This is a genomic window from Acrocarpospora phusangensis (assembly GCF_016862995.1).
Lineage (GTDB): Bacteria > Actinomycetota > Actinomycetes > Streptosporangiales > Streptosporangiaceae > Acrocarpospora > Acrocarpospora phusangensis.
This window is the reverse complement of the sequence record NZ_BOOA01000021.1, coordinates 57,532-113,128: the sequence shown is the minus strand read 5'-3', so window position 1 is coordinate 113,128 and position 55,597 is coordinate 57,532. Positions and strand designations below refer to the sequence as shown.

The 55,597-nt window shown below is 71.7% G+C and carries 54 protein-coding genes (2 of these 54 running past the window's edge); 21 read left to right on the top strand and 33 right to left on the bottom strand.

Features of this window, described 5'->3' with window-relative positions:
* Positions 1–163: the 3' end of a RecB family exonuclease gene (locus Aph01nite_RS15195; RefSeq protein ID WP_204041508.1), read on the top strand. 698 nt of this gene lie to the left of the window's left edge; the window shows 163 of its 861 coding nt (coding positions 699–861); its start codon lies beyond the left edge, outside the window; it ends in the stop codon at positions 161–163.
* 194 nt (positions 164–357) lie between these two features.
* Positions 358–1,596, top strand: a complete 1,239-nt coding sequence (locus Aph01nite_RS15190) for a sensor histidine kinase (protein ID WP_204041507.1) — start codon at positions 358–360, stop codon at positions 1,594–1,596.
* 119 nt (positions 1,597–1,715) lie between these two features.
* Here Aph01nite_RS15190 and Aph01nite_RS15185 read toward each other — a convergent pair whose 3' ends face one another.
* The gene (locus tag Aph01nite_RS15185; RefSeq protein WP_239161709.1) at positions 1,716–2,831 is read right to left on the bottom strand and encodes an RNA-guided endonuclease InsQ/TnpB family protein; all 1,116 of its coding nucleotides are present in this window, start codon (positions 2,829–2,831) and stop codon (positions 1,716–1,718) included.
* Positions 2,832–2,938: 107 nt separating this feature from the next.
* Between Aph01nite_RS15185 and Aph01nite_RS15180 the strand changes: the two genes are divergently transcribed.
* Complete coding sequence (locus Aph01nite_RS15180; RefSeq protein ID WP_204041505.1) at positions 2,939–3,622, top strand: response regulator; 684 nt, start codon at positions 2,939–2,941, stop codon at positions 3,620–3,622.
* Between the two features lie 57 nt (positions 3,623–3,679).
* Here the strand turns inward: Aph01nite_RS15180 and Aph01nite_RS15175 are convergent, their stop codons facing one another.
* The 6 genes from Aph01nite_RS15175 to Aph01nite_RS15150 form a co-directional block, all read right to left on the bottom strand.
* Entirely contained in the window at positions 3,680–4,720 is a 1,041-nt protein-coding gene (locus tag Aph01nite_RS15175; RefSeq protein WP_204041504.1) for an ABC transporter ATP-binding protein, read from the bottom strand.
* On the bottom strand, positions 4,717–5,748 hold the full coding sequence (locus Aph01nite_RS15170) for an ABC transporter ATP-binding protein (protein WP_204041503.1): 1,032 nt from the start codon (positions 5,746–5,748) through the stop codon (positions 4,717–4,719). Before Aph01nite_RS15170 ends, Aph01nite_RS15175 begins: the two co-directional genes overlap by 4 nt.
* Positions 5,745–6,758, bottom strand: a complete 1,014-nt coding sequence (locus Aph01nite_RS15165) for an ABC transporter permease (RefSeq protein WP_204041502.1) — start codon at positions 6,756–6,758, stop codon at positions 5,745–5,747. Before Aph01nite_RS15165 ends, Aph01nite_RS15170 begins: the two co-directional genes overlap by 4 nt.
* 84 nt (positions 6,759–6,842) lie before the next feature.
* Positions 6,843–8,606: an ABC transporter substrate-binding protein gene (locus tag Aph01nite_RS15160; RefSeq protein ID WP_204041501.1), complete on the bottom strand. Its 1,764-nt coding sequence runs from the start codon at positions 8,604–8,606 to the stop codon at positions 6,843–6,845.
* Between the two features lie 48 nt (positions 8,607–8,654).
* Positions 8,655–9,659, bottom strand: coding sequence for an ABC transporter permease (locus tag Aph01nite_RS15155; RefSeq protein WP_204041500.1), 1,005 nt, complete (start codon positions 9,657–9,659; stop codon positions 8,655–8,657).
* A 295-nt stretch (positions 9,660–9,954) separates the two neighbouring features.
* Entirely contained in the window at positions 9,955–10,443 is a 489-nt protein-coding gene (locus tag Aph01nite_RS15150; protein WP_204041499.1) for a cellulose synthase, read from the bottom strand.
* A gap of 230 nt (positions 10,444–10,673) precedes the next feature.
* Between Aph01nite_RS15150 and Aph01nite_RS41425 the strand changes: the two genes are divergently transcribed.
* Positions 10,674–11,801 carry a helix-turn-helix transcriptional regulator gene (locus tag Aph01nite_RS41425; protein WP_239161708.1) on the top strand — a complete coding sequence of 376 codons (1,128 nt, stop codon included), beginning with the start codon at positions 10,674–10,676 and terminating at the stop codon, positions 11,799–11,801.
* Between the two features lie 6 nt (positions 11,802–11,807).
* Here Aph01nite_RS41425 and Aph01nite_RS15140 read toward each other — a convergent pair whose 3' ends face one another.
* Both Aph01nite_RS15140 and metH read right to left on the bottom strand, forming a co-directional pair.
* Entirely contained in the window at positions 11,808–12,455 is a 648-nt protein-coding gene (locus tag Aph01nite_RS15140; RefSeq protein ID WP_239161707.1) for an HAD family hydrolase, read from the bottom strand.
* 139 nt (positions 12,456–12,594) lie between these two features.
* A complete protein-coding gene (gene metH, locus Aph01nite_RS15135) occupies positions 12,595–16,059 on the bottom strand; it encodes a methionine synthase (protein WP_204041497.1) in 3,465 nt (1,154 codons plus the stop codon).
* A gap of 232 nt (positions 16,060–16,291) precedes the next feature.
* Between metH and Aph01nite_RS15130 the strand changes: the two genes are divergently transcribed.
* Both Aph01nite_RS15130 and Aph01nite_RS15125 read left to right on the top strand, forming a co-directional pair.
* The gene (locus Aph01nite_RS15130) at positions 16,292–17,146 is read left to right on the top strand and encodes a PAC2 family protein (RefSeq protein ID WP_204041496.1); all 855 of its coding nucleotides are present in this window, start codon (positions 16,292–16,294) and stop codon (positions 17,144–17,146) included.
* A 301-nt stretch (positions 17,147–17,447) separates the two neighbouring features.
* Entirely contained in the window at positions 17,448–17,963 is a 516-nt protein-coding gene (locus Aph01nite_RS15125; RefSeq protein ID WP_204041495.1) for a hypothetical protein, read from the top strand.
* Here Aph01nite_RS15125 and Aph01nite_RS15120 read toward each other — a convergent pair.
* From Aph01nite_RS15120 to Aph01nite_RS15090, 7 genes are all read right to left on the bottom strand, one after another.
* Complete coding sequence (locus Aph01nite_RS15120) at positions 17,876–18,658, bottom strand: sirohydrochlorin chelatase (protein ID WP_239161706.1); 783 nt, start codon at positions 18,656–18,658, stop codon at positions 17,876–17,878. The genes Aph01nite_RS15125 and Aph01nite_RS15120 overlap by 88 nt on opposite strands.
* On the bottom strand, positions 18,655–19,827 hold the full coding sequence (locus Aph01nite_RS15115; protein WP_239161705.1) for a uroporphyrinogen-III synthase: 1,173 nt from the start codon (positions 19,825–19,827) through the stop codon (positions 18,655–18,657). The genes Aph01nite_RS15120 and Aph01nite_RS15115 overlap by 4 nt, the downstream gene beginning before the upstream one ends.
* A complete protein-coding gene (gene nirD, locus Aph01nite_RS15110) occupies positions 19,824–20,150 on the bottom strand; it encodes a nitrite reductase small subunit NirD (RefSeq protein WP_204041494.1) in 327 nt (108 codons plus the stop codon). Before nirD ends, Aph01nite_RS15115 begins: the two co-directional genes overlap by 4 nt.
* Positions 20,147–22,573 carry a nitrite reductase large subunit NirB gene (nirB, locus tag Aph01nite_RS15105; protein WP_204041493.1) on the bottom strand — a complete coding sequence of 809 codons (2,427 nt, stop codon included), beginning with the start codon at positions 22,571–22,573 and terminating at the stop codon, positions 20,147–20,149. Before nirB ends, nirD begins: the two co-directional genes overlap by 4 nt.
* A complete protein-coding gene (locus Aph01nite_RS15100) occupies positions 22,570–23,970 on the bottom strand; it encodes an FAD-dependent oxidoreductase (protein ID WP_204041492.1) in 1,401 nt (466 codons plus the stop codon). The genes nirB and Aph01nite_RS15100 overlap by 4 nt, the downstream gene beginning before the upstream one ends.
* Positions 23,967–26,030: a molybdopterin oxidoreductase family protein gene (locus Aph01nite_RS15095; RefSeq protein WP_204041491.1), complete on the bottom strand. Its 2,064-nt coding sequence runs from the start codon at positions 26,028–26,030 to the stop codon at positions 23,967–23,969. Before Aph01nite_RS15095 ends, Aph01nite_RS15100 begins: the two co-directional genes overlap by 4 nt.
* A 110-nt stretch (positions 26,031–26,140) precedes the next feature.
* Entirely contained in the window at positions 26,141–27,463 is a 1,323-nt protein-coding gene (locus Aph01nite_RS15090; protein ID WP_204041490.1) for an MFS transporter, read from the bottom strand.
* Positions 27,464–27,678: 215 nt separating this feature from the next.
* On the opposite strand from Aph01nite_RS15090, the gene Aph01nite_RS15085 reads away from it, so the two are divergent.
* Together Aph01nite_RS15085 and Aph01nite_RS15080 are read left to right on the top strand one after the other, a co-directional pair.
* A complete protein-coding gene (locus tag Aph01nite_RS15085; protein ID WP_204041489.1) occupies positions 27,679–28,152 on the top strand; it encodes a peptide deformylase in 474 nt (157 codons plus the stop codon).
* Positions 28,153–28,417: 265 nt separating this feature from the next.
* The gene (locus Aph01nite_RS15080; protein ID WP_204041488.1) at positions 28,418–29,191 is read left to right on the top strand and encodes a peptidoglycan recognition protein family protein; all 774 of its coding nucleotides are present in this window, start codon (positions 28,418–28,420) and stop codon (positions 29,189–29,191) included.
* Positions 29,192–29,201: 10 nt separating this feature from the next.
* Here Aph01nite_RS15080 and mshC read toward each other — a convergent pair whose 3' ends face one another.
* From mshC to Aph01nite_RS15050, 6 genes are all read right to left on the bottom strand, one after another.
* Entirely contained in the window at positions 29,202–30,407 is a 1,206-nt protein-coding gene (gene mshC, locus Aph01nite_RS15075; RefSeq protein ID WP_204041487.1) for a cysteine--1-D-myo-inosityl 2-amino-2-deoxy-alpha-D-glucopyranoside ligase, read from the bottom strand.
* A gap of 9 nt (positions 30,408–30,416) precedes the next feature.
* Positions 30,417–31,157, bottom strand: a complete 741-nt coding sequence (locus Aph01nite_RS15070) for an NRDE family protein (protein WP_239161704.1) — start codon at positions 31,155–31,157, stop codon at positions 30,417–30,419.
* Positions 31,158–31,233: 76 nt separating this feature from the next.
* Positions 31,234–31,980: an SCO1664 family protein gene (locus Aph01nite_RS15065; RefSeq protein ID WP_204041485.1), complete on the bottom strand. Its 747-nt coding sequence runs from the start codon at positions 31,978–31,980 to the stop codon at positions 31,234–31,236.
* Positions 31,977–32,552, bottom strand: a complete 576-nt coding sequence (locus Aph01nite_RS15060) for a DUF3090 domain-containing protein (RefSeq protein WP_239161703.1) — start codon at positions 32,550–32,552, stop codon at positions 31,977–31,979. The genes Aph01nite_RS15065 and Aph01nite_RS15060 overlap by 4 nt, the downstream gene beginning before the upstream one ends.
* A 9-nt stretch (positions 32,553–32,561) precedes the next feature.
* Positions 32,562–33,251: an MSMEG_4193 family putative phosphomutase gene (locus tag Aph01nite_RS15055; protein ID WP_204041484.1), complete on the bottom strand. Its 690-nt coding sequence runs from the start codon at positions 33,249–33,251 to the stop codon at positions 32,562–32,564.
* Positions 33,248–34,066 (bottom strand): undecaprenyl-diphosphate phosphatase, encoded by an 819-nt coding sequence (locus Aph01nite_RS15050; RefSeq protein WP_204041483.1) that lies wholly within the window; start codon positions 34,064–34,066, stop codon positions 33,248–33,250. Before Aph01nite_RS15050 ends, Aph01nite_RS15055 begins: the two co-directional genes overlap by 4 nt.
* Before the next feature lie 43 nt (positions 34,067–34,109).
* Here Aph01nite_RS15050 and Aph01nite_RS15045 point away from each other — a divergent pair, with 43 nt between their 5' ends.
* Both Aph01nite_RS15045 and Aph01nite_RS15040 read left to right on the top strand, forming a co-directional pair.
* The gene (locus Aph01nite_RS15045; RefSeq protein ID WP_204041482.1) at positions 34,110–35,042 is read left to right on the top strand and encodes an aldo/keto reductase; all 933 of its coding nucleotides are present in this window, start codon (positions 34,110–34,112) and stop codon (positions 35,040–35,042) included.
* Positions 35,043–35,191: 149 nt separating this feature from the next.
* On the top strand, positions 35,192–36,076 hold the full coding sequence (locus Aph01nite_RS15040) for a hypothetical protein (RefSeq protein ID WP_204041481.1): 885 nt from the start codon (positions 35,192–35,194) through the stop codon (positions 36,074–36,076).
* Between the two features lie 38 nt (positions 36,077–36,114).
* Here Aph01nite_RS15040 and fabI read toward each other — a convergent pair whose 3' ends face one another.
* Together fabI and fabG are read right to left on the bottom strand one after the other, a co-directional pair.
* Positions 36,115–36,882, bottom strand: a complete 768-nt coding sequence (gene fabI, locus Aph01nite_RS15035) for an enoyl-ACP reductase FabI (RefSeq protein WP_204041480.1) — start codon at positions 36,880–36,882, stop codon at positions 36,115–36,117.
* A gap of 3 nt (positions 36,883–36,885) precedes the next feature.
* Positions 36,886–37,590 carry a beta-ketoacyl-ACP reductase gene (fabG, locus tag Aph01nite_RS15030; RefSeq protein WP_204041479.1) on the bottom strand — a complete coding sequence of 235 codons (705 nt, stop codon included), beginning with the start codon at positions 37,588–37,590 and terminating at the stop codon, positions 36,886–36,888.
* 166 nt (positions 37,591–37,756) lie between these two features.
* On the opposite strand from fabG, the gene Aph01nite_RS15025 reads away from it, so the two are divergent.
* Both Aph01nite_RS15025 and Aph01nite_RS15020 read left to right on the top strand, forming a co-directional pair.
* Positions 37,757–39,259: a TldD/PmbA family protein gene (locus Aph01nite_RS15025; protein WP_204041478.1), complete on the top strand. Its 1,503-nt coding sequence runs from the start codon at positions 37,757–37,759 to the stop codon at positions 39,257–39,259.
* The gene (locus Aph01nite_RS15020) at positions 39,256–40,623 is read left to right on the top strand and encodes a metallopeptidase TldD-related protein (protein ID WP_204041477.1); all 1,368 of its coding nucleotides are present in this window, start codon (positions 39,256–39,258) and stop codon (positions 40,621–40,623) included. The genes Aph01nite_RS15025 and Aph01nite_RS15020 overlap by 4 nt, the downstream gene beginning before the upstream one ends.
* 21 nt (positions 40,624–40,644) lie before the next feature.
* On the opposite strand, the gene Aph01nite_RS15015 is transcribed toward Aph01nite_RS15020, so the two are convergent.
* Complete coding sequence (locus Aph01nite_RS15015; RefSeq protein WP_204041476.1) at positions 40,645–40,860, bottom strand: dodecin; 216 nt, start codon at positions 40,858–40,860, stop codon at positions 40,645–40,647.
* A 61-nt stretch (positions 40,861–40,921) separates the two neighbouring features.
* Between Aph01nite_RS15015 and Aph01nite_RS15010 the strand changes: the two genes are divergently transcribed.
* Positions 40,922–41,236, top strand: a complete 315-nt coding sequence (locus Aph01nite_RS15010) for a DUF3099 domain-containing protein (protein ID WP_204041475.1) — start codon at positions 40,922–40,924, stop codon at positions 41,234–41,236.
* 455 nt (positions 41,237–41,691) lie between these two features.
* Here the strand turns inward: Aph01nite_RS15010 and Aph01nite_RS15005 are convergent, their stop codons facing one another.
* From Aph01nite_RS15005 to moaA, 3 genes are read right to left on the bottom strand one after another with little or no spacing between them, the layout of a single operon-like run.
* Positions 41,692–41,940 (bottom strand): DUF6457 domain-containing protein, encoded by a 249-nt coding sequence (locus Aph01nite_RS15005; protein WP_204041474.1) that lies wholly within the window; start codon positions 41,938–41,940, stop codon positions 41,692–41,694.
* Positions 41,937–42,110 (bottom strand): hypothetical protein, encoded by a 174-nt coding sequence (locus tag Aph01nite_RS15000; protein ID WP_204041473.1) that lies wholly within the window; start codon positions 42,108–42,110, stop codon positions 41,937–41,939. The genes Aph01nite_RS15005 and Aph01nite_RS15000 overlap by 4 nt, the downstream gene beginning before the upstream one ends.
* 2 nt (positions 42,111–42,112) lie before the next feature.
* Positions 42,113–43,096, bottom strand: a complete 984-nt coding sequence (gene moaA / locus Aph01nite_RS14995; RefSeq protein ID WP_239161702.1) for a GTP 3',8-cyclase MoaA — start codon at positions 43,094–43,096, stop codon at positions 42,113–42,115.
* Positions 43,097–43,237: 141 nt separating this feature from the next.
* On the opposite strand from moaA, the gene Aph01nite_RS14990 reads away from it, so the two are divergent.
* Positions 43,238–44,392 carry an RtcB family protein gene (locus Aph01nite_RS14990; protein ID WP_204041472.1) on the top strand — a complete coding sequence of 385 codons (1,155 nt, stop codon included), beginning with the start codon at positions 43,238–43,240 and terminating at the stop codon, positions 44,390–44,392.
* A gap of 148 nt (positions 44,393–44,540) precedes the next feature.
* Positions 44,541–44,678, top strand: a complete 138-nt coding sequence (locus tag Aph01nite_RS42625) for a hypothetical protein (RefSeq protein WP_373872300.1) — start codon at positions 44,541–44,543, stop codon at positions 44,676–44,678.
* 78 nt (positions 44,679–44,756) lie between these two features.
* Here the strand turns inward: Aph01nite_RS42625 and Aph01nite_RS14980 are convergent, their stop codons facing one another.
* Positions 44,757–45,620, bottom strand: coding sequence for a UbiA family prenyltransferase (locus Aph01nite_RS14980; RefSeq protein WP_204041471.1), 864 nt, complete (start codon positions 45,618–45,620; stop codon positions 44,757–44,759).
* A 79-nt stretch (positions 45,621–45,699) separates the two neighbouring features.
* On the opposite strand from Aph01nite_RS14980, the gene Aph01nite_RS14975 reads away from it, so the two are divergent.
* Genes Aph01nite_RS14975 through Aph01nite_RS14965 form a run of 3 tightly spaced genes read left to right on the top strand, consistent with a single transcriptional unit; the run spans position 45,700 to position 48,279 of the window.
* A complete protein-coding gene (locus Aph01nite_RS14975; protein ID WP_204041470.1) occupies positions 45,700–46,746 on the top strand; it encodes a type III polyketide synthase in 1,047 nt (348 codons plus the stop codon).
* 10 nt (positions 46,747–46,756) lie between these two features.
* Entirely contained in the window at positions 46,757–47,266 is a 510-nt protein-coding gene (locus tag Aph01nite_RS14970; RefSeq protein WP_204041469.1) for an isoprenylcysteine carboxyl methyltransferase family protein, read from the top strand.
* Positions 47,263–48,279, top strand: coding sequence for an NAD(P)/FAD-dependent oxidoreductase (locus Aph01nite_RS14965; RefSeq protein WP_204041468.1), 1,017 nt, complete (start codon positions 47,263–47,265; stop codon positions 48,277–48,279). The genes Aph01nite_RS14970 and Aph01nite_RS14965 overlap by 4 nt, the downstream gene beginning before the upstream one ends.
* Positions 48,280–48,371: 92 nt before the next feature.
* On the opposite strand, the gene Aph01nite_RS14960 is transcribed toward Aph01nite_RS14965, so the two are convergent.
* The 3 genes from Aph01nite_RS14960 to Aph01nite_RS14950 all read right to left on the bottom strand — a co-directional run bounded on the left by Aph01nite_RS14960 (position 48,372) and on the right by Aph01nite_RS14950 (position 52,391).
* Positions 48,372–49,283, bottom strand: a complete 912-nt coding sequence (locus Aph01nite_RS14960) for a hypothetical protein (RefSeq protein WP_204041467.1) — start codon at positions 49,281–49,283, stop codon at positions 48,372–48,374.
* Between the two features lie 155 nt (positions 49,284–49,438).
* Entirely contained in the window at positions 49,439–50,431 is a 993-nt protein-coding gene (locus tag Aph01nite_RS14955) for a hypothetical protein (RefSeq protein WP_204041466.1), read from the bottom strand.
* Between the two features lie 124 nt (positions 50,432–50,555).
* Positions 50,556–52,391 carry an AMP-dependent synthetase/ligase gene (locus tag Aph01nite_RS14950; RefSeq protein WP_204041465.1) on the bottom strand — a complete coding sequence of 612 codons (1,836 nt, stop codon included), beginning with the start codon at positions 52,389–52,391 and terminating at the stop codon, positions 50,556–50,558.
* Positions 52,392–52,608: 217 nt separating this feature from the next.
* Here Aph01nite_RS14950 and Aph01nite_RS14945 point away from each other — a divergent pair, with 217 nt between their 5' ends.
* Positions 52,609–53,223 carry a trimeric intracellular cation channel family protein gene (locus Aph01nite_RS14945; protein ID WP_204041464.1) on the top strand — a complete coding sequence of 205 codons (615 nt, stop codon included), beginning with the start codon at positions 52,609–52,611 and terminating at the stop codon, positions 53,221–53,223.
* On the opposite strand, the gene yczR is transcribed toward Aph01nite_RS14945, so the two are convergent.
* A complete protein-coding gene (yczR, locus tag Aph01nite_RS14940) occupies positions 53,207–54,625 on the bottom strand; it encodes a MocR-like transcription factor YczR (RefSeq protein WP_204041463.1) in 1,419 nt (472 codons plus the stop codon). The two genes, Aph01nite_RS14945 and yczR, sit on opposite strands and share 17 nt — an antisense overlap.
* Positions 54,626–54,698: 73 nt before the next feature.
* On the opposite strand from yczR, the gene yczE reads away from it, so the two are divergent.
* Together yczE and Aph01nite_RS14930 are read left to right on the top strand one after the other, a co-directional pair.
* Positions 54,699–55,298, top strand: a complete 600-nt coding sequence (gene yczE / locus Aph01nite_RS14935; protein WP_204041462.1) for a membrane protein YczE — start codon at positions 54,699–54,701, stop codon at positions 55,296–55,298.
* A gap of 5 nt (positions 55,299–55,303) precedes the next feature.
* On the top strand, positions 55,304–55,597 hold the 5' end (the start) of the coding sequence (locus Aph01nite_RS14930) for a glycoside hydrolase family 15 protein (protein ID WP_204041461.1). Its footprint extends 1,461 nt past the window's final position; only the first 294 of its 1,755 coding nucleotides appear in the window; it begins with the start codon at positions 55,304–55,306; its stop codon lies beyond the right edge, outside the window.

The window sequence follows — 55,597 nt, the reverse complement described above, 5'->3', positions numbered from 1 at the left end:
CCTGCGCACCCGCGAATGGCGGGCCCGCCGCTCCCGCCTCTGCGACTGGTGCGACCACCAGGCTCTCTGCCCCGAGTTCGGCGGCACCCCGCCCCCGGTCCCCGACCGGGAACCCCGCCCCTCCCGCCGCCTCGCCCGCAGAGCCGCCACCGACGAACTCTGACCCCCGGCCGCGACAGTCTTGGTGGTCAGCGTAGGGGCCTCCTCGCCGCCCGGGTTGAGTTCACGGGCGGAGGGCGACCGCGACCGGATCATGGGGGATTCGCGTGGGCGCGCCTGGAATCCGGCAGGGGTTGGGAGCGCGCTTCATTCGCGGGGATGAGGCAGGAGGGGTTGGGGGCGGCCTAGATTTGTTGGGTGCGAAGCAGCTTGCGGTCCTGGGTCCGGTCCCTCCCTCTGATCGGGGACTCAGCACTCGCGATCGCGCTGACGGTCGCGTCGACCGTTTTCATCCTGATCGCCGACGCCGAGGCGCTCGCCCAGTGGCAGGGTTCCGCCCAGATCCCGCTGCGCGACCCGAACGTGGGCAGCGTGCTGCTGGCGGGACTGATGACGCTGTCGGTGGCGCTGCGGCGGCGCTGGCCGTTCGTGCTGCTGGTGGCGCTGGCGGTGCCGCAGTTCGCGCTCGACCTGTTCCACTTCAACACCGGTTTCAGCGGCGTCGCCACACTGATCCTGCTCTACACGGTGGCCGCCCGGCGGGGGCTGGCGCTGAGCGTGGTCGGCGCCGTCTTCTCGATGATCGGCTACCTGCTCTCGGTGCTGCTCACCTATGACCGGCCCAGCTGGCCCGACCACGTGGTGGCCGTGGCCGTGATGACGCTCTGCTGGGTGATCGGCCGGAGCGTACGGCTGCGCCGGGCGTACCTGGACGAGCTGGTGGACCGGGCGGACCGGCTGGAGCGGGCCAGGGAGGCCGACACCCGGGCGGCGCGGGCCGAGGAGCGGTCGAGGATCGCGCGGGAGCTGCACGACGTAGTCGCCCACCATGTCAGCGTGATGACCGTGCAGGCCGCCGCAGCCCGCAAGATGCTGGACAAGGACCGCCAGGTCGCGGAGGACGCGCTGCAGGCGATCGAGCAGATGGGCCGCACCGCGATGGCGGAGATGCGCGACATCGTGGGCGTGCTCCGCACCGACGGCCCGGCCGAGCGCGGCCCCCAGCCCGGCATGCAGGACCTGCCGTCCCTGATCGAGCAGATGCGCGAGGCCGGCCTGCGCACCCAGCTGTGGCTGGAGGGCGAGCAGCGCACCCTGCCGCCCGGCATCGACCTGGCCGCCTACCGCCTGGTCCAGGAGGCCCTCACCAACAGCCTGCGCCACGCCGGCCCGGCCGCCAGGGCCTGGGTCACGGTACGGCAGGAGCCCAGCGAGCTCACCGTGCACGTCGAGGACGACGGCCGCGGCTCCGACCGCCCGGGCAGAGGCCCCGGGACCGTTCCCGAGCGGGCGCCGGGGACGGGCCAGGGCAAAGGCCACGGCTTGGTGGGCATCAAGGAGCGTGTCGCCCTTTATGGTGGAGTCCTGCGGATCGGCCCGCGCCAGGGGGGCGGGTTCGAGGTCCGCGCCATGTTCCCCCTCAAGGACAGACATTGACATCCTCCCCACGGCTGAAGCCGGGGGATTCCAACCCTCACAGGTTGGGCTTCCTGTTTCACCGCCAGTCGCCCGCCGGGCTATCGCCCTTCGGGTCTTACACCGGCTCCGCAGGCGTTTCACCTCTCTGCCAGCCCGGCAGCGAGGATGTTCTTGGCCGCGTTAACGTCGCGATCATGGGACGCGCCACAGGCACACTCCCAGCTTCGCACGCCCAGCGGCATATCCTCTCGCAAGATCCCACACGCCGAGCAGAGCTTGGAGGAGGGGAACCAGCGGTTCACCGCGAGGAGTTCCCGCCCGTACCAGGCGGTCTTGTACTCAAGCATCGTGCGCAGTTCCCGCCACGACGCATCCGAGACCACGCGGGCCAAGTTGTGGTTCTTGACCATGTTGCTGACGGTGAGGTCTTCCACGGCGATCGCTTGATTCTCGCGAACCAGCCGTGTGGTGACCTTGTGCAGATAATCCCGCCTGCGGTCGGTGATACGGGCATAGACGCGGGCCACGCTCGTCCGCGCTCTGGCCCAGTTGTTACTGCCTTTCTGCTTGCGGGCCAGCGCCTGCTGCGCTTTGGCCAGCTTCTTGCGGTCGGCCCGTTCGTGCTTCGGGTTGTCGATCTTCTCGCCGCTGGACAGCGTGACCAGTGCCGTGATCCCTACGTCCACGCCGACCCTCTCCGTGACCGGCGCCAGCGGGGCGACCTTCTGCTCCACCAGGATCGACACGAACCAGCGTCCCGCCGCGTCCCTGGACACGGTGATCGTGGAGGGCTGCGCCCCTTGTGGCAGGGGCCTCGACCACACTATGGCCAGCGGCTGTTCCATCTTCGCCAGGGTGAGTGTGCCGTGCCGGTAGCGGAAACCCGACCGGGTGTACTCCGCCGACGCCCGCGACCTCTTCCGCGACTTGAACGCCGGATATCTGGCCCGTTTGGCGAAGAAGTTCGCGAACGCCGCCTGGAGATGCCGCAAGGCCTGCTGCAGCGGAACGCAGGACACCTCGTTGAGGAATGCCAGATCCTCAGTGCGCTTCCATTCGGTGAGCGCGGCCGAGGACTCCACGTAGGAGATCCTCCGGCCATCCAAAGTGTGAGCGCGAGTCCGCTCATCGAGGGCCTTGTTGTAGACCAGGCGCACACACCCGAACGTGCGGGCAAGCTCTCCGGCCTGCTCGTCCGTCGGGTAGAAGCGGTACCTGTAGGCCCGCTTCACGGTCTGGGACACGCCGTACATTCTCCCGCACCATCAGTTCCTTGTCGATCGCGTGTTCGATATGCGGTATCGTGCCGTATTTGCTTCTCATGGCCTAAGCCAGGTGTCTCCACCCTCAAGGGGATTCGATGACGATCAGGGTGCTGCTGGTGGACGACCAGCCGCTGCTGCGCACGGGGTTCCGCTTCATCCTGGAGGCCGAGCAGGACGTGACCGTGGTCGGCGAGGCGGGCGACGGCTCCACCGCCATGGACCAGGCCCGCGCCCTGCTGCCGGACGTGGTGCTGATGGACATCCGCATGCCGGGCATGGACGGCATCGAGGCCACCCGGCGCATCGTCCGCGAGGCGGCGCCGAGCGCGCACGTGCCCCGGGTGCTGGTGCTGACCACCTTCGACCTGGACGAGTACATCGTGGAGGCGCTGCGCGCGGGGGCGAGCGGCTTCCTGCTGAAGGACGTGCCGCCGGACGAGCTGCTCCAGGCCATCCGGGTGGTCGCGGCCGGGGACGCGATCGTGGCCCCGAGCGTCACCCGGCGGCTGCTGGACCGGTTCGCCAGCCACCTGCCGACCGCGCACCAGCAGGCGACCCCGGCCCGCCTGGACCGGCTCACCGAGCGTGAGCTGGAGGTGCTCCGGCTGATCGCGAAGGGCCTGTCCAACGCGGAGATCGCCCGCGAGCTGGTGGTGAGCGAGACCACGGTCAAGACGCATGTCGGGAATGTCCTGACGAAGCTGGCGCTGCGGGATCGGGTGCAGGCGGTCGTCCTCGCGTACGAGACCGGGCTGATCACTCCGGGCGCGCTCCCGTGACAGACAGCAGGGCGCGGCCCCGCTCGGGCTGAGCGGGACCGCGCCGGGCGGGAGGCGTCAGGTCTGGGCGGGCGCGGCGGCCTCCGTTGTTCCCTCGGCTGTTCCCCCGGCCGCCGGGGCGTTCTCCGGGAAGTGGCAGGCGACCTGGTGGCCGGGGGCCAGCTGCAGCAGCGGCGGCTCCTCGACCTTGCAGATCTCCTGGGCCTTCCAGCAGCGCGTGTGGAAGCGGCAGGCGGGCGGCGGGTTGAGCGGGGACGGCACGTCGCCCTGGAGCCGGATGCGCTCGCGGCCCTGGCGCCGTTTGGGGTCGGGGATGGGCACGGCCGACAGCAGCGCGTTGGTGTACGGATGCATCGGCGTCTCGTACAGCGCCTTGCGGTCGGCCAGCTCGACGAGCTTGCCCAGGTACATGACCGCGACCCGGTCGCTGATGTGCCGGACCACCGACAGGTCGTGCGCGATCACCACGTAGGTGAGGTCGAGCTCGCTCTGCAGGTCCTCCAGCAGGTTGACCACCTGGGCCTGGATGGACACGTCCAGCGCGGACACCGGCTCGTCGGCGATGATCAGCTTGGGCTTGAGCGCGAGCGTACGGGCGATCCCGATGCGCTGCCGCTGGCCGCCGGAGAACTCGTGCGGGTAGCGGTTGTAGTGCTCGGGGTTGAGCCCGACCAGGGCGAGGATGTCCTGGACGGCCTTCTTGATGCCGTGCTCGGTCTGCACGCCCTGAATCTTGAACGGCGCTCCGACGATGGCCCCGACGGTGTGCCGGGGGTTGAGCGAGCTGTACGGATCCTGGAAGATCATCTGCATCTCGCGGCGGAGCGGGCGGATCCGGCCCTGCGACATGTGGGTGATGTCGTGCCCGTCGAAGACGACCTTGCCGCCGGTGGGCTCGATCAGCCGCGTGATCAGGCGCCCGGTGGTGGTCTTGCCGCAGCCGGACTCGCCGACCAGGCCGAGGGTCTCGCCCTTGAACACGTCGAAGCTGACGCCGTCCACGGCCTTGACCGCGCCGACCTGCCGCTGGAGCAGGCCCTTGGTGACCGGGAAGTGCTTCTCCAGCCCTTGGACGGAGAGCAGGGGTTCGGCGGTCATGCGGACTCCAGGTTCGGCTTGATCTCGTTCGCCCAGATGGCGCGCCGCTCCTCCCGCGGCAGGTGGCATCGGACCAGGTGGCCCCCCTCGGTCTCGGCCAGCTCGGGGACCTCGGTGCCGGCCTTGCCGCCCGTACGGCCCTCGAAGGCGCAGCGCGGGTGGAAGGCGCAGCCGGCCGGGACGTTGATGAGCGACGGCGGGGAGCCCTTGATCGGCAGCAGCCGTTCGGTCGGCTCGCGGTCCAGGCGGGGCATGGAGCCCAGCAAACCCCAGGTGTAGGGGTGCTCGGGCCGCTCGAAGATGTCCTCGGCGGAGCCGTACTCGATGGCCTTGCCGCCGTACATGACGAGGATGTCGTCGGAGAGTTCGGCCACCACGCCCAGGTCGTGGGTGATGATGATGAGCGCGGCGTTGAAGTCGCGCTGCAGGTCGCGCATGAGGTCCAGGATCTGGGCCTGCACGGTGACGTCCAGGGCGGTGGTGGGCTCGTCGGCGATGAGCAGCTCGGGGTCGCAGGAGAGCGCCATGGCGATCATCGCGCGCTGCCGCATGCCGCCGGAGAACTCGTGCGGGTAGCTGTCCACCCGCCGGTCCGGCTGCGGGATGCCCACCCGGCCGAGCAGGTCCGCGGCGTGCTTGCGGGCCACCTTCTTGGTGACCTTGTTGTGGATCCGGTACGCCTCGATGATCTGGGCCCCGACCGTGAAGTACGGGTGCATGGCGGACAGCGGATCCTGGAAGATCATCGCCATCTTCTTGCCGCGCAGCCGGCGCACGTGCTCGGGGGTGGCGCTGACGAGCTCCTCGCCGTCCAGCCAGATCTCGCCGGAGATCTTGGCGCGGCCGCCCTTGTGCAGGCCGAGCACGCTCAGCGAGGTGACGCTCTTGCCGGAGCCGGACTCGCCCACGATGCCGAGCGTCTTGCCCCGGTCCAGCGCGAAGGACAGCCCGTCCACGGACTTGACCAGGCCGTCGTCGGTCGGGAAGTGGACCTTGAGGTTCTTCACGTCCAGGAAGTTGTCGCTCACGCCAGCCTCACCCTCGGGTCCACGACCGCGTAGAGCAGGTCGACGATCAGGTTGGCCATCACGATGAAGAACGCGGCCAGCATGGTGAAGCCCATGATCTTCGGCAGGTCCTGGGCCGCGATGGCGCCGGTGGCGTACTTGCCGAGGCCGGGCAGCGAGAACACGTTCTCGGTCAGGATGGCGCCGCCGAGCAGGATGCCGACGTCCAGGCCGAAGATGGTGACGATCGGGGTGAGCGCGGCGCGCAGGCCGTGCTTGGTGATGACCGTGGACTCCTTCAGGCCCTTGGCGCGGGCCGTCCTGATGTAGTCCTCCCCCATCGTCTCCAGCATGCCCGCCCGGGTGAGCCGGGCGTACGCGGCCGCGTTGAGGAACGCCAGGGTGAGCCAGGGCAGGATCAGGTTGTACGCCCACTCCGCCGGATTCTCACTGAACGGCGTATAGGCCCCGCCGGGCGCGGTTATCCGCAGGCCGTAGCTGAACAGGGACAGGGCTATCAGGCCGGTGAAGAACGGTGGCAGCGACACGCCCGACAAGGCGACGATCATCGCTCCCCGGTCGAAGAGCGACCCGCGTTTCAGCGCGGACAGCACGCCGACGGCGACGCCGGCCAGCAGCCAGATGATCGACGCGCCCACCGCCAGGGACAGGGTCACCGGCAGCCGGTCGAGCAGGTCCGGCCAGACGGGCTTCTTCGTGACGAAGGAGTAGCCGAAGCAGGGGGCCGGGCAGTGTTCGACGCCCGAGCCGTAGTCGAACTCCGAGCCCACGAAGATGCCCTTGACCCACCGGCCGTACTGCACGACCACCGGATCGTTGAGGCCGAGCTTTTTCGCGACCTCGACCACGGTCTCCTGGGTGGCGGCCCGTCCGACGTAGCGGTTGGCGAAGTCGGTGGCCGTCACGCCGGCCAGCCTGGGCACCACGAAGAAGATCGAGAAGGTGACCATGCTGACCACGGCCAGCATGAGCAGGGCGCCGATCAGGCGCCGGATGATGTAAGTGACCACTGTCCCCCCTCGGCTGCCGAGGGCCGGCCCTGGGTTCCGATGGAACCCCGCGGGGCCGGCCCTCGCTCGCCGCCTGCGGCTTTGCTACTCGACGCCGAGCGCCAGGTAGTCGTACATGTCGAAGGCGCCGGTGATGAACTGGTTCGTCACGCCCTTGCCGCGCAGGAGCAGGCCCTTCGCGTACACGGCCGGGAGGACGTAGGCGCCCTCCATGACCTTGGCGTCCGCCTGGCCCCAGAGGGCGTCACGCTTGGCGGTGTCCAGCTCGGCGAACGCCTGGTCGACCAGGGCGTCCACGGCCGGGTCCTTGATGCCGAGGTTGTAGTTGCCGGCCTCGCGGATGGTACGGCTGTCGATGATCTGCGACAGGAAGCCGAAGCCGTCGTTCCAGTCCGCGCCCCAGCCGTTGGTGGCCAGGCCGATCTTGTTCTCCTTCATGTACGACGGCTTGCCGGCGTACGCGGTGAAGTACTCGGAGGTCGGGAAGCCCTTCAGGGTCAGCTTGATGCCGACCTTGGCGAGCGACTGCTGCATCGACTCGGCCGCCGCCTGCTCCTTCGGACGGTCCGACCGGAAGGTCATCGTGGTCTCGAAGCCGTTCGGCTGGCCGCAGGCCGTGAGGGCCGTCTTGGCCTTGGCCTCGTCCGAGCCGGCGGACGGGTAGGTCTCGATCTTCTGCCAGCCGCCGATGCCCGGGGGCATCAGGGAGGTGGCGACGTCACCGGCCAGCTGGCCGCCGTAGGCGGTCTGGAGGCTCGTGCGGTCGGCCGCGAAGAGCACGGCCTTGCGGCACTCGATGTTGTCGAACGGCGCGACGTCCGGGTTGAGCGAGATGTACCAGGTGCGGGCCGCGATGGGGTTGTCCGCGCGGGCGTTCAGCTCGGGGTCCTGCTGCACGCTGGCGATGGCGGCCGGCTGCACGCCGGAGCCGGCGATGTCGACGTGGAGGTCACCGGAGATGATCCGGTTGTCCAGGTCGTCGCCCTGCACGCCCAGCGTGATCTCGTACGAGTCCGGCAGCGCCTTGCGGATCGGGTCGGTCGCCTGGTCCCACTGGTCGTTGCGGACCAGCGTGTACAGCTTGCCCTGCTCGACCTTGTCGAACTTGTACGGACCGGACGCGAGCACGTGGTCGCGGTACTTGATGCCGGTGTCCTTGGCCTGCGGGATCGGCACGGTGGCCGGCAGCGCCGCGAAGTTGTCGAAACCGGCGTACGGCTTGTTGAGGTGGAAGACGATCGTCTGGTCGTCCGGCGTCTCGATGGCCTGGTCGGTGTTGACGTCCGGCGTCTTGTAGACCGACTCGAAGTCCTTCGGCAGGTCCAGCCAGTCGTTGAAGTACGTCGGGCCGTTGACGTAGGTGGTCTTGTCGAGCTGGCGGAGCACGGCGTACTTGACGTCCTTGGACGTGATGGGCGTGCCGTCCTCGTACTTCAGCCCGGCCCGGAGCTTGTAGGTCCAGGTCTTGCTGCCGTCGCTGGCCACGCCCAGGCTCTCGGCCAGGTCGGGGACCAGCTCGCGGCCCTTGGCGCCGGGCGCCGGGTTGTAGGTCACCAGCGGGCGGCCGTAGATGCGCAGCAGGTTCCACGACATGCCGTAGTAGGTGTCACCGGGGTCCACGGAGTCCCAGTCCTCGGTGACGGCCATCTTCAGCACGCCACCCTTCTTGTCGGACGGGTTCGTCACCGCGTCCAGACCGGCGTTGAAGCCGGTCGGGCCCGCCGGAGCGGACGCGGCGGGCGCGGCCTCGCCGGTCGGCGTCGTGGTGGAGTCACCCCCGCCACAGGCCGACAGGGCCAGGGCCAGGGCCGCGCCCGAGGCCGCGACGACCAGTGTTCTCTTCTTCATTTACGTAAACCCCTTGTTGGTAGGAGCCGGGGGAACTGGGAGCGAGGGTCAGCGGTTCGACTTCGGGTCGAGCGCGTCGCGCAGACCGTCGCCGAACAGGTTGAAGGCCAGCACGGTGATGAAGATCGCCATACCGGGGAAGATCATGAAGTGCGGGACGGTGTAGTACTTCGTGGCGGCGGAGAGCATGGCTCCCCAGGTCGCGGTGGGCGGCTGGATGCCGACGCCGAGGAACGACAGCGCGGCCTCGAACAGCACGTTGGCGGGGACCAGCAGGGTGGCGTAGATCAGGATGGGCGCGATCAGGTTCGGCAGGATCTCGCGGAACAGGATGTAGGGCCCGCGCGCGCCGAGGCTCCTGGCCGCGTCCACGAACTCCCGCTCGCGCAGGGAGAGCGTCTGGCCGCGGATGATCCGGGCGATGTAGCCCCAGTTGAAGAAGCCGATGACGAAGATCAGGAGCAGGATCCTGAGGGTGTCGCCCTGGACGCCGAGCTGCATCTCGAACTGGCCGAGCACGCCCACCAGGGCGAGCGCGAAGACCAGGATCGGGAAGGCCAGGAAGATGTCCATGAGGCGGCTGATGACGGCGTCCACCCAGCCGCCGAAGTAGCCGGCCACGATGCCCATGACGGTGCCGATGAGGACCGAGAGCATGGTGGCGAAGAAGGCGATGAGCAGGGAGATGCGGGCGCCGTACACGACGCGGCTGAACAGGTCTCGGCCGTTCTGCGGCTCCACGCCGAACAGGAACTCCGAGCTGATGCCGCTGCCGCCCTTGGGCCGCATCGTCATGGTGTCGATCATTTCCTGGTGGAACTCGTTCGGCGGGTGGCCGAACCAGCCGACGATGACCGGCGCGAAGATCGCGACCAGGACGAGGAAGATCACGACCCCGGCTCCGGCGAGTGCGACCTTGTCCTGCTTGAGGCGCATCCAGGCGATCTGTCCGAGTGATCGGCCCTGGATCGCCTTGGCTCCCCCCAGGCCGGAGACCACGGCCTCCGGCGTCGCCTTCGTCTCCTCGCTGGAGACGTCAAGCGGTGCGGTCATGCGTTGGGCCCCCTGGGTTCCAGACGACGTCGTTCTATGGGCTGCGCCCGTTAACGTCGCTCCCATATCTTGCGGGTCCGCGTTGTGAGCGGGTCCCCGGAGGCAGAATCTATGGGCTGAACTGGGTAAACAAGACCCAGTAGGTGCTATGTGGCCCAACTGTGATTGACGTGCAATGCATTCGTATCGATCTTGTCAAGAATGTCAGAGGCCGGTTCCGGTTACGTCTCAAGACTGTGACATTGCACTGACCGGTAACTTAACGTCCCATCATCCGGGATTTCGCGAGCCAGGCTCAGCTGATGCCGTGCTTCTTGAGGATGTCCTCGATGTCCGAGAAGTCGTCGGATGCGCCCTTGCCTGCGGGCTTCGCGGGCTTGGCGGCCTCCGGCTTGCGCGTCGCGGGCAGCGGGCGGGTCGGCCCCTCCGCGGCCACGGCGGCAGTGGGCTCCTTCTTGCCCATGGCCCGGAACTTCGAGAGGGTACGCCCCCGGATTCCCCCGCTCACGAAGAACAGCAGCAGCGAGATCCCCGCCAGCACCACCCCGGACCAGACGGCGGGTGAGAACACCAGGCCGGTGGCGAAGCTCACCAGCGAGGTGCCGATGTTCCAGATGGTCTTGAGCGCCCCGGTCAGGTAGGCGGCCAGCGGCAGCAGCGCCCAGGCGGTCATCCGCAGCCCGGCCGACAGCCCGCGGCGGCGGAAGGCCAGGTAGGCCAGGGCCACCCCGGCGGCGGTGAGCCCGGCGCAGAGCGGAAGCCAGGCGATCTGGTCGAACGACATGTGGGCCCCCTTCACCAACGAGAAGCCGATCTGGACAGGTTTCTCGTTAATTGCGACTTGATCCCATCCTGGCACGTACGGCCCAGCTCCGCGCTCCTCCTCCAGGAGGGCTCTACCCCTAGGGGTCCCCCCGGGCTAGCCCGGTACGGCCCGGGGGTTCGCACGGATCCGCCGCGAACGCGCGGTTCCTACCGTCGAGAGCGACGACAGGGGCATCTCGGAGGTAGATCATGTGGCCTTTCACCGGGCGTACGGAGGAACGCGATCAGGTCCGGTCGGCGTTACGGGCCGGCGGCGGCGTTCTCGTCTTCGGCGACGCCGGCTCCGGCCGGACCCGCCTGCTGACCGAATCCCTCGCGGGGTCTTTCGCGGGCGCGCACGGGAGCTGCGCCCGCGTCCAGGGTGCCGGTCCGGCCGTGCCGTTCGGGGCCTTCGCCCACCTGCTGGGCAACCCGGACGGGCCGGTCAACCCGCTCGGCTGGGCCATCGAGGCCCTGGGCGAGCCCCCCGCGATCCTGGCCGTGGACGACGCGCACCTGCTCGACCCCCATTCGGCCGCACTCGTACGGCACCTGGTCACCCGCGCAGGCACCCGGCTGGTGGCCACGTTCCGCAACGGCGCCCCCGTACCCGAGCCGATCCTGGCGCTGTGGCGGGAGGGCGTGGCCGAGCGCCTGGACCTGGCCCCGCTGGACCCGCGGGAGACCGGCCTGCTGCTGGCCGCCGCCCTGGGCGGCCCGGTGGAGCCGGCGGCCGCCCGGCGCATGCACCACGCCAGCGGCGGCAACCTCCGGCTCCTCACCGAGCTGGTCAGGGGCGCGACTCTGGCCAGGAGCGGCGGCCAGTGGCACTGGCAGGGTGAGCTGACGGTCACGCCGCGGCTGCGCCGGCTGATCGAGGCCGAGCTGGCGGAGCTGGACCCGGCCGAGTCGGAGGCGGTCGGCCTGGTCGCCCTCGGCGAGCCCGTCGACCTGGAGGTGCTGCTGGACCTGGCCGACGGGGAGGCGGTGGCCCGGCTGGAGCGGCGCGGCCTGATCGTGCTGACCCCGCCGCGCGCCCGGCTGGCCAACCCGATCCTGGCGCGGGTGGCCAGGGAACGCGCCATCGCGCCGAGGACCCCGGACCGGCTGGGCCGGCTGGTGCCCGCTCCCGTCGCCCGCGCCGAACGCTGGAGCACCGAGCTGAGCGCGCGCGAGATCGAGGTGGCCCGGCTCGCCTCGTGGAACCTGACGAACCGGGAGATCGCCGACTGGCTGGTGCTGTCCCCCCGGACGGTCGCCAACCACCTCTGCCGCGTCTACACCAAACTGGGCGTACACGACCGGGGCGACCTCGCCCCGCTCCTGGCGGCCGCCTAGAACCGCCTAGAACTCCTGGAACAACGCCCGCAACACCTTCAGGTCCACCTCGATCAGGGACGGCACCACCAGCCGGCCCGGCGCGGCCGGAATCGGCACGACGCTGGGCACGGCCACCACCCGGCAGCCGGCGGCGGTGCCCGCGGCCACCCCGTTCGGCGAGTCCTCCAGGACCACGCAGCGCTCCGGCCGCACGCCCAGCACCCGGCACGCCGTCAGGTACGGCTCCGGGTCCGGCTTGGTCCTGGTCACGTCGTCGGCGGTCACCACGACCGTGAACCGGTGCCGCCCGACCACGTCCAGCACCGCGTCGGCGACCGGCTTCAGGGAGGAGGTCACCAGGCCGGTCACGACCCCGGCCTCGTTCAGTTCGCTGAGCAGTTCCAGCGCCCCGGGCATCGGCTCGACCTCGACCAGGAGCCGCTCGACCATGCCGTCCAGCAGCCACCGGGCGACCTCCTCGGGGGCGGTGCCCGACCCGGTGAGGTCCAGCATGTAGGCGACCGTCCTGTCCCACGAGCCCCCCACCAGCGCGGCCCCGTGCTCGGGCCCCCAGGAGCCGCCGAGGCGCTCCACCACCTCGGTCTCGACCTCGAACCACACCTTCTCGGTGTCGACGAGCAAGCCGTCCATGTCGAACAGAACCGCGTCCACGGCGAAAGCAACCCCTAGCTGGATACTTGGAAGGTCATTCAAAAGGAGCCCGGCGCCGTTGAGACGAGTTCCCCGCCTGCGGGCATGTCGTCGAAGGGCGAGCTTTGAATAATCTTCTTGATCAGATATTTCTGACATTTCAGACATTGAAGTATTTGGCCTCGGGGTGGTGCGCCACCAGGGCCGAGGTGGCCTGCTCGGGATGGAGCTGGAACTCCTCCGACAGCTCGACGCCGATCCTGGCCGGGGCCAGCAGCTCGAACAGCTGCGCCTGGTCCTCCAGGTTCGGGCAGGCCGGGTAGCCGAAGGAGTACCGGCAGCCGGTGATGTGCACCTTCAGCATGTCCTGGAGGGACTCGTCGCCGCCGATGCCCAGTTCGGACCGGACGCGGGCGTGCCAGTACTCCGCGAGGGCCTCGGTGAGCTGGACCGACAGGCCGTGCAGCTCCAGGTAGTCGCGGTAGGCGTTGGCGGCGAACAGCTCGGCGGTGGCCTCGCTGATCCGGCGGCCCATGGTGACGACCTGGAGGGCCACCACGTCCACCTCGCCGGAGTCCCGGGAGCGGAAGAAGTCCGACAGGCACAGGTGCCGGTCGCGGCGCTGGCGCGGGAAGGTGAACCGGGTGCGCTCGCGGCCCGCCTCGTCCAGCACGATCAGGGCGTCGCCGTCCGAGACGCAGGGGAAGTAGCCGTACACGACGGCCGCCTCCAGCAGGCCCTCGGTCTGCAGGCGCTCCAGCCACATGCGCAGCCGGGGGCGGCCCTCGGTCTCGACCAGCTCCTCGTAGGAGGGGCCGTCGCCGCCGCGCGCGGCCTTCAGGCCCCACTGGCCCATGAAGGTGGCGCGCTCGTCCAGGAACGCGGCGTACTCGTGCAGGGAGACGCCCTTGACGACGCGGTCGCCGAGGAACGGCGCGACCGGCACGGGGTTGTCGGCGGCCACGTCCGAGCGGGCGGGCAGCTCCTGCTCGGGGGTGCGGTCCAGCACGGCGCCCCGCCTGACCCGGCGCTCCCGCAGCGCGGGCAGCTCGGCCCCGGCCTCCCCGCGCTTGACCTTCATGAAGGCGTCCATCAGGCGCAGGCCCTCGAACGCGTCCCTGGCGTAGCGGACCTCGCCGTCGTACAGCTCGGCCAGGTCCTGCTCCACGTACGCCCGGGTCAGGGCGGCCCCGCCGAGCAGCACCGGGTACCGGCCGGAGATCCTCCTGGAGTTCATCTCCTCCAGGTTCTCCTTCATCACCACCGTGGACTTGACCAGCAGGCCGGACATGCCGATCACGTCGGCGCGCTTGTCCGCCGCGGCCTCCAGGATGGCCGACACCGGCTGCTTGATGCCGAGGTTGATCACCTCGTAGCCGTTGTTGGACAGGATGATGTCGACCAGGTTCTTGCCGATGTCGTGCACGTCGCCCTTGACCGTGGCCAGCACGATGCGGCCCTTGCCCGCGCCCTCGGCCTTCTCCATGTGGGGTTCCAGGTACGCGACGGCGGTCTTCATCACCTCGGCCGACTGGAGCACGAAGGGCAGCTGCATCTGGCCGGAGCCGAACAGCTCGCCGACCGTCTTCATGCCCTCCAGCAGCACGTCGTTGATGATCTCCAGGGCGGGCCGCCGGGCGAGCGCCTCGTCCAGGTCGGACTCCAGGCCCTTCTTCTCGCCGTCCACGATCCGCCGTTCGAGGCGCTCCCAGAGCGGCAGGCCGAGCAGTTCGGCGGCCTTGCCGGCCTTCATGGCGGCGGCGTCCACGCCCTCGAACAGCTCCATGAAGCGCTGGAGCGGGTCGTAGCCCTCCCGGCGGCGGTCGTAGATCATGTCCAGCGCGACCTGGCGCTGCTCGGCGGGGATGCGGGCCATCGGCAGGATCTTGGAGGCGTGCGCGATGGCGGAGTCGAGGCCGGCGTCGACGCACTCGTGCAGGAAGACCGAGTTGAGCACGATCCTGGCGGCCGGGTTGAGGCCGAAGGAGATGTTGGACAGCCCGAGGGTGGTCTGCACGGCCGGGTGGCGGCGCTTCAGCTCGCGGATGGCCTCGATGGTCTCCACGCCGTCCCTGCGGGTCTCCTCCTGGCCGGTGGCGATGGGGAAGGTCAGGCAGTCGACCACGATGTCCTCGACCCGCATGCCCCAGCCGGCGGTCAGGTCCTCGATGGTCTCGCAGGCGATCCGCACCTTGTCCGCGCTGGTACGGGCCTGCCCCGCCTCCTCGATGCACATCACGACCACGGCGGCCCCGTGCTCCCGGACCGCGGTCATGATCCGGTGGAACCGGGACCCGGGCCCCCGGCCGTCCTCGTAGTTGACCGAGTTGACCACCGCCCGGCCGCCCAGCATCTCCAGGCCCGCCTCCAGCACGGCCGGTTCGGTGGAGTCGATCATGATGGGGAGGGTGGAGGCGGTGGCGAACCGGAAGGCCAGCTCCTTCATGTCCCGGACGCCGTCGCGGCCCACGTAGTCCACGCACAGGTCCAGCAGGTGCGCGCCGTCCCTGGCCTGGGCGCGGGCGATCTCCACGCACTCCTCCCAGTTCTGGGCCAGCATGGCCTCCCGGAACGCCTTGGAGCCGTTGGCGTTGGTGCGCTCGCCGATGGCCAGGTAGGAGGTGTCCTGCCGGAACGGCACGTGCTGGTAGAGGGAGGCGGCCCCGGCCTCGGGGCGCGGGCGGCGCTCGGCCCTCGGCTTGCCGCCCAGGCGCTCGACGACCCGGCGCATGTGCTCGGGGGTGGTGCCGCAGCAGCCGCCGACCAGGGCCAGGCCGTACTCGGCGGCGAAGGTCTCGTGGGCGTCGGCCAGTTCCTCCGGGCCGAGCGGGTAGTACGCGCCGGCGGAGGTGAGCTGGGGCAGCCCGGCGTTGGGCATGCAGGACAGCGGGAGCCGGGAGTGCCGGGCCAGGTGGCGCAGGTGCTCGCTCATCTCGGCCGGCCCGGTGGCGCAGTTGAGGCCGATCAGGTCCACGCCGAGCGGCTCGATCACGGTGAGCGCGGCGCCGATCTCCGAGCCCAGCAGCATCGCGCCGTTGGTCTCGATGGTGACCTGGGCGATGATCGGCACGTCCAGGCCGGACGCGGCCACCGCCCGCTTCGCCCCGATCACGGCGGCCTTCACCTGGAGCAGGTCCTGGCAGGTCTCCACGATCAGCGCGTCCGCGCCGCCCTCGATCAGCCCGGCGGCGCCGTCCCGGTAGGCGTCCCGCAGCGTCGCGTACGGCAGGTGCCCGAGGGTCGGCAGCTTGGTCCCCGGCCCCATCGCGCCGAGCACGAACCGGGGCCGGCCCGGCGTGGACCACCGGTCGGCCCGCTCGCGCGCGATCCTGGCCCCCGCCTCGGAGTACTCGCGGACGCGGTCGCCGAGCCCGTACTCGCCCAGGGCGGTCAGGTTGGCGCCGAAGGTGTTGGTCTCGACGCAGTCCACGCCCGCCTCGAAGTAGGCGTCGTGCACCGCGCGGACGATGTCGGGGCGGCTGACGTTGAGGACCTCGTTGCAGCCCTCGTGCCCCTCGAAGTCGTCCATGGTCGGGTCCTGGGCCTGGATCATCGTCCCCATCGCGCCGTCCGCCACGAGAACACGCTCGGCCAGTGCGGTACGGAAGGACGGTCTGCCAGTCATGCGCCAAGCCTATCGAGGGAGAACCGGGGACTACTGGACCCCGCATCCAACAGTGTCCCGCTATCTGGATGTATCTCCTGGTTCAGCTGGGAACAGATGGACCGCGCGCCACATTCCCCGCCCGCCGGGACGCCCTCGGGCACCGGGGTTGTGCGCTCTCTCCCGCGCGAAGATAACGCTCGGGCCGCCACTCCGAATAGTCTTAGCCTCACGACCTATGTGAGGAGGCGGCTTGATCGAGCTCGAAGGGCTCCCTGAGCTCGTCGATCCGGTGCTCATCGCCGCGTTCGAAGGGTGGAACGACGCGGGTGAGGCCTCCAGCGGCGTGCTCGCGCACCTCGAGACGGAGTGGAAGGCCACCCCGCTGGTCGAACTCGACCCGGAGGACTACTACGACTTCCAGGTCACCCGTCCCATCGTGGAGCTGGGCGAGGGGCTGACCAGGTCCATCACCTGGCCGACCACGCGCCTGCTGGTGGCCAGGCCGCCCGGCGCCAAGCGGGACGTGGTGCTGCTGCGCGGCATCGAGCCGAACATGCGCTGGCGCAGCTTCTGCGCCGAGATCGTCGGGCTCTGCCACGACCTGGGCGTGGAGCTGGCGCTGCTGCTGGGCGCGCTGCTCAACGACTCCCCGCACACCCGCCCGGTGCCGATCGTGGGCTCGGTCAGCGACCCCGGCCTGGCCCGGGTGCTCAACCTGGAGCCGACCAAGTACGAGGGGCCCACCGGCATCGTCGGCGTGCTCCAGCACACGCTCGGCAGCGCCGGGCTGCAGGCGGTCTCCCTCTGGGCCTCCATCCCGCACTACGTGGCCCAGCCGCCCAACCCGAAGGCCACCCTGGCGCTGCTCCGCAGGGTGGAGGACATGCTGGACATTCCCATGCCGTACGGGGACCTCACCGAGGAGGCGCGGGCCTGGGAGACCGGGGTGGACGAGCTGGCCTCGCAGGATTCCGAGGTCGCCGAATACGTGCGGGAGCTGGAGGAGCGCAAGGACGCGGCCGAGCTGCCCGAGGCCAGCGGCGACGCCATCGCGGCCGAGTTCGAGCGGTACCTGCGCCGCCGCGACCGCGGAACCGACGGGTAATCCTGAGTCATACTCGGATAATTCCGACAAACCCAATTATTGCGATTTCTCGTATTTCATCAAGATTTCCGGTAATAATTGGCGGCTACATACGCTCTTTCCCTGGGCGGGCCCGCGGTTCGGCAACGGTTCGGTCACCAGGAGAAACACGAGTCTGTAAACATTCGCGACCGGAGTTCTCGCCGCGTTGAACCTGACCAATGTGACTGCGCACCCTAGGGCGACCATGGCGACTGCCCCACCCGATCCGCACCAGCGAGCACAGGAGACGCGGCAGCGCGTTCTGAAGATGGCCGTTCTGATGAAATCGAGCACCGCCGCCGACGGCGGCGCCGCGTACCCGCATCTGCGGGGCACCACACCGCAGCAGGCGGTGGACACCTTCCTGGCCCTGCTCCAGGACCGGCTGCCCGCGTGGCTGCGCACCCTGCACGATCTGGCGCACCTGGCCGGCAAGGGCCGGGTGGGCGGCAACCTGCTGCCGGTCGCCAAGGCCGGCATCGAGTACTACGCCGAGGTGCAGGCCGCGGCCATGCCCGCGTTCGTGTCGCCGTCCCTGACCGTACGGTTCCGGCAGGCCATGCGGGAGAGCGAGCTGGGCCCGCAGGCGGAGATCGAGCCCTTGGCCGCCTACCTGGCGGCGGAGCAGGCGCTCGGCCGGATCGGGCCCGGGGTGAACCCGGAGGCCACGGCGCGGCTGCTGCTGGCCGGCTGCTTCCGGCACGCCTACTACGAGATGTTCACCGGCGCGGACTCCGAGCCGTCCCGGGACGACAGCGCCGAGGACATCGTGCGCGAGCTGCGGCTCGAGGGCTGAGTTCCGGCGGCCTCGTCGAACCTGGCCCACACCAGGGCGGCCAGGTCGTCGTCCGCGCCGAGCGGGGCGGCGACCAGGTCGGCGCTGCTCTCGGCCAGCCGGTTGTGGAAGTGCCCGGGGGCCAGCAGGTAGGAGGCCACCGCCACCCGCGGCGCGGAGCGCGCCCGGGTGAGGGCGTCGGCGAGGGTGGGGGTGCCACCGGCCGCGAAGGCGGCCGTGACCGGGCGCGACAGCCGTACCGACAGCAGGCGGGCGGCGGCGCGGACGTCGTCCAGGGCCGCGGGGTCGGAGGAGCCGGCGGCGCCGAGCACGACCGCGTCCCCCGGCCGCAGCCCGGCCTGGGCCAGCCGCCGGGCCAGGACCGAGGTGAGCAGCGGGTGCGGGCCGAGCGGGCCGGCCACCCGGGCGTCGGGGCGGACCCTGGCGACGACGGCGGGCAGGTCCACATGGGCGTGGTAGCCGCCCGCGAGCAGCATCGGCACGACGACCACGGGGCCGACGGTGGCGGCGAGCACGTCGGCCAGCGGCGGGGTGCTCAGCTCCAGGAAGGACAGCCGGACCCGGCGGCCCGGGCGCATCCGGCGCACCCGGCCGGCCAGGTCGGCCAGCACCGCGGACCACTGCCCGTCCCTGGCGCCGTGGCCCGCCATGACGAGCGTCGCCACGTCGCTGGTGCCGCTGACGCCGGCGGTCACGAGTCGTCCCGTTCGCAGGCGAGGCGGTAGCCGCGTTTGACCACCGTCTCCACGATGCCGCCGGGACCGAGGGCGCGGCGGAGCCGGGTGATCGCCATCTCGACCGCGTGCTCGGCCGAGTCCCTGGACGGCCCGCCCGGCAGCACCAGGCGCAGGTCGGACCGGGCCACCACGTGCCCAGGACGGTCGGCGAGGCGCTTGAGCACGGCCATCGGCGCGGGCGGCAGCGGCTTGAGCTCGCCGTCCACGGCCACCGCGTGGCCGCGGATCTCCAGCTGGTGGCCCCCCGCGACCAGCCGGGTGACGCTGTGCTCGGGCAGGTGCCTGGCGAGGGTGCGGGCCAGCGCGCCGAGCCTGGCCCGCTCCGGCTGGATCGCGCGTACGCCCCTGGACAGCAGCGGCTGCGCGGTGACCGGCCCGACGCAGGCGGCCACCACGGGCCCGGAGAAGGCGGCGACGAGGGCGTCCTCCAGCCCGTCGGCGCGGGCCGCGTTGAGCATGGCCAGCACGGCGGGCGCGCTGGTGAAGGCGACCGCGTCCACCGACCCGGAGACGGCCTGGCTGACCAGCCGCCGCAGCGGCGAGGTGTCCCGGTACGGCAGCCACCGGTAGACGGGCACCTCGGTGACGTGCGCCCCGGCCGCCCGCAGGTCGGCGACGAAGCCGGTGAGGGGCTCACCGTGCAGCTGGACGGCGATGCGCCGGCCGCGCAGGTCCTGGGCCAGCAGGTACTGCTTGACCTCCTCGCAGGACTCGGTGGCGGGCGTCCAGTGGTCGGTCAGGCCGGCCGCGCGGACCGCGCCGCGCGCCTTGGGGCCCCGGGTGAGCAGGCGGGCGCCGGTCAGGTGCCCGGCCAGGTCGCCGGAGAGGCCCCAGCCCTCGGCGGCGGCCATCCAGCCGCGGAAGCCGACCCCGGTGGTGATCACGACGTCGTCCACGGGGGCGGCCAGGCACTCCCGGGTGGAGGCGAGCAGGTCGGCGTCCTCGGCCAGCGGGACCAGCCGGATGGCGGGGGCCCGGACCACGCGGGCGCCGCGCCGCTCCAGCAGGGCGGCGAACTCCTCGCGGCGGCGGGTGGCGGTCACCCCGATGGTGAAGCCGGCCAGCGCGTCGGGCGCGGTCTCGGGGGACCCGAGCTCCACCGGAGCGTCTTCGAGTAGCGCGGTCACAGAACGCTCACCTCTACCATCCCACTGCTCACACGGATCGGAAATATCGGGATAACGGTCGCGGGGTCGTCCAAGCAGGCCCCGGTGACCAGGGAGAACACTTGCTTGTGCATCGGGGACGCCACGGTGGGCTCCCCGTTCCTGGTGCCCACGATGCCCCGCGACAGCACGTACGCCCCGCTGTACGGGTCCCGGTTGCCGGTGGCGTACAGGCTGCCGTCGAAGGTGCGGAAGAGCGCCACCTGCTCGGTCCCCAGCAGGGCGCACGCGCCCCGTTCCGGGAGCAGGTCGGCGTAGTCGCAGACAGATGTCCAGTTCGTCATGAGCTAACCCCCACGGGCCTGATCTGATCGCGTTCGGTGGCGAAGGAGATGGACGGGTCGGGCACCCCGGGCGCGTTGACGAAGCTGGTGAAACGCCGGAGCTTGTCGGGGTCCTCCAGGGTCGCCCGCCATTCGTCGAAATATCCGGCGACGTGGCGCTCGATCTGGACGTCCAGGTCGGCGCACAGGCCGAGCGAGTCGTGCACGACCACGTCGCGCAGGTGGTCGAGGCCGCCGTCCAGGGCCTCCAGCCAGGCGGAGGTGCGCTGCAGGCGGTCGGCGGTGCGGACGTAGAACATCAGGAAGCGGTCGATGGTGCGGATCAGCGTGTCGGTGTCCACGTCGGAGACCAGCAGGTCGGCGTGGCGGGGCTTGAAGCCGCCGTTGCCGCAGACGTACAGGTTCCAGCCGTTCTCGGTGGCGATGACGCCGAAGTCCTTGGAGCGGGCCTCGGCGCACTCGCGGGCGCAGCCGGAGACGGCGGACTTGAGCTTGTGCGGGGAGCGCAGGCCCCGGTAGCGGGTCTCCAGCATGATCGCCAGGGCGGCCGAGTCCTGCACGCCGTACCGGCACCAGGTGGAGCCGACGCAGGACTTCACGGTGCGCAGGGCCTTGCCGTACGCGTGGCCTGACTCGAAGCCGGCGTCCACCAGGCGGCGCCAGATCTGCGGGAGCTGCTCGACGCGGGCGCCGAACAGGTCGATGCGCTGACCGCCGGTGATCTTGGTGTAGAGGCCGAAGTCGCGGGCCACCTCGCCGATCACGATGAGCTTGTCCGGGGTGATCTCGCCGCCCGGGATGCGCGGCACGACCGAGTAGGTGCCGTTCTTCTGGATGTTGGCGAGGAAGTGGTCGTTGGTGTCCTGGAGCGCGGCGTTCTCGCCCTCCAGGACGTGCGCGTTGTGCAGGGAGGCCAGGATGGACGCGACGGCCGGCTTGCAGATGTCGCAGCCGCGCCCGGTGCCGTGCTCCTCGATCAGCTGGGTGAACGTGGTGACGCCCCGGACCTGGACGATCTCGAACAGCTCCGCCCTGCTGTACGCGAAGTGCTCGCAGAGCGCCTTGCTGACCGGCACGCCGGACTTGACCAGGATGCGCTGGAGCAGCGGGACGCAGCTGCCGCAGGTGGTCCCGGCCCGGGTGCAGGCCTTGATCCCGGCCACGTCGGTCAAGGACCGGTCGAGCACGGCCGCCCGTACCGTGCCCGCGGAGACGTTGTTGCAGGAGCACACCTGGGCGTCGTCGGGCAGGTCGGGCGTGACGCCGGAGCCGGTGAACAGCAGGTCGCCCGGCAGCCCCGGCAGGGGTTTGCCGACGTAGGGCCGCAGCGTGTCGTACGGGGCCGCGTCGCCGACGCAGATGCCGCCCAGCAGGGTGCTCGCGTCGTCGCTCACGAACAGCTTCTTGTAGACCCCGCCGACCGGGTCCAGGTAGGTCACGTCCAACGCGCCGGACATCTGGCCGAACTGGGCGACGGCCACGCCGAGCAGCTTGAGCTTGGTGGACAGGTCCGCGCCGGTGAAGGACCCGGAGCCGCCCCTGATCCGGTCGGCGGCGACCTCCGCCATGGTGAAGCAGGGCCCGACCAGCCCGTAGATCTGCCCGCCGGCCAGGGCGCACTCGCCGATCGCGTAGATCGACGGGTCGGAGGTGCGCATGCCCTCGTCGACCACGATGCCGCCGCGCTCGCCCACCGCGAGGCCGGCCGCGCGGGCCAGTTCGTCGCGGGGCCGGATGCCGGCGGAGAAGACCACGATCTGGGCGGGGATGACCTCTCCGTCGGGTTTGACCAGCCCGGTCACCCGGTCCTCGCCGGTGATCCGGGCGACCCCTGCGCCGGCGTGCACGGTCAGGCCGAGGCGTTCCACGTGGCCGCGCAGGACCGCGCCGCCGCCCTCGTCCACCTGGCGGGGCATCAGCCAGGGGCTCATCTCGACCACGTGCGTCTCCAGGCCGAGCCCGCGCAGCGCGTCGGCGGCCTCCAGGCCGAGCAGCCCGCCGCCGACCACGATCCCGGCCGTGGCGGTCCCGGCGGCCGCCCTGATCGCGTCCAGGTCCTCGATCGTGCGGTAGACGAAGCAGCCGGGCAGATCCTTGCCGGGCACCGGCGGCACGAACGGCGCCGACCCGGTGGCCAGCACCAGCACGTCGTACGCGGTGACCGCGCCGTCGGCGGTGGTGACCGTACGGGCGGCGCGGTCGATGCCGGTGACCCGGGAGCCCAGCCGCGGCGTCACCCCGTCCGGGACCGGATAGGTCAGGTCCTCTGCGCTCTTGCCCGCCAGGTAGGAGGTGAGCGCCACCCGGTCGTACGCCGGGCGCGGCTCCTCCCCCAGGATGGTGACCGTCCCGTCGAAGCCTTGGAGGGACTCCGCCAGCCGATGGGCCGAAGGTCCATGTCCCACTACCACGACCCGTGTCATGCGTTGATCTCCTCCTGCTCGCACAGCCACCCCACGATCCCCGCCACGGCGTCGGCGCAGCCGCCGCAGCCGGTCGTCGCCCGGGTGGCCGCGGCCACCGCCGCCAGATCCCGGGCGCCCTCCTCCCAGCAGGCCCTGACCTGGCCCTTCGTCACGTTGTTGCAGCGGCACACCTTGGCCGAGTCGGGCATGCGCACCGGGCTGTCGGCCACCGGAGCGGCGGCGGCCAGGCCGGGGAAGATCAGGCTGGCCCGGTCCCCGGGCAGCGGGACGCCCCGGTCGTACAGCTGGGTGAGCGTGCCGACGGCCGCGCTCTCGCCGACCAGGATCGCGCCGACCAGGCGGCCGTCCCTGATCACGAGCTTGCGGTAGGTGCCGGTACGGCGATGGCTGAACCTGACGATCTCGGCGTCGTCCTCGGTCAGGTGGGTCTCCCCCATCGCGGCCAGCTCGACGCTCCTGGCCTTGAGCCGGGTGACCAGCCGGGAACCCCGGTAGCGGGCCGCCGTGTCGGCGCCGGTGATCAGGTCGGCCACGATGGCGGCCTGCTCCCAGCAGGGCGCGACCAGCCCGTAGACCTGGCCGTCGTGCTGGGCGCACTCGCCGATCGCGAAGATGGCCGGATCGTCGGTGCGCATCTCGTCGTCCACCACGACGCCGCGCTCCACGTGCAGCCCGGCCTCCCTGGCCAGGCCGACCACCGGGCGCACCCCGCAGGCCAGCACGACCAGGTCGCCCTCCACCAGGCCGCCGGTGACCTCGACCCCGGCCTCGGTGATGGCGGTGACCTCGGCCCCGGTCCTGACCTCGACGCCCAGCGCGGTCAGCGTCTCGCCGAGCACCAGCCCGGCCTCGGCGTCCAGCTGGCGTTCCATCAGGTGCCCGGCCAGGTGCAGCAGGGTCACCGGCAGGCCGCGGCCGGCCAGCCCGCGGGCGGCCTCGATGCCGAGCAGCCCGCCGCCGACCACGACCGCCCGCCGGGCCCGCCCGGCCGCCTGGATGATCTTCTCGCAGTCGCCCAGCGTGCGGAACGGCAGGCCCAGCTCCGCCCCCGGGATCGGCGGCACGAACGGCTCGCTCCCGGTGGCCAGCACCAGCACGTCGTACGGCTCCCGCCGCCCGTCCGCCGTGAGGACCGTACGGCAGTCCCGGTCGATCGCGGTGACCTCGGTGCCGAGCACGGCGGTGACCCCGTGCTCGGCGTACCAGGCCTGGTCGTGGAGGCGGACGTTGTCCGGCGTGGCGGTGCCCGCGAGCACGTTGGACAGCAGCACGCGGTTGTACGGCTGCCAGGTCTCGGCCCCGAACACGGTCACCCGGATGTCGCGGCTGCGAGCCCGTACGTCGCTGACCACCCGGGCGCCGGCCATCCCCGTGCCGACGACGACCAGCCTCATGACGCGGCCCCTTCGACCCGGACGGCGCAGACCTTGAACTCGGGCATCCGCGACACCGGATCCAGCGCCGGGTTGGTGAGCCGGTTGACGCCCTCCCAGTGGAACGGCATGAACACGGTGTCGGGGCGGATGTCGGGGCTGACCCGGGCGGGGGCCTCGGTGGAGCCGCGGCGCCCGACGACCCTGACCCGGTCGCCGGACGCCACGCCGATGCGCTCGGCGAGGTCGGGGTGCATCTCCACGAACGCGCCGGGCGCGGCCTGGTTGAGCGGGCCGATCCTGCGTGTCTGGGCGCCGCTCTGGTAGTGGGCGAGCACCCGCCCGGTGGTCAGGTAGATCGGGTAGTCGCCGTCCACGTCCTCGGCCGGGGGCCGGTGCTCGACGGGGATCATGCGGGCCCGCCCGTCGGGGGTGGCGAAGCGGTCCAGGAACGGGCGGGGGGTGCCCGGGTGGTCCTCGTCGGGGCAGGGCCAGAAGACGCCGGTCTCGGCCGCGATCCGCTCGTAGGTGATGCCGGCGTAGTCGGCCGGGCCGCCCGCCGAGGCGCGCCGCAGCTCGTCGAAGACCGTACGGGGATCGTCGGAGAAGACGTGGCCGAGGCGGCCCGCGAGGGACGCGAGCACGGAGAGGTCGCTCCGCACCCCCGAAGGCGGAGCGACGGCCTGGCGGCGCAGCAGCACGCGCCCCTCCAGGTTGGTCAGGGTGCCGGCCTCCTCGGCCCACTGCGTGGTGGGCAGCACCACGGTGGCCAGTTCTGCGGTCTCGGAGCGGACCAGGTCGGAGACGACGAGCAGGTCGAGCGCGGCCAGCCGCTCAGCGATGTGGCGGGAGCGCGGCGCGGAGACGACGGGGTTGGAGCCGAACAGCAGCATCGCCTTCGGCCCCGACGGGGTGCCGAGCGCGTCGAGCAGTTCGTAGGCGGAGCGTCCGGGGCCCGGCAGGTCGGCGGGATCGACTCCCCAGACGCCGGCCACGTGCGCGCGGGCGGCCGGGTCGTCGATGCGCCGGTAGCCGGGCAGCTGGTCGGCCTTCTGGCCGTGCTCCCTGCCGCCCTGGCCGTTGCCCTGGCCGGTCACGCAGCCGTAGCCGGAGCCCTCCCTGCCGGGCAGCCCGAGGGCCAGGGCGAGGTTGATGAACGCGGTGGCGGTGTCGGTGCCCTTGGCGTGCTGCTCGGCCCCCCGGGCGGTCAGGATGACGGCCCGGCGCGCGGTCCCGAGGGCGTGCGCGGCCTCGCGCATGCGCGCCACCGGGACGCCGGTGACGCGCTCCACCCGCTCCGGCCACCAGGCGGCGACGCTGTCCCTGACGGCCTCGAAGCCGGTCACCCGCTCGGCCAGGTAGGCCAGGTCGGCGTACCCGTCGGCGATGGCGATGTGCAGCAGGCCCAGCGCGAGCGCCAGGTCGGTGCCGGGGGTGAGCTGGAGGTGCAGCCCGGCGAGCTTGGCGGTGGCGGTCACCCGGGGGTCGGCCACGATGAGCCGGCCCGCCTTGTTGAAGTGCCGCACGAAGGGCGGCATGGTCTCGGCCACGTTGCCGCCCGCCAGCAGCACCACGTCGGCGCGGGCCAGATCCGTGATGGGGAAGGGCAGGCCGCGGTCCAGGCCGAAGGCCCGGTTGCTGGCGGCCGCCGCCGAGGACATGCAGAACCGGCCGTTGTAGTCGATCTGGCTGGTGCGCAGCGCCACCCGGGCGAACTTGCCCAGCTGGTACGCCTTCTCGTTGGTCAGCCCGCCGCCGCCGAAGACGGCCACCGCGTCGCGGCCGTGCTCCCGCTGGATGCTCCCGAGCCGGGCGGCGACGAAGTCGAGGGCCTCGTCCCAGCCGACCGGCTCGCCGTGGAGCAGCGGGGTGGTCAGCCGGTGCGGCGAGGCGAGCAGCTCCCCGGCCGTCCAGCCCTTCTGGCAGAGCCCGCCCGCGTTCGCGGGGATGTCGTCGCGCGGGGTGATGCCGTCCGGCGTCACGTTCATGCCGCACTGCAGCGCGCAGTACGGGCAGTGCGTGGCCGCCCCCACCGGGAGCCGCGACATCACAGGCGGCGCGGCGGGAAGTGAGACGGGCATGCGTCCGATGGTGCTTTCAGGCCGTTTCACCGCTGGGTCCCTTCTGTTACCGCTGTGCTACAAGGCGCTAACCGCCGCTCACGACCGCGTCGGGCGGCCGGTGAGGATCCTCAGACCCGGGCGGCGGCCAGGCTCGGCGCCAGCCGTACGCCGACGGTGCGCAGGTAGCAGAACCAGGTCAGCGCGCAGCAGAGGGCGTAGAAGACGGCGAAGGCCGTGATCGCCGCGCCCGCCCCGCCGGTGGCGGCGATGGAGGTGCCGAAGCCCCGGTTGATGAAGAACCCGCCGAAGGCGCCGACGGCGGAGATGAACCCGATGGCCGCGGAGGCGTCCCGCCGGCCGATCCGCACGGCCCGCTCGTACGCCTCGGTGCCGGCCTCCAGGCCCGCGACCGCCTTGGCCCGGAAGATCGCCGGGATCATCCGGTACGTGGAGCCGTTGCCCACCCCCGCCGTCCCGATCAGCAGCATGTACGCGGCGAAGAACAGCACGAAGTTGTGCTGCGCGAGCCCCGCGTAGACGAGCAGCACCGCGCCCGCCATGGCCACGAAGTTCCACAGCGTCACGGTGGCCCCGCCGAGCCGGTCCGACAGCCACCCGCCCAGCGGCCGGATCAGCGAGCCCACCAGCGGCCCCAGGAAGGCCAGCGTGATCAGGTCCGCGTGCTCGGCGAACTGCGACTTGATCAGCAGCGGGAACGCGGTGGAGTACCCGATGAACGACCCGAACGTCCCGATGTACAGCACCGACATCACCCACGTCTGCGGGTTCACGGCCGCCTGCGCCATCTCCCTCGGCTCGGCCTTGGCCGTGCTCAGGTTGTCCATGAAGAAGTACGCCCCGGCCGCCGCCGCCACGATGAACGGCACCCAGAAAAGACCGGCCGCCGCCAGCCCGAACGCCCCGATCACCAGCGGCATCACCAGCTGCACCGACGACACCCCGATGTTGCCCCCGGCCGCGTTGAGCCCGAGCGCCGACCCCTGCTTCGACTGCGGATAGAAGTAGGTGATGTTGGCCATGCTGGACGCGAAGTTCCCGCCCCCCAGCCCCGCCGTCCCCGCGATCACCAGGAACACCCAGTACGGCGTCGCCGGATCGTTCACCGCCACCGCCAGCAGCACCGCCGGGATCAGCAGCAGCAGGGCGCTGGCCACGGTGAAGTTGCGCCCGCCGAACCGGGCCGGGCCGAAGGTGTAGGGGATGCGCAGCGCCGAGCCGACCAGGTTGGGCAGCGCCACGATCCAGAACAGCTGGTCGGTGGAGAACTTGTAGGACCCCAGCTTGACCGCGACGATGCTCCAGACCGTCCACAGCGTGAAGCCCAGGTGCTCGGCGAAGATGGAGAAGATCAGGTTACGCCGGGCGGTCCGCCGGCCCGAGGCCGCCCAGAACTCCGGGTCGTCCGGGCGCCAGTCGCTGATCCAGGCCATCACGTGTCCTTTCCTCGGGGGTTTTGTCCCTGGAAAAGTAGGCGGCGGCCGTTACGCACTTTGACGATTAGTAACGGTGCACCCGTTACGTGTGACGCACCTCGGAAACACGCAACTCATACGACGCACCGAGGCAACATGGAATTAACGAGGGTTGGCCCGGCCCCCGGCGGGGAATCGCTGAATCGGTGTCGCCGTCGCCGCGGGGAGCGTGCATGACTGCCCGACAGATCCGCCCTTTCACCGATCCGGTGCTGCGCAGTGTGGCCGAGCCGGTCACCGTCTTCGACCGTTCGCTCCGTGACGTGGTGAAGGCGCTGACCCTCACCATGCGGGCCGGGGCGGGCCGCGCCGGGCTGGCCGCGCCGCAGCTGGGGCTGCCGCTGCGGGTGGTGGCCTTCGACTACGACGGCAAGGCCGGGCACGTGGTCAACCCGCGTCTGGAGCTGTCCGAGCGGCGCGTGGTGGCCGACGAGGCGTGCCTGTCGGCGCCCGGCGTGTGGTGGCCGTTGGAGCGCTCCTTCTCGGTGGTGGCCCGGGGCCGCGACATGTTCGGCAAGCCGGTGACCGTCCGCGCGATCGGCATGCTGGCCCGCGTGCTCCAGCACGAGGTGGACCATCTGGACGGCGTGCTCTTCAGCGACCACCTGGCCCCGGAGGAACGCGAGCGGTTCCTGGCCCGCGTCTGACGGCGAAGGGTGCACAATAACGGTTACGGAGAGTGACCGCCGGGGAAAGATCCCCTCCGACGGCCTCCCGTGACGTGTGGAGTCCCCGAGGTTCCATACCAACTCGGGAGGTCCCCACATGTTCGTCGCGCGCAGATCGTTCCTGACGATCGGCGGAGGGCTGGCGGGTGCGGTGCTGCTGAGGGTGCCCGCCGAAGCCTCGGAGCCGTCGTCCTCACCGGTCCCGTCGACCCCGGACACGCCCTATATGCCTGATATACCCGATATGCCAGAGATGCCGCCGATGCTGGAGGAGCTGGAGCCGCCGGCCGCGCTGGTGGTGGAGGACGTCCCGCCGGCGCCCGAATCGGCCCGGCCGCCGATCCCCCGGCCGCCGCGCATCTACCTGCGCAACGAATGGGAGGCCCGCCCGCCGACCTCCCGGGCCGTCGTGCTCGACCGGGTGCCCGACAAGCTGATCGTGCACCACACGGCCACCCCCAACCGCGGCGAGACCAGCCTGGAGGCGGCCTTCCGGCTGTCGCGGGCGATCCAGCGCTACCACATGCGCCACAACGGCTGGGACGACATCGGCGAGCAGTTCACCATCAGCAGGGGCGGCCACGTCATGGAGGGCCGCAACCACACGATGCGCGCCATCCGCCGCTGGCGGCACGTGGTGGGCGCGCAGACCGCCGAGCACAACCGGCACACGCTCGGCATCGAGACCGAGGGCACCTACATGGACGACCTGCCGCCCCAGCGGGCCATGGACGCGCTGACCAGGCTGCTCACCTGGCTCTGCTGGCACTACGAGCTGGAGCCCTCGGTGGCGATCATCGGCCACCGCGACCTCAACGCCACCTCCTGCCCCGGCGACCGCCTCTACCAGCACCTGCCCGCCCTGCGGGAGGAGGTCGCCAGGCGCCTCGACCGCGGCTACGGCGCCCACTACTCCCGCGGCTACCGCCTCGCCGTCCCCCACTGGGGGCCGCTGCCCGGCCCGGCCCACTGGCACGACCACGGCCCGGCGCTCGGCCCCCACGAGGGCATCCGCTGACGAACCCGGGCTACAGCTCCACGCCCAGCAGCGCGTCGGCCGTGGCGCGCACCAGCGCCGGGGCCTCCTCGTCCGCGCCCTCATTCGCCGCCCACTCGTCGACGGCCGCCAGCGCCCCCGGGGCGTCCAGGTCGCCGGCGAGCAGCCCTCGCACGCGCTCCAGCAGGGCCAGGCCGCCGGGGCCCGACGGGCGCGCCACGGCCGCCCGCCAGCGCCCCAGGCGGGCCTCCGCGCGGGCCAGCTCGGCGGGGGTCCACTCCCAGTCGGAGCGGTAGTGGTGGGCCAGCAGCGCCAGCCGTACGGCCATGGGGTCGTGGCTCTGCCGGAGCTTGGAGACGAACACCAGGTTGCCGCGGGACTTGGACATCTTCTCGCCGTCCAGCCCGACCATGCCCGAATGCACGTACGCCCGGGCGAACGGCCACTCCCCGGTCGCCACGTGGCCCTCGCTCGCGCCCATCTCGTGGTGCGGGAAGACCAGGTCGGAGCCCCCGCCCGCCACGTCGAAGCCGCTGCCCAGGTTGGCCAGGGCGATCGCCGTGCACTCGATGTGCCAGCCGGGACGGCCGGCGCCCAGCGGGGACGGCCAGGACGGCTCCCCGGGGCGCTCGGCCCGCCACAGCAGCCAGTCCAGCGGGTCGCGCTTGCCCGGCCGCTCCGGGTCGCCGCCGCGCTCCGCGAACAGCGCCAGCATCTCCTCCTCGCCGAGGCCGGAGACGGCGCCGAACTTGGGGGCGGCCGAGCGGGCGAAGTAGACGTCGCCGTCCACCCGGTAGGCCGCGTCGCCGAGCCGGCCGATCAGCCCGGCCACCTGGTCGATCACCTCGGTCACCCCGACGTACTCCCGCGGCGGGAGGATGCGCAGCGCGGCCATGTCGGTGCGGAACAGCTCGATCTGGTCCTCGGCCAGCTCACGCCAGTCCACGCCGGTCTGGCCCGCGCGTTCGAGCAGCGGGTCGTCCACGTCGGTGGCGTTCTGGGTGTAGTGCACGTCGTGGCCCGCGTCCCGCCAGACCCGGTTGACCAGGTCGAAGGAGAGGTAGGTGTTGGCGTGGCCGATGTGGGTGGCGTCGTAGGGGGTGATGCCGCACACGTACATCCGGGCCTCGCTGCCCGGGGCCGTGGGCCGGACCTGGCGGGCGGCGGTGTCGTACAGGTGCAGGGGGTGCCCGGAACCGGGCAGGCGGGGGATGTTCGGTGCAGGCCACGATCGCATGCACTGAGCCTATCCGCGCCCTTCCGGCGGCATCTCCACGGAGTGCCAGGTCCGGGGGTCCTCGGGGAAGGGCAGGAAGTCGTAGCGCACGCCGTGCTCGGCGAGAGCGGCCAGGGTGACCGAGAGGCTGGCGTAGACGCGGCCGTCGGGGAGCACGTGCCGGACGATCAGGGTGCGCGGGTCGTCGGGGAGCAGGTTGTCGCCGCTGGCCAGGGGGAGCCACTCGCCCCAGAAGCGCTCCGGAGAGCCCTCGGTGACGTACTCCGGCCGGGGGGCCGCCGCGAACCTCGGCCGGAAGTGGGCCACCCGCTCGTTCTCCTCGTCGGCGGGCAGGCCGGTGTTGACGATCACGTGCAGGCCGCGCGGAAGCTTCTCCTCAGCGATCTTCTCCCCGTTCCACGTCCACAGCCGCACCCCGTCCAGGCCGGCCACGACCAGGTAGAAAGGGTCGTACCGCGACAGGTCCACGGGGGGCATCTCGCCCGCCTCGGCGGCCAGCAGCGGCAGGTCGCCCCGGCTCAGCCGGACCGGTAGCGCGGCCGGGCGCCCGCGCCCGTTGAGCAGCGCCGCCACCCGCCGGGCCGGCGGGTTCACGGCCAGCCAGGTGCCCCCGCCCAGCAGGTCCCGCCCGCCCAGCAGATCAGGATGCTCCGGCCAGTACGCCCCCGGCGACATCCAGGGCCGCGCCACGAACTCGTCACGGACCCCGGCCAGCAGGACCGGCACCTCCGCGTCGGGTTCGACGCTCACGATCACCGTACACAATGCCCGTTCCCTCCATTATCGGTAGAGACTCATGCAGAGTGCCCGAAAAGGTGTGGCCCGTCTAGATCGGCGGCCAGGGGATGGCCGGCCAGTCCTCCGAGGGGTAGGGGTGAACGCCGGTGTCCAGGAGCTTTCTTACCCGGTTCCAGGTCGCCTCGACCTCGGCGACGGTGAGCAGTTCGCGCAATCTGCGGCCCAGTCGTCCCCTCTCGATCTCCCGTTCCAGGGTCACCAGCACGGTGACCGCCTCACGCGGCAGCGGCTTGCCCCGCCACTGCCACAGCACGGTGCGGAGTTTGCCCTCCTCGGAGAAGCAGACGCCGTGGTCGACGCCGTAGATGTGCCCGTCGGGCAGCGGCAGCAGGTGGCCGGCCTTGCGGTCGGCGTTGTTGACGACGGCGTCGTAGACGGCCATCCGGCGCAGCGCGGGCTGCCGGCTGCGCACCAGCGCCATCAGGTCGGCCTCGGGGTCGGCGTCGATCCAGAGCTGCACCATGCCGGGCCCGAACGGGCCGTCCCGGTAGACCGTGGGCGGCACCAGCCGCCACCCGGTCGCGGCGGCCACCTCGTAGGCGGCCACCTCGCGGGCGGCCAGCGTGCCGTCGGGGAAGTCCCAGAGCGGCCGCTCCCCCCGGACCGGTTTGTACACGCACGCGGCCAGCTGGTCGCCCGCGCTGATCGTGCAGTAGAGCGTCATGTTGGTGGCCTCGACCAGCCGGCCGGCCACCTCCAGCCTGCCTTCGCGCAGCAGACGCATGGCCGCGGCGTCGTCGAGACCCGTGCCTTCCTCGGCGCTCTCCGCTGTCATGCAGTCAATCCCCCGGGGTGGTGACCGTTGAGACGAACACAGATGTGCCCCTCCGCGTCCAGCGGCTGGCCGCAGAGCGGGCAGGGCGGGCGGCCGGCGGCCACCACGTCGAGGGCCCGGCGGCTGAACGCGCGGGCGAGGGCGGGGCTGATCCGGACCCGGAGCACGGCGGGCGGCGGGCGGTCCGGGTCGGTGAAGAGCGGATCCTCCTCCTCGTCGTCCTCGGCGGTGGCCTCCTGCGCCTCGATGATCACCTGGGCGGTCTCCGGGTCCCAGGCCAGGGCCATCGTGCCCACCCGGAACTCCTCGTCGATCGGCATCTCCAGCGGGCCCATGTCGGCGAGCTCCGCGGACGCGGCGGCCGGGACGGGCGCGCGCCCGCCGCTGCGGCGCAGCACCTCGTCCAGCAGTTCGTCGAGGCGGTCGGCCAGCACCGCCACCTGGAACTTCTCCAGCGAGACGGTCGTGACCCTGCCCTGCCCCCGGGCCTGCAGAAAGAAGGTTCGCGCGCCCGGTTGCCCCACGGCACCGGCCACGAACCTGTCTGGCGGATCGTAGTCGAAGACCGGCATAACCAGACCCTACGTGGTCCCAGCTCCGCCGCCGACGGCGGCATCGCTCCCGGTGATGTTTTCTCCCCCATCTTTGTCCGCCGAACCCTGTTCCGGCAGAGCGATATTCCCGGTCTCGTTAAGTTTGAGCAGGAAGGGGCGTATGGGGGTATATCTGATGATTGTGACGGAGGCGGGGTCGGCCGTGACTCGCTGGAACTGGTCCAGATGCAGGCCCATGGCGTCCGCCACGATGGCCTTGATCACGTCGCCGTGGCTGCAGACCAGGTAGGTCGCCCGCTCCCCCAGCCGCTCGTTCCAGTCCCGTACGGCCCGCACCGCGCGGTGCTGCATGGCCGCCAGCGACTCGCCGCCGGGGAAGACGGCCGCGCTCGGATGCGCCTGCACGACCTGCCAGAGGGGCTCCTTGGCCAGCTCGGCCAGTTTCCTGCCGGTCCAGTCGCCGTACCCGCATTCGATGAACCGCTCATCGGAACTGATCTCCAGCTCCCGGCCGGCCGCGACCGCCTCGGCGGTCTCCAGGCAGCGCTCCAGCGGGCTGGAGACGATGGCGTCCAGGGGGATTCCGGCCAGGCGCGCCGCGACCGCGGCCGCCTGCTCCCGGCCGCGCCCGTCCAGGTGCAGGCCGGGGGTCCGGCCCGCCAGCACGGGCCCGGTCAGCTCGGTCAGCCCGTGGCGGAGCAGGATCAGCGTGCTCATGGGGTGATCACGCCGAGCCACAGCAGCGTCAGCAGCAGCGACCCGGCGAACACGCGGTAGACGACGAAGAGGTTGGTGGAGTGCTTGGCCACCCACTTGAGCATCCAGGCGATCGACGCGTACCCCACGACGAAGGACACGATCGTGCAGATGATCGTCGGCACGAGCGGCGGGCCGCCGCCGTCGCCGACGTGCCGCATCTCGAAGATGCCGGAGAGCACGACGGCCGGGATGGACAGCAGGAACGAGTAGCGCGCCGCCGCCTCGCGGGTGTAGCCGAGGAACATCGCGCCGGTCAGGGTCGAGCCGGACCGGGACGCCCCGGGGATCAGCGGCAGCATCTGCCAGGCGCCGATGATCAGGCCGTCCTTCAGGGTCAGGTCCTCGATCTGCTTGCGCTTGGACCCCCACTGCTCGGCCATCAGCAGGACCAGGCCGAACACGATCAGCATGGACGCGTTCAGCCACAGGTTGCGGGCCGGGCCCTCGATCAGGTCCGCGAACAGCAGGCCCGCCACCGAGATCGGGATCGTTCCCAGGATGATGTACCAGCCCATCCGGGCGTCCAGGCTGCTCCGCAGCTCCTTGTCGCGCAGGCTCTTCAGCCAGATCCAGCTGATCCGCACGATGTCGCGCCAGAAGAACAGCAGCACCGCCAGCATCGTGCCGAGCTGGATCACCGCCGTGAAGGCGGCCCCCGGATCGGGCCAGTTGAGCAGCTTGGGCACGATGAGCAGATGCGCGGAGCTGGAGATCGGCAGGAACTCGGTCAGTCCTTGCACGATCCCCAGAACGATGGCCTGGAGAACGTCCACGATCGGCCAGCTTAGAGCCTTCGACGCGATACTCTGACTCGCAATGGATCAGCGATTTGTCGGGCGCAGCGGGCTTTCCGTGTCCCGGATCGGCCTGGGCACGATGACCTGGGCTCGCGACACCGGCGCCGACGAGGCGGCGGCTCAGCTCACCGCGTTCGCCGACGCGGGCGGCACGCTGATCGACACCGCCGACGTGTACGCGGGCGGCGACGCCGAACGCCTGATCGGGCGCCTGCTGGCCGACGTGGTCCCGCGCTCCGGCCTGGTCGTCGCCACCAAGGCCGTGCTCACCCCCGGCGGCAAGGACGGCTCCCGCCGCCACCTGATCCGCGCCCTGGACGCCTCCCTGGACCGGCTGGGCCTGGACGAGATCGACCTCTGGCAGCTGCACGCCTTCGACCCCGACGTCCCCCTGGAGGAGACGCTCGCCGCCGTCGACACCGCGGTCTCCTCGGGCCGTACGGCTTACGCCGGCGTCTGCAACTACGCCGGCTGGCAGCTGGCGGCGGCCGCGACCTGGCAGCGGTGCGCCCCCGGCCGGGCCCCGCTGGTCTCCACGCAGGTCGAGTACTCCCTGGTCGCCCGGGAGGCCGAGGACGAGCTGTTACCGGCCGCCGCGCACGTCGGGGCGGGCGTGCTGGCCTGGTCGCCGCTCGGGCGCGGCGTGCTCACCGGCAAGTACCGCACCGGCATCCCGGCCGACTCCCGCGCGGCGACGCCCCATTTCGCTGACTTCGTCCAGCCGTACCTGGATGAGAGGTCGCGGCGGATCGTGGAGTCGGTGACGACCGCGGCCGAAGGGCTGGGGGTCTCGCCGCTCGCCGTCGCGCTTTCCTGGATCCGCGACCGCCCGGGCGTGTCGTCGGCCATCGTGGGGGCCCGTACCCACGCCCAGCTGCTCGGTGTGCTCCAGTCCGAGAAGCTCACGCTGCCGTGGGAGATCAGGGAAGCCCTGGACGACGTCTCCTCCTGACGGCCTGGGTCCGCTTTCCGAACGAGAGGGTGCCTCGCGTATTACGCGTCGATACCGAATCGCAACTTTCCGCGGAAATCCCTGCCGCGCCGGAAAAACTGGAGCGAGCCAAGTAAGCGTTGCGCTTGCTGGGGTGGGGAGGGACTTCTATGGGGACCGGGCGTCACGCGTCCGCCATCTCCGCCGGCGCGCTGGCGCTCGCGCTCAGCGGGGGCACGCCCCTGCTGGCGGCGGGTCCCGCGTGGGCGGCCGACTGCGTAGCCCACGGGCCGCTCTCGGGCGTCGCCAACGGGCTGTGCCAGGTGGTCGACGGCGTCACCGACGTGGTGGACGAGGTGACCGGCGGCACGCTCTCGACCGTCACCGACTCCGTGGACAGCAAGGTCAGCGGGGCGACCGGCGCCGTGGGCGGCGCGGGCGCCGCCGTCACCCCGACCCCGTCGGCGACCGGCCCGCGGCGGACGCCCTCCCCCACCGCCACCGCGCCCCGGGTGTCCGGCGGCGGCCTCGGCGGGACCGTGCTGGAGACCTGCCTGCCGCTGCTGGCCGGGTCCGGCTGCGGCGGCGAGGCGGCCGAGGAGGGCAGGCCCCGGCCCGGCCGTACCCCCAAGCCGGAGGCGGCCGAGCCCGGCGACTCCGCGCCGGACTCCGACGCCGATTCCGGCTCGGGAACGCTCCCGGAGTACCCCCGGCCGCCGGAGAACCGGCCCCACTTCATCGACGTCGGCGACCCGGCCGAGCCGGTCGACCTGGGCGACGAGGGCAGGGTGGTCAGGGTCGAGGAGGCCGAGCTGCCGCTCCTGTGGCCGGGTCAGCTCGTCCCGGCGCTGACCGGGGAGGCGCGCAGGGAGCCCGCGCGGCCGCGGCAGCCGTACGACCCCGTGGCGACCGCGCTGACGGCGGCGCTGCTGCTGTCGGCGGTGCTGACCGCCCGCGTGGTGGCGGCCAGGCGGGCCAGGGAGGCGGCCGAGCCGGAGGGCCTGCCGCTGTCGGGGCTGCCCATGGCGAGCAGCCGCACCCACCGGCTGGCCTAGGCCGGCCGCCCCCGCTTGATCAGACTCGCTCAGGCCGGTCAGGCGCCGATGGCGTGGACGCCGCCGTCCACGTGCACGATCTCCCCGGTGGTGGCGGGGAACCAGTCCGAGAGCAGGGCCAGGCAGGCCTTGGCGGCGGGCACGGTGTCGGCCAGGTCCCAGCCGAGGGGGGCCTTGGCGGGCCAGCTGTCCTCGAACTCCTGGAAGCCGGGGATGCTCCTGGCCGCCATGGTCCGCAGCGGCCCGGCGGCGACCAGGTTGACCCGGATGCCGTGCTTGCCGAGGTCGCGGGCGAGATACCGGTTGGCCGACTCCAGGCCCGCCTTGGCCACGCCCATCCAGTCGTAGACCGGCCACGCCTTGGTGGCGTCGAAGTCGAGGCCGACGATCGCGCCGCCGCCCTCCTTCATCAGCGGCAGGCAGGCCACGGCCAGGGACTTGAAGGAGTAGGTGGAGACGTGCAGGGCGGTGGCCACGTCCTCCCACGGCGTGTTGAGGAAGTTGCCGCCCAGGCAGCTCTGCGGCGCGAAGCCGATCGAGTGGACCACGCCGTCCAGGCCGTCCAGGTGCTCGCCGACCCGGTCGGCCAGCGTGTCGAGGTGCTCGGTGTTCTGCACGTCGAGCTCGATCACCGGCGGCGGCTCGGGCAGCCGCTTGGCGATCCGCTCCACCAGGCTCAGCCGGCCGAAGCCGGTCAGCACGATGCTCGCGCCCTCCTGCTGGGCCAGCTTGGCCACGCTGAAGGCGATGGACGCGTCGGTGAGCACGCCGGTGACGAGCAGGCGCTTGCCTTCGAGGATTCTCATGTTCTAGTGCCCCATTCCCAGTCCTCCGTCGACGGGGATGACCGCGCCGGTGATGTAGGAGGCGTCGTCGCTGGCCAGGAACCGGACGACCCTCGCGATCTCGGCGGCGTGCCCCTGCCGGCCGAGGGGGATCTGCTTGCGGATGAGCTGCTGCTGCTCCTCGGTGAGCTGCGCGGTCATGTCGCTCTCCACGAAGCCGGGGGCGACGACGTTGACCGTGATGTTCCGGGAGGCCAGCTCGCGGGCGAGCGAACGGCCGAAGCCCACCAGACCGGCCTTGGAGGCGGCGTAGTTGGTCTGACCGGCCGAGCCCAGCAGGGCGACCACCGAGGAGATGAGCACGATCCGGCCGCGCTTGAGGCGCAGCATGGGCCGGACGGCGCGCTTGGTCACCCGGTAGGCGCCGGTGAGGTTGGTGTCGATGACGTCGGTGAAGGTCTCCTCCTTCATCATCGCCAGCAGCGTGTCCTTGGTGATGCCCGCGTTGGCGATGACCACCTCGACCGGGCCGTGCTCCGCCTCGGCCTTGTCGAACGCGGCGTCGACGTCGGCCTGGCTGGTGACGTCGCAGCGGACGCCGAACAGACCTTCCGGGGGTTCGCCGGATCGATGGGTGACGGCGACGGCGTCGCCGTTCGCCGCGAGTTCACGCGCGATGGCGAGGCCGATGCCGCGGTTGCCGCCGGTGACGAGTACAGAACGAGCCATGCCCCGACGGTATCGGCTACCACTCGGTAAGGGCTTGTCCGCCCGAGACAAGGTCGCCGGTGCGGCGTGGTGGGGTTCGGCCAGTCGCGGGGCCTCCGGGGCCGCCGACCGGCGGGGGCGCCGGACGCCCGGCGGGAGTGTCGGAGGGCCCCGCTAGGATCGGCGCATGCGTCAGATCGATCCGGATTTTCTCGCCCTGCCGCTGCGGCGGCTGGCCGACGCCGCGCTCGCGCGGGCCCGTGAGCTGGGCGCGGAGTATGCGGCGTTCCGGCTCGAACGGGTGCGCGCGGAGACGCTGCGCCTGTTCGACGCCAAGCTGGAGGGCTCCATCGACGCCGACGACCTCGGCTTCGCGGTGCGGGTGGTGAAGAACGGCACCTGGGGGTTCGCCGCCGGGATCGCGCTCACCCCCGAGGCCGCCGCGGCGGTGGCCGAGCAGGCCGTGCTGGTGGCCGAGGTGAGCGCGCCGATCAACCGGGAGCCGGTGGAACTGGCGCCCGAGCCGGTCTACGCGGACGTCACCTGGGTGTCGGCCTACGAGGTGGACCCGTTCGAGGTGCCGCTGCGGGAGAAGGTGGAGCTGCTGGCCGGCTGGTCGGGCGACCTGCTCGCCCAGGCCGGCAGGGTGGACCACGTCTCGGCGTCGCTGATGCAGGTGAAGGAGCAGAAGTTCTACGCCGACTCGGCCGGCACGGTGACCACCCAGCAGCGCGTCCGGGTGCACCCGCAGCTGACCGCGATGCGGGCCGACGGCGAGCGCTTCGACGACATGCGCACCCTGGCCCCGCCGGCCGGCCGGGGGTACGAGTACCTCACCGGGACCGGCTGGGACTTCCCCGCCGAACTCGCCACCCTGCCGGAGCTGCTGGCCGAGAAGCTGGCCGCCCCCTCCGTCGAGCCGGGGCTGTACGACCTGGTCGTGCACCCCTCCAACCTCTGGCTGACCATCCACGAGTCGATCGGCCACGCCACCGAGCTGGACCGGGCCCTCGGCTACGAGGCCGCCTACGCGGGCACCTCGTTCGCCACCTTCGACCAGCTCGGCGAGCTCACCTACGGCTCCAAGATCATGAACGTGACCGGGGACCGCACGGCCGAGCACGGCCTGGCCACGGTCGGCTGGGACGACGAGGGCGTGCGGGCGCAGTCGTTCGACATCGTCACCGACGGCACGCTCACCGGCTACCAGCTCGACCGGCGGATGGCCCTGCTGAAGGGCCTGGGCCGCTCCAACGGGTGCGCCTTCGCCGACTCCCCCGGCCACCCGCCGATCCAGCGCATGGCCAACGTCTCGCTGCGCCCGGCCGAGGGCGGCCCGTCCACCGAGGAGCTGATCGCGGGCGTCGGGAACGGCGTCTACGTGATGGGCGACAAGAGCTGGTCGATCGACATGCAGCGCTACAACTTCCAGTTCACCGGCCAGCGGTTCTACCGGATCGTGGACGGCAGGCTGGCCGGGCAGCTGCGCGACGTGGCCTACCAGGCCACCACGACCGACTTCTGGCGCTCCATGGACGCGGTGGGCGGCCCGCAGACCTACGTGCTGGGCGGCGCCTTCAACTGCGGCAAGGGCCAGCCAGGACAGGTCGCGCCGGTCAGCCACGGCTGCCCGACCGCGCGTTTCCGGAACGTCCGGATCCTCAACACGGTGCAGGAGGGCGGCAAGTGACCCCGCAGGAGACTGTTGAACGCGCGCTCGCGCTGCCGGGGGCGGACGACCGCGTCGTCATCGTGGACGAGGGCTCCAGCGCCAACCTGCGCTTCGCGGGCAACACCCTCACCACCAACGGCGTGGCCCGCTCGGCCCGGCTGACGGTGATCTCCATCGCCGGTGCCGGGGTGGGCGTGGTGTCCCGCTCCGCGGTCCGGGACGACCAGCTGGCCGACGTGGTGGCGGCCGCCGACGCGGCGGCCAGGGACGCGCGGCCCTCCGAGGACGCCAGGCCCCTGGTGGACGGTTTCGCCCAGGCCGACTGGGACGCGCCCGTGGAGCCCACCTCGATCGACGTGTTCGCCGGCTTCGCCCCCGCCCTGGGCGAGACCTTCGCCACCGCCGAAGCCTCCGGCCGCCGGCTGTACGGCTTCGCCGAGCACCTGGTGAACACGGTCTTCGTCGGCACCAGCGGGGGCCTGCGCCGCCGCTACGACCAGCCGACCGGCCGCCTCGAACTCAACGCCAAGTCGCCCGACATGGCCCGCTCCGCCTGGACCGGGGTGGCCACCAAGGACTTCTCCGACGTGGACGTGGCCGCTCTGGACGGGGTGCTGGCGCGCCGCCTGGACTGGGCCAAGCGCCGCGTCGACCTGCCCGCCGGGCGGTACGAGACGATTCTGCCGCCGACCGCGGTCTCCGACCTGATGATCTACCTGTACTGGTCGGCGGGGGCCAGGGACGCGGCCGACGGCCGTACCGTGTTCAGCAGGCCGGGCGGGGGGACCCAGGTCGGCGAGCGGCTGTCCGAGGCGCCGATCCGGCTGTTCAGCGACCCGCGCCACCCGGGTGTGGAGTGCGTGGACTTCGCGGTCGCGCACACCTCGGGGCGCGAGCAGTCGGTCTTCGACAACGGCCTGCCCCTGGACCACACCGACTGGATCTCCGGCGGCACGCTGAGCAACCTGGTGCAGACCCGCCACTCGGCGGAGCTGACCGGGCTGGCCGCCACCCCGCAGATCGACAACCTGATCATGGAGAGCGCGACCGGCGCGGGCGGCCTGGACGACCTGATCGCCGCCACCGAGCGCGGGCTGCTGCTCACCTGCCTGTGGTACATCCGCGAGGTGGACCCGCAGTCGCTGCTGCTCACCGGGCTCACCCGGGACGGCGTCTACCTGGTCGAGAACGGCGAGGTCGTCGGGGAGGTCAACAACTTCCGGTTCAACGAGTCGCCGGTGGACCTGCTCGGGCGGCTCACCCAGGTGGGCGTCAGCGAGCAGACGCTGCCGCGCGAGTGGAACGACTACTTCACCCGCGCGGTCATGCCCCCGGTCCGGGTGCCGGACTTCAACATGTCCACGGTCAGCCAGGCCAGCTGAGGCCCGGACGGGTCACACCGGTTACTCGGAGTCCTCCAGCCGGAACCCGACCTTCATGCCGACCTGGAAGTGGGCCACCTCGCCGTCCTCGATGTGGCCGCGCACCTCCGTCACCTCGAACCAGTCGAGGTGGCGCAGTGTCTGCGCGGCCCGGCGGATCCCGTTGCGGATGGCCGCGTCGACGCTCTCGCCCGACGTGCCCACGATCTCGGTGACCCGGTATGTGCGGTCCCCCATGGCGTCCTCCGGCTCCTCGGTTGCGGAAAATGATCGTATCGCGGCGGCGTAGGGTGGAAACATGAAGGTCAGACGCCGGAACCGGCCGGAAGTGCACCAGGTGACGGACGCGCAGCCGAGTCTCTCGGCGGACATCCGCAAGCGCGAGATCTCCTACGTCATCAAGATGAGCATCCGTGTGGTCTGCCTCATCTTGGCCGTCGCGGTGCCGGCGCCGTGGCCGGTGCGGCTGCTCTTCATCGCGGGGGCGGTTCTTTTGCCGTACCTTGCCGTGATCGGGGCCAACGAGCGGGCCGCGGGGCTGCCGGCGCCCTTGGACGAGCACGGAGCTAACCAAAACGAGATACCACGGCATCGACGCGAGATCGGGTCGTGACTAAGTCTTGACGCATCCCAAGGGTGGTAGGTGTACAGTTTAGCCAAGCGCTCTGGTCCCCCGTCGGAGCGCTGGTGCCGGCGTTCCGGGCCCCCGTCGGAACGCCGATGAAGCGATGCCGGGTGGTTTGCCCCCGTAACCACCCGGCATCGCCCTTTTCCCGGACCTGTGCTCATTTTGGGTAAGCGCGCCGTCCGCTTTAATTTTTGATCAGGGTCTTAGGCTTTCATCAAGCCTTGACCGCTGTCTTGACAGGGCCCGGGTTTTGCCACCGGTTTGCCCGGCCGTGAGGCGGATCCGACGGTGGGTTTGCCCGGTTTTGAAGCCCGGTTCGCGCCGGGGGTCCGGATCGTTTGGGCCCACCGGGTGGGTGGGCCCTGACCGTCGCGGTTCGCCCTGCCTGAACGTCTCAGGTCGCCTGCCTAAAGTCTCAGGTCGAGGGCTTCGGGAAAGTCTCAGGCTTGTGGGGTCTGGTCGTTCTGCCAGGCCTTGGCGAGGGCGGAGATGCGGGCGGACGCGTCCGCGGGGGCCGTACCGGCGCCTTGGGCCAGGCCGAGGAGGTAGGCGGTCAGCGGCGCGGCCGGGCGGGCCACGCCGTGGGCGACGTCCTTGGTCAGGTCCAGCACCGCGTTCCGGTCCAGCCGGGCCGGGTCGATCCCCAGCTCCGCGCAGACCCGCTCGGTCCACTGCTCCAGCACGTTCACGCCGTCTCCCGTCCGTTGGCCCGCGTCAGATCGCCCGGGGTGTCGCGGTCGGACCACGGCACCCGGTCCCGCACGGCCGGCCGGTACGGCTCCAGCGGCCCGTGCGGGGAGCGCCCATCGTAACGAGCCGGCCCCTCCGCCAGCACCTCGCGCCGCCGCGCCCCGGCCACGGTCAGCCGCCGATGGCGGACATCGGGCGGGCGGGCTGGAGGAAGCTGGGGTCGTCGATGCCGTGACCGGCCTTCTTGCCCCGTACGGCGCCCAGCCAGCGGCCGGCGAGGTCGTCGTCCGAGGCCCCGGCGCGCATCGCAGCCCGCAGGTCGGACTCCTCCGTGGCGAACAGGCAGTTGCGGACCTGGCCGTCGGCCGTGAGCCGGACCCGGTCGCAGGCCCCGCAGAACGGGCGGGTGACCGAGCCGATGACCCCGACCCGCGCCGGCCCCCCGTCCACGAGGAAGAGTTCGGCGGGGGCGCTGCCGCGTTCGCCCGGGTCGGCCTCGGCGAGCTCGAACTCGGTGCGCAGGGCCGCCAGCATCTCGTCCGCCGTGATCATCCCCTGCCGGGTCCAGCGGTGCTGGGCGTCCAGCGGCATCTGCTCGATGAAGCGCAGCTCGTACCCGCGTTCCAGGCAGAACCGGAGCAGCGGCACGGCCTCGTGGTCGTTGACGCCGCGCATGAGGACCGCGTTGACCTTGACCGGGGTGAGCCCGGCGCGTTCGGCCGCCTCCAGGCCCTCCAGGACGTCCTTGAGGCGGTCCCGGTGCGCCAGCTTGACGAAGACCTCGCGGTCGAGGGTGTCCAGGGACACGTTCACCCGGTGCAGCCCGGCCTCGGCCAGCGTGCCGGCCAGCCGGGCGAGCCCGATGCCGTTGGTGGTGAGGGAGATCTCCGCGCCGAGCGCGGAGGTGCGGGCCACGATCTCGGGCAGTTCCCGCCGCAGCAGCGGCTCGCCGCCGGTGTAGCGCACCTCGGTGATGCCGAAGCGGGTCACGCCGATGGTGACCAGCCGGACGATCTCGTCGGCGGTCAGCAGTTCGGGTTTGGGCAGCCAGTCCAGGCCTTCCGGCGGCATGCAGTAGGTGCACCGCAGGTTGCACCGATCGGTCAGCGAGACCCGCAGGTCCGTCGCCACCCGCCCAAACGAGTCGACCAACACCGGGCAGACCTCCATCGCATGTGACATCTCCACCCTAATGCCTCGGATCTCCAACGCCAGAAAGCGGCCCGGCGCGGGCAAAAACCAGTGGGATCCGTACGGGCGGCTGGGCGACACTGGGTCCGACGCGAAAGGATCATCATGCCGAACGAGGTCGCCCCGAACGTACTCTCCTGGGCGAGTGACCTGGACCCCAAGGCGGTCTCCCAGGCGGCCCGCGCCGCCCGGATGAGCTTCGTGACCGGCCATGTCGCCCTCATGCCGGACGCCCACGTCGGCATCGGCGCCACGGTCGGCTCGGTCATCCCCACCGAAGGGGCGATCATCCCGTCCGCCGTCGGCGTGGACATCGGCTGCGGCATGATCGCGACCAGGACGTCGCTGACCGCCGAGGACCTGCCCGCCTCGCTGGACGCGCTGATGCCGCTGGTCGAGCGGCGCATCCCGGCCGGGGTCGGCAAGGGCCACGACGACAGCTCCATCGACCGGGCGCTGGACGAGCTGGGCCGCCCGCACAGCGAGCTGACCGCCAAGCAGGCCCACACCGTCTCGGTGCAGTTCGGCACGCTCGGCTCGGGCAACCACTTCGCCGAGGTCTGCCTGGACGAGCGGAGCCGGGTCTGGACGGTGCTGCACTCCGGCTCGCGCGGCATCGGCAACCAGCTGGCCACCCGGCACATCACGGACGCCAAGGGCCTGATGGAGCGGCAGGCGATCACGCTGGAGGACCCGGCCATGGCCTACCTGGTCCAGGGCACTCCCGAGTTCACCGCCTACATCGAGGACATGCTGTGGGCGCAGGCGTACGCGATGGCCTCCCGGGCCCGGATGAACGCCGTGCTGAACAACGCGCTGTTCAGCGTGGTGAAGAAGGGCGCGATGGTGGAGACCATCAACTGCCACCACAACTTCGCCCAGCGGGAGACGCACTTCGGGACCGAGCTGTGGATCACCCGGAAGGGCGCGATCAAGGCCGACCGGGGGGACGACGGGGTCATCCCCGGGTCGATGGGGACGCAGTCGTACATCGTGCGGGGGCTGGGGAACCCGGAGTCGTACAACTCGTGCTCGCACGGGGCTGGGCGGCGCATGTCGCGCGGCCAGGCGCGGCGCGAGCTGACGGCCAGGTCGCTGAAGGAGGCCATGCGGGGGCGGACCTGGAACGCCAACCGGGCGGCGGCGTTGGTGGACGAGCACCCGAAGGCGTACAAGCCCATCGACAAGGTCATGGCCGACCAGCGCGACCTGGTCCAGATCCGGCACACCCTGCGCCAGATCTTCAACTACAAGGGCTGATCGAGGCCGCCAACCTATCCGAGGGGTTCCGCGAGTTCGTCCTGGCGCGCGGTCCCGCGCTCATGGGGACCGCTTACCTGCTGACGGGTGAACGGCACCTGGCCGAGGATCTGCTGCAGACCGTGCTGGCGAGGCGGAGACGGCCCGGCTGCTCGGGTGTTCCCCGGGGACGGTGAAGAGTCGGACCTTCCACGCCCTGCGGCGGTTGCGGGCCATCGCGCCGGAACTGGCGGACCTCCTGTCCGAGTGTGTGGAAGCCCCGGGACGGTTCCGTCCACACCGTTGACGTCGACACCGGCCTGGCTCGCCGGCTGCTCGTCTTCGACCGGGCGCCGTTCCGGCTGAGCCTGGCCACCCGGCTGATCTAGACCCCGGCCCCGCGCACGAGTAACAGGACGACGCCGACCGCGGCCACGGCGATCGCGGTCACGAAGGGCACGCGGGGGCGGCGCGCGCCGAGAGTCCAGCTCGCCGCCGTCAGCGTGGTGGCGGCGGCGAGCGCCGTCCAACCGGGTATGCCGGGATCGCCAGCCGGGCCCACGACGAGCAGGGCGACGGCCAGCAGCAGCGGGACGGGGGCGAGCAGCCGGACCCGGCGGGCGCCGAGCCGCTGCGGCAGGCTGCGTACGCCGGTGGACAGGTCGGCGTCGATGTCGGGCAGCACGTTGGCCAGATGCGCCCCCAGCCCGAGCAGCGCGGCCGCCGAAACCGCCCACCAGGCGGGCCGTACGCCACCGGGCAGCCCGGCCGCCACGAACACGGGGACCAGCCCGAACGCCACCGTGTACGGCGCCCAGGACAGCACGGTCGCCTTGACCCCCAGGTTGTACGCCCACGCGAGCGCCACCGCGCCCAGATGCACGGCCGCCGCCACCGGCCCGGACAGCAGTGACAGCGGCACGCACAGCAGCAGCGCCACCCCGGCCGCGACACCCACCGTGCGCACGCTGACCAGCCCGGCGGGGATCGGCTTGCCGCGCTGCCCGGTGGCGGCGTCCCTGGCCGCGTCCACGGCGTCGTTGCACCACCCCACCGACAGCTGCCCCGCCAGTACGGCCAGCGCCACGCCCGCGCAGGCCGCCGGGGACCTGCCGCTGCCCGCCACGAGCGCGGTCACCAGAGCCGTGACCGCCAGGGTCGGGCCGGGATGGCAGGCGGCCGCGAGCGCGTACGGGAGAGAGGGTCGCGCGGGGGCCGGGATGCTCACAGACCGGGAGATGCCCGGCATGCCGATCTCTCACACGGGGATGGAGGAGATGAAGATGGGCATGAGTGACCCGACAGGTATCAGTGAGACGGGGAGCCGGATGTCCCGTATTGCCGCCGTTAACAGTGTTCTGCCGCCGAATCGCTATCCGCAGGCCGAGATCACCGACGCGGTGGCGCGGATGTGTCCCGGCGCCGACCGGCGCGTGCTGGAGCGCCTGCACCGCGGCGCGAAGGTGGAGCACCGCCACCTCGCGCTCCCCCTGGCCGACTACGAGAAGCTCACCGGCTTCGGCATGGCCAACGACGTCTTCATCGAGGCCGCCCTCGACCTCGGCGCGGAGGCCGTCGCCGGGGCGCTGGCCGAGGCCGGGCTGACCCCCCGCGACGTCGACATGATCATGTTCACCTCGGTGACCGGGATCGCCGCCCCCTCCATCGAGGCGCGGCTGGCCGGCCGCTTGGGCTTACGCCCCGACGTGAAGCGGCTGCCCGTGTTCGGGCTCGGCTGCGTGGCCGGGGCGGCCGGGATCGCCCGGCTCCACGACTATCTGCGCGGCTGGCCGGAGCACGTGGCCGTGCTGCTCTCGGTCGAGCTGTGCTCGCTGACCCTCCAGCGCGGCGACGTCAGCCCGGCCAACCTGGTGGCGGGCGCCCTGTTCGGGGACGGCGCGGCGGCCGTGGTGGCCGTCGGCGCGGCGCGCGGGGAGCCCTCGCACGCGACGGTCGTGGCCAGCCGCGGCCACCTCTACCCCGGCTCCGAGCACGTGATGGGCTGGGACGTCACCGACACCGGGTTCCGGGTCGTGCTGGACGCGGGCGTGCCGGACGTGGCGCGCGCCCACCTCGGCCACGACGTCCGCGGCTTCCTCGCCGACCACGGGCTGACCATCGGGGACGTCTCCGCGTGGGTCTGCCATCCCGGCGGCCCGAAGGTGCTGGAGGCGGTGCTGGAGACCCTCGGCCTGCCGCCGGGCGCGCTGGACGTCACCTGGCGCTCGCTGGCCGGGGTCGGGAACCTGTCCTCCGCGTCGGTGCTGCACGTGCTGCGGGACACCATCGCGCTGCGCCCGCCGCCGGGCACGCCGGGGCTGCTGATCGCGATGGGCCCCGGATTCTGCAGCGAACTCGTGCTGCTGAGCTGGTAGGACTGGCGGCATGTGGTACACACTGCTGATCCTCGCCGTCGGAGTGGAGCGGATCGCCGAGCTGGTCGTGGCGACCCGCAACGAACGCTGGAGCCGGGCCCGCGGCGCGATCGTGTCCGGCCAGGGGCACTACCCGTGGATGGTCGCCCTGCACACGAGCCTGCTGGCGGGCTGCCTGGCCGAGGTGGCTCTCGCCGACCGGCCGTTCGTGCCGTGGCTGGGCTGGCCGATGCTGGCGCTGGTCGTCGCGGCGCAGGGGCTGCGCTGGTGGTGCATCAGGACGCTGGGGCCCCAGTGGAACACGCGGGTGATCGTCGTGCCGGGGTTGCCGCTGGTCACGGGCGGGCCGTACCGGTGGGTGCGGCATCCCAACTACGTGGCCGTGGCCGTGGAGGGGGCGGCGCTGCCGCTGGTGCACACGGCCTGGGTGACGGCGCTGGTGTTCACCGTGCTCAACGCGGCGCTGATGGTGGTCAGGATCAGGTGCGAGGAGGCCGCGCTGCGCCTCGCCGCGACGTGATCGACGTCCTGGTCGCGGGCGGCGGGCCCGCGGGGCTGGCCACCGCCATCCGGGCCAGGCTGGCCGGGCTGACCGCGGTGGTGGTGGAGCCGCGTACCGGGCCGATCGACAAGGCGTGCGGGGAGGGCCTGATGCCGACCGGCGCGGAGGAACTGGCCGCCCTCGGCGTCACCGTGGACGGCCACCCGCTGCGCGGCATCCGCTACCTGGACGGCCGCCGCGACGTCGCCGCCGAGTTCCCCGGCGGGCGCGAGGGACTCGGGGTGCGGCGGACCGCCCTGCACGCCGCCCTGGCCGCGCGGGCGGCCGGCCTCGGCGTCGGCCTGCTGCCCGGCCGGGTCGACGCGGTGCGCCAGTTCCCCGGCCACGTGGCCGCCGCGGGGCTGGCCGCCCGCTGGCTGGTCGCCGCCGACGGCCTGCACTCCCCCGTCAGGACCATGACCGGCCTGTCCCGCCCGGTCCCCGGAATCCGCCGGTACGGGCTGCGCCGCCACTACGCCGTCGAACCGTGGAGCGACTTCGTCGAAGTGCACTGGGCGCCCGGCGGCGAGGCGTACGTCACGCCGGTGGGGCCGAACCTGGTGGGGGTGGCCGTGCTGAGCGCGCTCCGCCGGCCGTACCACGAGCATCTGGCCGAGTTCCCCGCCCTGTCCGCCCGGCTGGACGGCAGGGCCGCCACCCCGGTCCGCGGCGCGGGGCCGCTGCGGCAGCGGGCCGCGGCACGGGTGGCCGGGCGGGTGCTGCTGGTCGGCGACGCCGCCGGCTACGTGGACGCCCTGACCGGGGAGGGCCTCTCGCTCGCCCTCCGGTCGGCCGACGCGCTGGTCCGCTGCCTGACCGAGGGCAGGCACGGCGCCTACGAGGGCCGCTGGCGGCGCCTGTCGGTCAGGCATCGCTCGCTGACCGCGGCGCTCCTGGCGGCCCGCAACGCCCGGCCGACGGCCCGGCTCATCGTCCCGGCCGCCCACGCCCTGCCGGCCGTCTTCCGGGGCGCCGTCGCCATGCTGGCTTGATCCCCAGCACGCAGGAAGGCCCGGCCTCCCGAAGGAGACCGGGCCGTCCTGTGCCAGAACTACTGACCGATACGCGATCCGATACGCGACGCCTACTTCTTGACGACCTTCACGTAGTCGTACGCCTCGGAGCCCGCGAGGTCGCGGGTGCCCTCGAAGCGGACGCCCCAAGTGCCAGACTTGAGGGCCTTGACCTTCGTGTAGAACGTGCCGTCAGGGTTGGTCTCGATCGTGTCGACGTAGCGCCACTTGTGCGAGCCCTTGGGCAGGAAGTAGACGTCGATGTCCTGCCAGCCGAGCCGGTACCAGCCGTGCCAGTACTTGCGGCTCTCGTAGCAGTTGTCGGCGCTGGGGTAGCCGTCGAGTTCGACGCGCGCCCGGTCGTACTTGTAGTAGTGGTCGCCGTAGCACTGGGCGACCTGAAGACGACCCTGCAGGGACAGCTTGCGGCCCTGCTTGACCGGCTCAGGGCTTGCGTCGAAGCCCACGAACCGGGTCGCCTTCGGACTCTTCGGCGGAGTCCAGGTGTGGTGCTTGACGAAGAACGAGCTGTCGCCGAAGACCTTCCGGCCGTCGACGCCCCAGGCGACGACGCGCACGCTCCACGAGCCGACCGCGTCCTTCCAGCCGATGGTCTTGGAGAAGTTCTCCGAGAACCAGATCGGCTTGTACTCCGGGGCCGGCGTCTTCTCGTCATCCTTCTTGCCCCACGGCCCGTTGCCGCCGTGGTCGCCGTCGCCGTGGCCGCCGCCGTCCCAATGGTGCCCCTTGGGTACGAAGTAGACCTGTGCGGACTTGAGGTCCACACCCCTGACGGTGACCGAGACGGTCTCCGAGTCGTGGCGGTGCTTGAGCACCACCTGGTTGGGGTTGACCACGATGCTCGTGATCTTAGGGTCGGGCCCGGGATGGTGCCCTTCGTTCGGGCCGGGGTCCGCGTACGCGGGCCCCGCCACCGCGAGCACCGAGGCGCTCACGGCGGCCGCCACTAAGGCGGTTGCCATTCGTCTGACCATAGAGGGTGCTTCCTCTCCCCGTTACACACGCGATCTGAGGTAGATCGCGCCTACGACATAGACGCGTCAAGTCAGGGAAAAGTTGCGTTCAAGACACCAAAAAACTGATCACGATCTGGCAACGGAACCGGCCCTTCGTGCGTCTAATTACGCCGTGGCCGCCGTACCGGGCTGAGGTCTCCCGCATAGTGCGTGGTAGGGGCGAATTCGACCCGGTAAACGCCGTTTCCGGCCTTCGGCACCCGCTGGTCGAACCATCCGTCCTTCCGGGTCCTGGCCGACCCGACGGTCCGCCACTCCCCCTCGCCCTCCCGGAACTTGATGAGCAGCCGCTGCTTGGCGAACGGCCGGTGACCCACCAGCCCGTACGGGTCGAGCCGCCGCAGTGTGCCCGACACCCGGACCCGCTTCTTCTCGCTCACCGACACGCCCTCCAGCGTCGTCTCCCGCCGCAGGTTGAACGTCGTGTACGCCTTGACCTCGTTGCCCTCCTGATCCACGGCGGTGGCCCGGATCGTCCACACACCGCTCGGATACCAGCGCGACAGCCCGACCTCCGGGTTGAACCGCCACGTCTCCCACCCGGTCTCGGCCAGCCGGAACCGGTGGAACCCCACCGGCGGCCGGACCAGGGTCCCCGTCCCGGCCGCGATCGCGGGCACCACGACCGGCGGCTGCACGGGCGGCTGCACGGGCGGCTGCGCGGTCTCGGCGTCCCCGATCTCCGCGGGTTCCGCGGGCTCGGCCGGTAGCGCGGGCTGCGCGGGCTCGGCCGGCTGGGCCGGCTCGGCGGGCTGGGCCGGCTCGGCGGGCTGGGCCGGCTCGGCGGGCTGGGCCGGTTGCGCCGGCGGTTTCACCGGCTGGGCCGGTCGCACGGGCACGCCCGGCGTCAGCGGTCTCGCCCCGGCGGGCGGGCGTCCCGGCTCGACCAGCACGGTCACGCCCCGCGTGCCGTGCGCCCCCTTGGCCACCACGTCGATGACCAGCCGCACCGACCCGGTGGCCCGGACCACCGGCGCCTCCGGCCGCAGATTGATGGACCTGATCGCCAGCTCCGGCTCGCTGGCGTGGGCGGGGACCACGGGCCAGGCGAGCGTCACGACGGCGGTCAGCGTCGCGAGCATTCGTCTCGTCATGGCGCAGAACGCTAGGGAGCGCACGGCAATGCGAGCGGACCCGACACACGCCCCGAATGGCAAACAAACAGGGCCGCCCGACGGGGGGCGGCCCTGTCCGGGACGCGCGTGGCGTCCCGGTTGGTCAGTCCTGGTACATGCTGTCGATGATCTCCGCGTACTTGGCGTGGATCACCCGGCGCTTGAGCTTCAGGCTCGGGGTGAGCTCCTCGGTCTCCGCCGTCCACTCGACCGGCAGCAGCCGCCACCGCTTCACCTGCTGCACCCGGGCCAGCTTCTCGTTGGCCGTCTCGATGGCCGCCTCCACGGCCTTGAGCACGTCGGGGTGCTCGGCCAGGTCCGCGAGCGACTCGAACGCGATCCCGTTGGCCTGCGCCCAGCCGGGGGCCACCTCGCCGTCCAGGGTGAGCACGGCCACCGGGTACGGACGGCCGTCGCCGTACGCGAGGGCCTGGCCGATGAGGGGGTGCTCCTTGAGGTAGTTCTCGATGTTGGCGGGGGAGATGTTCTCGCCGCCGGCGGTGATGATGAGCTCCTTCTTGCGGTCCACGATCCGGACGAAGCCGTCCTCGTCGATGGAGCCCACGTCGCCGGTGTGCAGCCAGCCGTCCTCGTCGATGAGCTCGGCGGTGGCCTCGGGCCGGTTGAGGTAGCCCCGGGTGTTGAGCGGGCTGCGGGTGAGGATCTCGCCGTCCTCGGCGATGCGCACCTCGACGCCGGGTTCGGCCCGGCCGACCGTGCCCAGGCGGTAGCTGTGGGGGCTGTTGGCGGTGAAGGCGCCGGTGGTCTCGGTCATGCCGTACACGTCGAGGACCTTGAGGCCGAGGCCGGCGAAGAAGCGCTGGACCTCCAGGGGCATCGGGGCGGCGGCGGTGGCCAGCCAGCCCGCGTTCTCGAAGCCGATCATCATGCGGATGATGGCCAGCAGCGCGGCGTCGGCCTGCTCGTACGCGGCCTGGATCTCGGGGGTGACGGTCGCGCCGTGCTGGCCCGCCTCCACGTACGCCAGGCCGGCGGCCATCGCGGCGCGCACCTTCTCCTGCTGCTCCTCCGGCTGGGTGGCCAGCAGCGCCTGGAGCCGGGCCATCATCTTCTCCCAGACCCGGGGCACGCCGAAGAACATGACCGGCTTGACCGCGCCCAGGGTCGCGCCCAGGTTGGCCAGGTCGGTGCAGAAGTGCACGTGCGAGATCTTGAACAGTGGCAGGTAGAGGGACAGGGCCCGCTCGGCGATGTGCGCGTAGGTGAGGTAGGAGATCTGGGTGCCCTGGGTGGGCAGCGAGGTCATGCGGTCGGTGGCGGCCACCTCGAACAGCACGTTGCGGTGGGTCAGCGGCACGCCCTTGGGCATGCCGGTGGTCCCGGACGTGTAGAGGACGGTCAGGGTGTCGTCGGGGCCGACCGCGCGCCACCGCTCCTCGGCCGCGCCGGGGTCGGCGGCCAGGGCGTCGGCGCCGAGGGCCAGGAAGTCGGCCCAGGACAGCTGGTCGCCGGTGGCGCCCTCCAGCATGATGATCTTCGTGAGCTGGGGCAGCTCGGCCAGGATCGGCTCCCAGCGGGCTAACTCGGCCGTGCCGCCCAGCACGACGATCTTCGCGCCCACGTTCTGCGCCACGAAGGAGACCTGGTCCGGCGCGAACGTGCTGTAGACCGAGACCGGCACCGCGCCCGCGTGCACGGCGCCCAGGTCCGCCAGCACGTGCTCGCTGCGGTTGACCATCATCAGGGCGACCGCGTCGCCGGGCTGGAGGCCGAGGGCCGCGAACCCCGCCGCGATCTCCAGGACCCGCTGCCGGGCTTCGGCGAAGGTCAGGGTGGACCAGCCGCCCTCCACCGGATCGGAGTAGGCGGGCGAGTCGGGATACCGCTCGGCCGTCTCCGCGAGCTGCTGACAAATGGTCCGGCCGGCGATGTCCCGCTCGATCGCCGCGCGCTCCTCAAGGACCTGAGGATTCGCCATTCCGCGCCTCCGTTATTTCGTACAGGTGGCCTGCATCGCATCATGTGTAAGCAATCCCTGACAAGCCCCCAATTCACCGAGCATGTACGGCCGGGAGCCCCCACCGAAGTCATTTCTCCCGAGCCGCCGCACGCGCGTTCGAACCGCATGCGCCGCCTGGCTAAACTCCGGACTGCTCCATGTCCCAGCGGCGTCACGAGAGAGGCCTCCCGATGCCATGACCTCCGTACTCGATCTGGCGGGGATCTTCGTCTTCGCCATCTCCGGAGCGCTGCAGGGCGTCAGGAAGCGGCTGGACGTGGTCGGCATGGCGGTGCTGGCGTTCTTCACGGCCGTCGGCGGGGGCATCCTGCGGGACCTGTTCATCGGCATCCAGCCCGCCGCCTTCCGCGACGTGGGCTACCTGGTGGTGCCGGTGGCGGCGACGGCGGTGGTGTTCTTCTGGCATCCGCAGGTGACCCGGCTGATGCCCGGCGTGCTGGTGTTCGACGCGGCGGGGCTGGGGCTGTTCTGCGCGGTGGGCACCGAGAAGGCGCTGCTGTTCGGATTGTCCGCGCCGCACGCGGTGATGCTCGGCGTCTGCACCGCCGTGGGCGGCGGCATCCTGCGCGACCTGCTCTCCGGCGAGACTCCCGCCCTCCTGTACGACCGGCAGCTGTACGCCGTACCGGCCATGCTGGGCGCGACCGTGATGGCGGTGCTGTCCCGGCTGGGCGTGCACGACTTCGCGGCCACCCTGGCGGCCGCCCTGCTCGCCTTCACGCTGCGGCTGCTGGCGATGCGCTACTCCTGGCGGGCGCCGCTGGCCAGGGGCGTCACAACGCCGGAATGAGCGAGGCGCGGGGGCGCCGTCCGGCCGTTCCCCTGGCCGCGGCGACCCGGCGCACCGCGTCCACGAGCACCTCGGGCGGCTGGGTGAACGGCAGGCGCAGGTGGTTTTCCAGGGTTCCGTCGATGCCGAACCAGGGGCCAGGCGCGAGCCGTACGCCCGCGGCGGCGGCCGCCTCGGAGAGCGGTGTGGCGATGGGCGCGCCGAGCCGTACCCAGAGCGAGCCGCCGCCGGACGGGACGCGGAAGCTCCATTCGGGGACCTCGCGGCGGAGCACGTCCACCAGGGCCGCCCGGGAGGCGGCGAGGGTGCGCCGCCGCTCGGCGCGGGTCTCCTCCACGCGGTCGAACAGGCGGGCCACGGCGAGCTGCTCGAACAGGGCGCTGGCGATGTCCACGGGGGCCCGCTGCACGGCCAGGCGGCGGGCCAGGGCGGCGGTGCCCCTGACCCAGCCGATGCGGAGCCCGCCCCACCACAGCTTGGACGCGGAGCCGACGCTGACCACCCGGCCGTCGGTGTCGAAGGCGGCCGTGGGCGGCGGCTGCTCCAGGTCGTCGATGGCGAGCTCGGCCCAGGTCTCGTCCACGATCAAGGTGACGTCGTGGCGGCGGCAGGCGGCCACGAGGGCGGCCCGGTCCTCGGCCCCCATCAGGTGTCCCGTCGGGTTCTGGAAGTCGGGAATCAGATAAGCGAGCCGGGCCCCCGACTGCCGTACGGCGCTGACCAGCAGATCCAGGTGGCGGCCGTCGGCGGGGACGCCCACCGGCACGATCCTGGCCGAACGCGTCCTGGCCAGGTCGATGGCGTGCGGGTACGTCGGGGACTCCATCACGACCGGGTCGCCGGATCCCGCGCAGAGCGTCATCAGCAGGTGGATGGCCTGCTGCGCGCCGGTCGTGACGATGATCTGGTCGGGCCGGGTGGCCAGGCCGCGCGCGGTGTAGCGGGCGGCGACGGCCTCGCGCAGTTCCGGCAGCCCGACCGGGTCGTACCCCATGCCGAGCGTGAAGCGGTGGTAGTTGGCGCCCGCGTGCGCGAACGCCTCGCCGAGGTAGCCGGAGGCGGCCGGGGCGGCGGCGTGCAGGGGGACCAGGCCGTCGTCGTCGGACGTGATCCACGGGTTGTCCGCGCAGGCGCTCGGGTCGGGCAGCGCCGTCCAGCTGCCCGCGCCCTGGCGGCTCTCCAGGTAGCCCTGCCCGCGCAGCCGGTCGTAGGCGGTGGTCACCGTGGTCCTGCTCACCCCGAGCGCCTCGGCCAGCTGCCGCTCGGCGGGCATCCGCACCCGTACGGGCAGCCGCCCGTCCAGGATGCGGTCCCGCACGGCCCCCGCCAGCGCCCGGTAGTACGGCCGCGCGTCCACCGGCACCTCGACCAGCCGCGCCAGCTGCCCCGCGCTCAAGTTCATGCCGCCAATATAAGTCCAATCACCGAAATTGGCCCTTTATCCGCATGAGGCCGCCGGACAGGATCGCAGCACTATGACTGAGCTCTCGATCCCCGTCGCCTCCTTCCCCGCCCGCCTGCTCCGCCTCTACTCCGGCCTCGCCCTGTACGGCACCGGCATCGGCCTGCAGGTCGAGTCCACCCTCGGCAACGACCCCTGGGACGTCTTCCACCAGGGCCTGGCGGTGCGGACCGGCTGGTCCATCGGGACCTGGATCATCCTCGTCGGCGCCCTGGTGATGCTGTTCTGGATCCCGCTGCGCCAGAAGCCCGGCCTGGGCACGATCAGCAACATCGTCCTCCTCGGCCTGTTCGCGGACGCCACCATCTGGCTCTCCCCCACCCCCTCGCATCTGGCGGTCCGCTGGGCGTACCTGCTGGCGGCGGTGGTCCTGGTCGCCTTCGCGACCGCCCTCTACATCGGAGCCGGCATGGGCCCGGGCCCGCGCGACGGCCTGATGACCGGCCTGCACCGAACCGGCCTCTCCATCCGCCTGGCCCGCACCGTCATCGAGATCTCCGTCCTGGTGGCCGGCTGGCTGCTGGGCGGCACCGTCGGCATCGGCACCCTCGTCTTCGCCGCCGCCATCGGCCCGTTGACCCAGCTGTTCATGCGGTTACACCGTGTAGCGTGACCAGCATGCGGATCGAGGATTACGCGCTTGTCGGGGACATGCAGTCGGCGGCCCTGGTCGGCCGTAACGGGTCGATCGACTGGCTGTGCCTGCCCCGGTTCGACTCCCCGGCCTGCTTCGCCAGGCTCCTCGGCGATCCGTCCCACGGCTTCTGGTGGCTGGGGCCCAGTTCGGGCGGCCCGGCCACCAGCCGGGCGTACCGGGGGGAGACCCTGGTTTTGGAGAGCGTCTGGGACACCCCGGCCGGGACGGTGAAGGTGATCGACTTCATGCCGCCCCGGCACCTCAATCCCGACCTG

Bases quoted from the DNA above. Each gene is read 5' to 3' on its own strand.
- Aph01nite_RS15055 (WP_204041484.1), bottom strand. From the start codon at position 33,251: ATGAGCACGCTGATCCTGCTCCGCCACGGGCTGACCGAGCTGACCGGG.
- Aph01nite_RS15150 (WP_204041499.1), bottom strand. From the start codon at position 10,443: ATGTCGTTCGACCAGATCGCCTGGCTTCCGCTCTGCGCCGGGCTCACC.
- Aph01nite_RS15100 (WP_204041492.1), bottom strand. From the start codon at position 23,970: ATGAGGCTGGTCGTCGTCGGCACGGGGATGGCCGGCGCCCGGGTGGTC.
- Aph01nite_RS15065 (WP_204041485.1), bottom strand. From the start codon at position 31,980: ATGACAGCGGAGAGCGCCGAGGAAGGCACGGGTCTCGACGACGCCGCG.
- Aph01nite_RS15155 (WP_204041500.1), bottom strand. From the start codon at position 9,659: ATGACCGCACCGCTTGACGTCTCCAGCGAGGAGACGAAGGCGACGCCG.
- nirD (WP_204041494.1), bottom strand. From the start codon at position 20,150: ATGACGAACTGGACATCTGTCTGCGACTACGCCGACCTGCTCCCGGAA.
- Aph01nite_RS15045 (WP_204041482.1), top strand. From the start codon at position 34,110: ATGGATCAGCGATTTGTCGGGCGCAGCGGGCTTTCCGTGTCCCGGATC.
- Aph01nite_RS14955 (WP_204041466.1), bottom strand. From the start codon at position 50,431: ATGACGAGACGAATGCTCGCGACGCTGACCGCCGTCGTGACGCTCGCC.
- Aph01nite_RS15125 (WP_204041495.1), top strand. From the start codon at position 17,448: ATGAAATCGAGCACCGCCGCCGACGGCGGCGCCGCGTACCCGCATCTG.
- Aph01nite_RS41425 (WP_239161708.1), top strand. From the start codon at position 10,674: ATGTGGCCTTTCACCGGGCGTACGGAGGAACGCGATCAGGTCCGGTCG.
- mshC (WP_204041487.1), bottom strand. From the start codon at position 30,407: ATGCGATCGTGGCCTGCACCGAACATCCCCCGCCTGCCCGGTTCCGGG.
- Aph01nite_RS15095 (WP_204041491.1), bottom strand. From the start codon at position 26,030: ATGCCCGTCTCACTTCCCGCCGCGCCGCCTGTGATGTCGCGGCTCCCG.
- Aph01nite_RS15015 (WP_204041476.1), bottom strand. From the start codon at position 40,860: ATGGGGGACCGCACATACCGGGTCACCGAGATCGTGGGCACGTCGGGC.
- Aph01nite_RS15180 (WP_204041505.1), top strand. From the start codon at position 2,939: ATGACGATCAGGGTGCTGCTGGTGGACGACCAGCCGCTGCTGCGCACG.
- fabG (WP_204041479.1), bottom strand. From the start codon at position 37,590: ATGGCTCGTTCTGTACTCGTCACCGGCGGCAACCGCGGCATCGGCCTC.
- metH (WP_204041497.1), bottom strand. From the start codon at position 16,059: ATGACTGGCAGACCGTCCTTCCGTACCGCACTGGCCGAGCGTGTTCTC.
- Aph01nite_RS15025 (WP_204041478.1), top strand. From the start codon at position 37,757: ATGCGTCAGATCGATCCGGATTTTCTCGCCCTGCCGCTGCGGCGGCTG.
- Aph01nite_RS15040 (WP_204041481.1), top strand. From the start codon at position 35,192: ATGGGGACCGGGCGTCACGCGTCCGCCATCTCCGCCGGCGCGCTGGCG.
- fabI (WP_204041480.1), bottom strand. From the start codon at position 36,882: ATGAGAATCCTCGAAGGCAAGCGCCTGCTCGTCACCGGCGTGCTCACC.
- yczR (WP_204041463.1), bottom strand. From the start codon at position 54,625: ATGAACTTGAGCGCGGGGCAGCTGGCGCGGCTGGTCGAGGTGCCGGTG.
- Aph01nite_RS15060 (WP_239161703.1), bottom strand. From the start codon at position 32,552: ATGCCGGTCTTCGACTACGATCCGCCAGACAGGTTCGTGGCCGGTGCC.
- Aph01nite_RS15160 (WP_204041501.1), bottom strand. From the start codon at position 8,606: ATGAAGAAGAGAACACTGGTCGTCGCGGCCTCGGGCGCGGCCCTGGCC.
- Aph01nite_RS14990 (WP_204041472.1), top strand. From the start codon at position 43,238: ATGCCGAACGAGGTCGCCCCGAACGTACTCTCCTGGGCGAGTGACCTG.
- Aph01nite_RS15175 (WP_204041504.1), bottom strand. From the start codon at position 4,720: ATGACCGCCGAACCCCTGCTCTCCGTCCAAGGGCTGGAGAAGCACTTC.
- Aph01nite_RS14980 (WP_204041471.1), bottom strand. From the start codon at position 45,620: ATGCCGGGCATCTCCCGGTCTGTGAGCATCCCGGCCCCCGCGCGACCC.
- Aph01nite_RS15080 (WP_204041488.1), top strand. From the start codon at position 28,418: ATGCCAGAGATGCCGCCGATGCTGGAGGAGCTGGAGCCGCCGGCCGCG.
- yczE (WP_204041462.1), top strand. From the start codon at position 54,699: ATGACTGAGCTCTCGATCCCCGTCGCCTCCTTCCCCGCCCGCCTGCTC.
- Aph01nite_RS15010 (WP_204041475.1), top strand. From the start codon at position 40,922: ATGAAGGTCAGACGCCGGAACCGGCCGGAAGTGCACCAGGTGACGGAC.
- Aph01nite_RS14975 (WP_204041470.1), top strand. From the start codon at position 45,700: ATGTCCCGTATTGCCGCCGTTAACAGTGTTCTGCCGCCGAATCGCTAT.
- Aph01nite_RS14945 (WP_204041464.1), top strand. From the start codon at position 52,609: ATGACCTCCGTACTCGATCTGGCGGGGATCTTCGTCTTCGCCATCTCC.
- Aph01nite_RS14970 (WP_204041469.1), top strand. From the start codon at position 46,757: ATGTGGTACACACTGCTGATCCTCGCCGTCGGAGTGGAGCGGATCGCC.
- Aph01nite_RS14960 (WP_204041467.1), bottom strand. From the start codon at position 49,283: ATGGCAACCGCCTTAGTGGCGGCCGCCGTGAGCGCCTCGGTGCTCGCG.
- Aph01nite_RS15090 (WP_204041490.1), bottom strand. From the start codon at position 27,463: ATGGCCTGGATCAGCGACTGGCGCCCGGACGACCCGGAGTTCTGGGCG.
- nirB (WP_204041493.1), bottom strand. From the start codon at position 22,573: ATGACACGGGTCGTGGTAGTGGGACATGGACCTTCGGCCCATCGGCTG.
- Aph01nite_RS15085 (WP_204041489.1), top strand. From the start codon at position 27,679: ATGACTGCCCGACAGATCCGCCCTTTCACCGATCCGGTGCTGCGCAGT.
- Aph01nite_RS15185 (WP_239161709.1), bottom strand. From the start codon at position 2,831: ATGTACGGCGTGTCCCAGACCGTGAAGCGGGCCTACAGGTACCGCTTC.
- Aph01nite_RS14950 (WP_204041465.1), bottom strand. From the start codon at position 52,391: ATGGCGAATCCTCAGGTCCTTGAGGAGCGCGCGGCGATCGAGCGGGAC.